Source organism: Marinifilum flexuosum (assembly GCF_003610555.1).
Taxonomy (GTDB): Bacteria; Bacteroidota; Bacteroidia; order Bacteroidales; family Marinifilaceae; genus Marinifilum; species Marinifilum flexuosum.
The window spans coordinates 287,284-344,954 of record NZ_RAPQ01000012.1 but is presented as its reverse complement, the minus strand read 5'-3'; the positions used below and the strand labels follow the sequence as shown (position 1 = coordinate 344,954).

Here is a 57,671-nt window from a genome sequence, read left to right as displayed (position 1 = left end):
CTAATATCAGTAAGCTAAGTTATAAAGCACAATTAAATGAAAATGGAACGAATTATGATTCCTTTGAGTTTAAGGTGTTTGATGGAATAGCATACAGTTCGGAAACTTATACAATGAATATTACCATAACAGCTGTGAATGATGAACCATCGTTTAGCTTTATGAATCCAAAAGATATTCTGGTAAGTGAAGATATTGGTGATGTAATTATTAATGGTCAGGTTGCTACGCAATCAAGAGGACCAGCAGACGAATCAGGACAAGTCATAATATTGCATTTGTCGAATGATACACCTTCTTTATTTAGCGTTCAGCCAGCAATAGATGTTTCAGGAAACTTAACTTTCACACCAGCTGAAAATATGTTTGGAGAAGCTACTGTAAGCGTATATATCACAGATGATGGAGGTATTGCAAATGGAGGTGATGATACTTCAGATGTTCAGGAGTTTACAATTACGATTGAGGCGGTGAATGATGGTCCGGTTGCTGAAGATGATCTGTTTACAATGGATGAAGATACTCAGTTAAGTGGCAACGTTCAGATAGATAATGGAAATGGAGCAGATTCTGATCTAGATAACGCATCAGACAACTTTATTTATACTCTTGTAGATGGAGGAACAGCTGAATCTAATGGTAATTTGGTATTCAATGCCGATGGAAGCTTTACTTACGAACCAAACCCAGATTTCTTTGGTGAGGTTAGCTTTACTTATCAGCTTTGCGATAACCCAGTTACTCCACTAATTCAGAAGTGTGACCAAGCAAGCGTAACAATCACTGTTACTCAGATTAGTGATACTCCAATTGCAGTAGATGATAATCTTTGGTTGAAAGAAGATTCTTCGAAAAGTGGAAATGTATTTGACAATGATGAACGATTGGTAGATATACCGGTGATTATTTCATCAAATACCAATCCATCGCATGGAGCATTATCTATTAATGCTGATGGAACATTTACTTACACTCCTAACAAAGGGTATTTTGGGAATGATTCATTCGAATATACTTTAAGAGATATTGATGGTGATGAGTCTACAGCTACAGTTTACATTGTTGTTGATCCATTGGATTACGACCCAATAGCTAATGACGATTTTGATACGATTAATGAGGAAGAAGTGAGCACAGGTAATTTATTTGCCAACGACGAAGACTTCATTAATGATCCAGTAGTAGTAGTTTCAAATACAGACCCTTCAAATGGTACAGTGGTAGTAAATCCTGATGGAACGTACATTTATACACCAAATGTAGATTTCTATGGAACAGATACTTTCACATACACTTTGGAAGATTCTGATGGAGACAGAGATAGTGCTACAGTTACCATTACCGTAAATCCAGTTAACGATGTGCCTGTGGCAGTTGATGATACAAATACCACTACCGAGGATACTGAGATTGGAGGAAATGTATTGGCAAATGATACCAATTTAGGTGATGCTCCAGTTAGTGTTGTTGATTTTACGAATCCTAATAACGGTACTGTATTGGTAGTTGGAGATGGCAATTATACCTATTTGCCAGACGATAACTTTAATGGTGTTGATAGCTTTACTTATACCATTGAAGATGAAAATGGCGATCGATCAACAGCAATTGTTACAATTACGGTGAGTCCAATTAACGATGTTCCAGTAGCAGTTGATGATACCAATTCAGCAGATGAAAAATCTTCTGTATCGGGTAATGTTTTATCGAACGATACCGATTTAGATCTAGATGATTTAACTGTTGTTGAAATCAATGGAGAAGCTACACAAATTGGAACTGAAATAATACTAAGTGCAGGCGGAACAGTTCGTTTAAATACCAATGGAACTTATGAATTTAATCCAAATGGAGAATTTGATTATCTGCATACCGGAGAAACAACTCAAGTAACATTTACATACAGTATTACCGACGGTATTGCCAATAGTAATTCGGCAACAGTTACCATTACCATTGTTGGAATAAACGATGCACCTGTAGCAAATGATGATCTGTTAGATACATACGATAACGAGGAAATTATTATTTCCGCACTGGATAATGATGTAGATGCAGATGGGGATCAGTTATCAGTTGATATCATAGATGAACCTAAATATGGAGATGTTGTTGTGAACGCAGATGGAAGCTTATCTTATATCGCTGATTTAGGTAGCTATTGTAATACTGAGCAGTTTACATATAGAATTTGTGATCCAGCTGGATTGTGTGATGTAGCAACGGTTACTATTGAAATAGAAGCGAAGGATACCGACGAAGATAGTATTCCTGATGCGATTGAAACATTGACTTTAAATACCGACGGAGATGTTGACTTAAACTATCAGGATTTAGATAGCGATAATGATGGTATCTCTGACGAAGATGAAGCTCAAATAACAAATCCTTGTACTGACTCTCCTGTTGATACAGATGGAGACGGAACTCCGGATTATTTGGATACTGATAGTGATAACGACGGTTATCCTGATGAAGAAGAAGGTGATGGTGATTGTGATGGAGACGGAATAGCCAATTACATTGATGAGTATGATGATTGTGCTGAATATGTTTCTATTCCAGAAGGGTTTTCTCCTAATGGAGATGGCATAAATGATAAATTTGTTATTAAGGGTATAAAAGACTTCCCGAATTCGAAGTTAATAATATTTAACCGATGGGGTAATGAAATATTTAAAGCCTCTGGATATCAAAATGATTGGGATGGAAGAGCTAAAAATAGCTTGACTGTAGGAACTAAAATTGTACCTGAAGGAACATATTATTACGTTATTGACCTTGGTAATGGATCCAAAGTGATTAAAGGTTACGTTTACATCAACTACTAATTAAAACATTATGAATAGATCTAGATTTAATTCTCTAAAATACGTTGTATTATTCTTGTTGGTTTTCCCTTGCTTTAAACAGGGGAAAGCACAACAGGATCCAATGTATACTCAATACATGCATAATCCTTTAACTGTAAATCCAGCTTATGCAGGTAGTACTGATATGATGAGTGCAATGTTCTTGGCGCGTGAACAGTGGGTAGGATTTGATGGCGCTCCAAAATCGCGTACTTTAACTTTAAGTGCACCCATTACAAGGTATGATATTGGCGCTGGATTTGCTTTTATTAATGATGAATTGGGACCAGTAAAACAGAATAGTTTTTACACTGATTTTGCTTATCATTTAACTTTGGGTGAAAAAGGAAAATTGTCTTTTGGCTTGAAAGGTGGATTTGATATGATCCAAATTGATTTAATGAACCTAACCTTAGATCAACAGAACGATGGAACTTTTGCTCAGAATTTTGAGGAACAGTTCATTTTGAACTTTGGTTTGGGATTGTATTACTATACCGATCGTTTTTATTTGGGAGTGTCGATTCCAAGAATGTTGAAGAATAATTACGACAATGATGGAATCAACACAACCAGTTTGGGATATAAGGAACGTCACTATTTTGTGACAACAGGAGCTTTATTCGATTTAAATGACTATATCAAATTAAAGCCGTCAATCTTGTCTAAAATAGTTTGGAATGCTCCGGTATCAATTGATTTGTCAGTAAATTTCATACTTTACGATCAGTTGTGGCTTGGAACATCATACCGCATTGATGATTCAATGAGTTTTTTAATTCACTACCAGTTGTCAGATCAATTGCGTGTTGGTTATGCATTCGACCTAACCGAATCAGAAATGAGAAGATATAATAATGGAACGCATGAGATTATGGTAGCATTCGATTTCCAGTTCAACAAGAAAAAAATCATGACACCTAGATATTTTTAACCTAATACTGAATTGAAAGATGAAGAAACTTACATTAACACTCAGTCTTGTTTTCTCACTGATTTGTGTTCAGTTGCAGGCACAATTATTATCGAAAGCTGACAAATATTTTAATTCATTTGCCTATGGTGATGCGGTAGACCTATATGAAATACTTTGGAAGAAGGACAGTTTAAATCGATATATTACCAGGCAATTGGCTGTTTCTTACCGGATGATGAACAATACGGTTAAGATGGAAAAGTATTATTCCAAATTGGTTAACCTTACGGATAACGAATCGGAAGATTATTATCATTATTCCAAGGCGCTTCAAAGCAATGAAAAATACGATAAGGCAAAGATATACATGGACAAGTATTTGGCTTTTGAAAATGCAAAGCCAAGAAGCAAAATAGATCCTCGTTTTCTAATGTCTTTAAGAGATGATTCCACACGTTATCAAATAGCGCCAGTTTTGATTAATTCTGAAGCTTCAGAGTTTGGTCCTGCCTTTTACAAGGACCAGCTTGTGTTTTCATCAGCGAAAGCAATGCCTAAACTGATCAAAAGAAATCACCGCTGGAACGATCAAAATTACTTGAGGCTATATGTTGCCAATATCAATCAAGAAGATCAATTGCTGGATGTGAAGTTGCTTTCTAGCAGGCTAGCTACGAATTATCACGATGGTCCTGTATGTTTTAACAAAGCAGGTGATGAAATGTTTCTAACAAGGAACTACGTATCAGACAGCAAACGAGCTCAAAAAGATGATTCTGGAGTAGTTAGCATTAAGCTTTATCATTGTAAGAAAGAAGGGGAGCATTGGTCTAGCCCAAAACTTTTGCCTTTTAACATGGATAGATATTCTACTGGTCATCCGAGTCTTTCGGCTGATGGGAAACGCTTGTATTTTATTTCCGATCGACCAGGTGGATTTGGAGGAACAGATATCTATTATGCAGAACGAAATGGTGAAAGTTGGAACGAACCAGTCAATCTAGGCAATACAATTAACACACCAGAAAATGAAATGTCACCCTTTATTGCAAACAACAATAGCTTTTATTTTGCATCCAAAGGACATGCCGGTCTTGGAGGTTTGGATATTTTCTGGATAAAAGACCTTGATTCTGATACTCTAATTAACATGGGATACCCAATAAATACAGCTAAGGATGATTTTTCCTTCGTTTTAAAAAATGGTAATGGCTATTTGGCTTCGAATAGAGTAAAAGGTGAATCGTACGATGATATTTATAAGTTTAAAATTGTAAGAAGATTGATTAAAGGGAAAGTTTATCATGATGAAACTCATGAAATTCTGCCTAATAGTATGGTAAAATTAATTGATGAGAACGGTAAAGCAATTCAAGAAGTTTATACGGGAGCAGATGGAGTATTTAAATTCTTAGTAGATGCTGTACAGAATTTTAAACTTACGTCTGAAAAGTTGATGTATAATATTGGAACGGGCTTAGTAGGCAGAGGTGAATTGGAGGATCAGATTGAAGTGCATTGCGATTTGTATCAATCCAGAGATAACAGCCTTGAATTAGCAGGAGTTGTACTGTATTGCGGAGATCGTTCACCGGTTTCACATTTGGATATCAGATTGGTAAATATGAACACTGGAGACATAGTTGATCTTGTAACTGGTGACAAGGGAAATATAAATAGTCCAATTGATCGAAATACTGAATACACAATAGAGTATCACAAAGAAGGAGTTTTTGCTGAACCAGGAAGTTTTAGCACTTCTAATATTGAAGGCAACAAATTACATATCGAAAAATTGGTGGATAAAGTAGAGGTAGGAAAAGTGTTTGTGCTTGAGAATATTTTCTATGATTTGGACAAATCTGAGATTAGACCAGATGCTGCTTTGGAACTTGACAAGTTGGTTATGGTAATGAATGACAATCCAAGTTTGAAAATTGAGTTGAGTTCCCATACTGATTCAAGAGGTAGTGATGCGTATAATATGGCTTTATCAGAAAGACGAGCCAAATCTGCCGTGAAATACATCATTGAAAATGGAATTGCAAAAGATAGAATTGTGGCCAAGGGTTATGGTGAAACAAAATTGATTAATCATTGCTACAATGGTGTAGAATGTAGTAAGGCAGAGCATCAGGCTAATCGCAGAACCGAGGTGAAAGTACTGGAATTATAGGCTGTATACATACAATTACAATATTATCGACCATTATTTTTACCATTCCAAGAATTGTGTCATTTTTAATTTCAGGAAAAAATAAAGTGTTCTGGTTCTTAATGGTAGCAGGAACCATAGGGTGATTTATTTGCCTTTTTTGTGGAGATGATAGGAAATAAATTATTACAAAATAAATTTAAGTAATGTATTGTTGAAAAATTTATAAGAGGATAGAAAGTATTGATTGGAGGTTGGTGTTAGAAAAAAAGATTTAAAAAACGATTATTTCAACATCTTTTTAAGTTTATTCATATCCTTGCTCACTTTTTCATTAATCACTTTAGAATAAATTTGAGTAGTTCGAATACTTTTATGTCCAAGCATTGAACTAATAGATTCAATAGGTACTCCATTGGCTAATGTTACTGTAGTAGCAAAAGTATGTCGAGCAATATGGAAAGTTATATTTTTATCGATTGATGTCAGGTCAGCTAATTCTTTTAAATAGGCATTTAATTTTTGATTGCTAAAGTTTGGAAAAATATGGTCTTCGGTTTTCTTTCCTGGAAAATCTTCATATTTCTTCACAAGTTCAGCAGCTTTAGGAAGCAGAGGAAGATTTGATGGAGTTTTTGTTTTTTCTCGTTCCATAATGATCCATTGATATCCGTCTATACCAATACGGATGTTATCAGTGGTAAGGTTGGAAATATCAATATAGGCAAGGCCGGAGTAACATGCAAATACAAACATATCACGAACCATATCCAAACGTTTAATCTTTATTTTAAGATTTTCCAATCTTTGTAATTCCTCTTTGGTTATAAATTCTCGTTTTACTTCAACTAGTTTTGCTTGATATTTAGCAAAAGGATCTTTATCAAGCCACTCATTTTTAACAGCTAGATTTATCACCTTTCTAAAGTTTTTAATATATTTCAAAGAGCTGTTGTGATTACATTTTCGTACAGTTTTAAAATAATGCTCCAAGTCTGTAATAAAGGAATATTTAATTTGACGTAAAGGAATATCATTTATTTTATATTGATGCTTTATGAAATTTCTAATATGATCTAGGGTTGTATCATATCTTTTAGCAGTAGCTTTTGCATATGTTATTCCAATAAGAGCATGCATTTGTTTGTTGTGGTATTCGAAAACTTGAAGAAGACTTCTTTGTTCTTCATCTTTTCCTAGAAATCTTAATTTTAATTTTTTTGCGGTTACAAGTTCACCGTTTTTAATCATTTCGGTATGATGATCAAAAATGTTGTTTTTTAATACATCGAGAAATTTATTTAACTGAACGCCTCCTTTTTTTCTAGCATTAGCTTTTCCTGCTTTATTATCCCAATCTTCTGATGAAATTGATCTCCCAGTAGATATTTCAACGCGTTCATTTTCTACAGAAATGCGAATGTAGATTGGACTTTCAAGGTTTGTCTTGGATTTGCTTTTTCGTATTACAAAGCTGATGTTTATTGGGATGAAGGTGTTCATGTACTTCCATTTAAAATTGTTCCATAATTTAAAGAAGAAAAATAAGAGATTTACTCACTCAAATTACGAAAAAATCATATGAATGTCAATTGAAAATAATGAGGTTGATTTCTTTTAATGCGCTCGTATACAGTTTATTGTGGAGTTTCTGGTGAGTGGGTTTAGAAAATGAAGTTACTCACCAGAAAGTTCACTTATCTATTGCTTTTTATTGAGTTTAAATGATATAGGAGGAAATAAAAAAGACTGTAAATCAGTGGATTTAGAGTCTTTTAGTTCTATTTAACCTCAAAAGTGTGGAGCTGCAGGGAATCGAACCCTGGTCCAAACATGCGACCAATAGGCTTTCTACATGCTTAGTGATTTATTGATTTTCGACTAAGGATAGGGAAAGCACACCCGAGACCTTAGCTTATCTTCTATATTTCGCCAATAACCCGAAGTAAATTATCAACTAACCCTGAATTGTCAGCATCCCATATACTTACCGGAACAAGGTGGAACCATAAGCGGGATGTCTCGTCGCAGCAACCTTGTGCCGCAATAAAGCTTTAATCTACTATGATTCGATTAAGCAGCAAGAGCGTAATTATTTTCGCCAATTAAAAAGTGTGAGATCCGATATTTACGAGCTGGAATCACAACGCTCGACATGCTTACATATCAATTCTACATGCTGTCAAAACCACGTCAGCCCCTAGAATTCATGCAAAATTAGTAAAAAACATTTAGCTGTTAAACTTATTGGATCAGAAATAGCTGCTTTAATATCTTTTTTATCCTAACATTTTTGTATCAGATTAAAAATCAGTAATTGAATAGTGTGTTAAAATTTTAATGAAAATTCTGAAATCTGTTAAATGTTTATTAAATTTAAATAAGTATAGTGTTTTTTGATAGTAGTTTATATTGAATTATCAGGAACACCTTTGGCTCACCTCTAAAATATTAATTATGAAGAATCGCATTCGAGTAGGAGTACTTCGAGAAACAAAAAATCCACCAGATAAGAGAGTGGCTATTCCACCTGTAACAGGTTTAAAAATATTAGAAAAATATCCTGATGTAAGCATTTTTATTCAGCCTAGTGACATAAGATGTTTTACCGACTCAGAGTATCGTGATCAAGGCTATTTTTTGACTGAAGACCTTAGAGAGTGCGATATTTTGATAGGAGTAAAGGAAGTGAATATTCCCACTTTAATTCCCAATAAAACCTATCTATTTTTTTCGCATACAGCAAAACAGCAAGCTCATAATCGGGAATTGCTCCAACAAGTAATTAAAAGAAACATTACATTGATCGATTATGAATATTTAACCAATTTATCTGGGCAGAGACTTGTTGCATTTGGACATTGGGCAGGAGTGGTTGGTGCTTACAAGGCTTTGCGAGCCAGGGGAATGAGAACGGATTTCTTCGATTTGCCTCCTGCAAGAACATGTTTGGATATGAACGAAATGTACAGGCATTTAAAAAAGATTACTCTTAAACCAATTAAAATTCTGATAACAGGTGGAGGAAGAGTTGCAATGGGGGCCATGCAAACCATTCGAGTTTTAAATTTGAAGGAAGTTGATCCTGAAGAGTTTTTAACTACAGAATATGATGAGCCTGTAGTGTGCAGAATAGATCCCGATAAATACGTTGAAAGAATTGATGGTTCGGATTTTGATTTAATGCATTTTTACGATCATCCTGAGATGTACCAATCAACATTTAAGAAATTTTCAAAAGTTACCGATTTATATATAGCATGTCATTATTGGGATCCGAAAGCGCCAAGGTTTCTAACTCCTGAGGATTACAAAGAGGATGATTTTAGAATTTCGGTAGTTGCAGATGTTAGTTGTGATATTGATGGACCATTGCCATCGACTTTGAGACCTTCTACTATTGCTTCCTCTTTTTATGGATATGATAGGTTTAGTGAAGAAGAGGCCATTCCATTTGTTGACAAACGTAATGTTACGGTTATGGCTGTAGATAATTTACCAGGTGAACTGCCTCGTGATTCATCGATAGATTTTGGAGAAGCTTTGGCTGATAATGTTTACGAAGCTTTGTTTGGTGATGACCCGGAAGGAATTTTAGAACGAGCTACCATAGCTAAAGAAGGAAAACTTACAAAGCATTTTGCTTATTTGCAGGATTACCTGGAAGGCAAAGATGCCGTAACTGTATAAAACAAAAAGACCAAATGGAATTTCATTTGGTCTTTTTTATTATTATAAATTTTTCAAATTTGATATGGTATGTGTTGGATCATTAGCTCCAAAAACAAAACTACCTGCAACAAGTGCATTGGCTCCTGCTTCAAGCAATTTCTTTCCGGTCTCTAAATTAACACCACCGTCAACTTCAATTATTGTATTGGCATTTTTTTCAGCAATCATATTTTTTAATTGCTTTACTTTTTTATAAGTGTTTTCAATAAAGCTTTGTCCTCCAAATCCAGGATTTACACTCATTAATAGTACCAAATCCAGGTCTTGAATAATATCTTCAAGAACAGATACAGGAGTGTGTGGGTTTAAAGAAACTCCAGCTTTCATTCCATGTTGCTTGATGTTTTGTACAGTGCGGTGTAGGTGAGTACATGCTTCGTAGTGTACAGTTAGATAATCAGCTCCAGCTTTTTGAAAAGCCTCAACATATCTATCCGGATCAATAATCATTAAATGAACATCCAATGGCTTTTCAGCAATTTTATTGATTTGTTGTACTACTGGCAGTCCGTATGAGATATTAGGAACAAAAACACCATCCATAATATCCAGGTGAAACCAATCGGCTTCGCTTTTATTAACCATCTCAATGTCAGCTTTCAGATTGGTGAAATCTGCCGATAATAAGGATGGTGAAATAATTGTTTGCATCTGATTGTTTAATATTAGTATTTTAATTTGGCGCAAAGATATAATTAAAAAAGGATAAGAAAGAAATGCTGAAATTTTTCCCTTATCCTTTAAATATCATTCAATCATGTAAGTATTTATTCTCCTAAATAAGTTTTTAAGATTTTGCTTCTAAAAGTTGACTTCATTCGTTTAATGGCTTTTTCTTTAATCTGGCGAACTCTTTCCCGAGTTAATCCAAATTCCTTTCCAATTTCTTCCAATGAGTATGGTGGTTTTCCGTTTAAACCAAAATACAAACGAATGATGGCGGCTTCTCGTTTTGATAGTGTAGATAAAGATCGCTCTATTTCTTTTCTAAGCGAATCTCGAATTAACGCCTTATCTGGACTAATTTCATCATTGCTTAATAAGATGTCGTAAAGCGTATTTTCCTCTTCTGGATTAATTGGTGCATCCATAGATACATGGCGACCAGATGCCTTTAATGCTTCCTTTACATCCTTTGGGCTCATTTCTAAAATATTGGCAATTTCTTCAGCTGAGGGTTCTCGCTGATACTCTTGCTCTAACTGAGAGAAAGTTTTGTTGATTTTGTTGATGGAACCAATTTTATTTAGTGGTAAACGAACGATTCTTGCTTGTTCAGCCAAGGCTTGTAAAATTGATTGACGAATCCACCAAACTGCGTAAGAAATAAATTTAAATCCTCTTGTTTCATCAAACCTTTGGGCAGCCTTAATTAAGCCTAAATTTCCTTCATTAATTAAATCAGGCAAGCTAAGGCCTTGGTTTTGATATTGCTTTGATACAGATACAACAAAACGCAGATTACACTTAATAAGCCGATCCAGAGCTTTTTTGTCTCCCTTTTTTATCTTTCTGGCAAGTTGAACCTCTTCCTCTGCCGAAATTAGGTCGACTTTCCCAATTTCATGCAGATACTTGTCCAGGGAAGGAGTTTCTCTGTTTGTTACTTGTTTGGTAATTTTTAGCTGTCTCATAGTGGAATTTTGGTATAAAATGATGAAGCCTAACTCCGTCATTAATATTTAAATATAGCAAAATGATTTAAAAAAAGAAATCCGTGAGAACTTATTTAAGGTGTCAGATTGATCCTGAAAATCATCATAATTTCCATTTTCAGGATTATTCTGCAATTATTTTTTGCGAATTATAAGTAATTGCGTAATATTGCATTTGAATTCCGATTGATTCTTCTCATTTAGAGGTCGAAAGATCAGGTTCCGTATTGATTCAAATACAATTCTATCTAAAAACATTACCCAAAAAATATTAATAAATTATATATGTACGATATTCTTGAATTAAACAAGAAGCTTGTGCCTGAGTTGCGAGAAATCGCTAAAGAACTTAAAATCAAGAAAATTGAATCTTTTAAAAAACAAGATTTAATTTATAAGATTCTTGATCAGCAGGCGATTGTAGCTTCTGAAATGAAATCTTCTGAGAAAAAGACTCCTCGTAAGAGAGTTAAAAAATCAGAAGGAGAGACAAAGACTGAGGATGATCAGCCTAAAATTAAGCTACGCAGAAGAAGAAAGACAGAGCAGCCAGTTAAAGAGGTTGTGAAAGAGGCAGCATCTCAAATTCAGCCTGAAGAAAAGAAAGCTGAGGAAGCTCCTGCGAAACCAAAGCGCACTAGAAAGGTAGTTGAGAAAAAAACAGAACCAGTAAAGGTTGAAGCTGAAAATAAAGAAGAGGTTAAAACTCAGAAAGAAGAGACTCCTGTTGCCAAAGAAGAAAAGCCAAAACTAGAAAAGCAGGAAAGAGGCGAGAAAGCTGAGAAACCTGAAAGGCAAGAAAGAACTGACAGAAACGATAGACAGGATCGTCAGGATAAAAATCAGCACAGAAAAAGATTCGAAAAAAGAGAGAAAGAAAAGCTTTTCGAATTTGATGGAATTATTAATAGTTCTGGTGTCTTGGAAATAATGCCTGATGGTTATGGTTTCCTTCGTTCATCAGATTATAACTATTTAAATTCTCCGGATGATATTTATGTATCTCAGTCTCAGATTAAACTATTTGGTTTAAAAACTGGTGATACAGTTAATGGATCTATCCGTCCTCCAAAAGAGGGTGAAAAATATTTTCCTTTAATTAAGGTTGAAAAGATTAATGGTCGTTTGCCAGAGGTGATTCGTGACCGTGTACCTTTCGATCATTTGACACCACTTTTTCCAGATGAAAAATTTAACCTGACTAGTGGTTCTTCAAACTCATTATCTACTCGTGTAGTTGATATGTTTGCACCTATCGGTAAGGGACAAAGAGGTTTGATTGTTGCGCAACCGAAAACAGGTAAAACTGTTTTGTTGAAAGAAGTTGCAAATGCAATTGCTGCCAATAATCCAGAAGCTTATATGATTATTCTTCTGATTGACGAACGTCCGGAAGAGGTAACTGATATGGCAAGAAGTGTAAATGCAGAAGTAATTTCATCTACTTTTGATGAGCCGGCAGAACGTCATGTAAGAGTTGCTAATATTGTGCTTGAAAAAGCAAAACGTATGGTTGAGTGTGGACACGATGTAGTAATCTTGCTTGATTCAATTACTCGTTTGGCCCGTGCTTACAATACAGTTTCTCCAGCATCAGGTAAAGTCCTTTCTGGTGGTGTTGATGCAAATGCTCTTCACAAGCCAAAACGTTTCTTTGGTGCTGCTCGTAATATCGAAAATGGAGGATCGCTTACTATTTTGGCAACTGCATTAACAGAAACGGGTTCTAAAATGGACGAAGTAATTTTCGAAGAATTTAAAGGAACTGGTAATATGGAACTTCAGTTGGATCGTAAATTATCTAACAAGCGTATTTACCCTGCTGTTGACATTACAGCTTCTAGTACACGTCGAGAAGATCTTCTATTGGACGAAGGCCAGTTGAATCGCATTTGGGTACTTCGTAACTTCTTAACCGATATGAATTCTGTAGAAGCTATGCAGTTTATTAGCGATAGAATGAGAAAAACTCGTTCGAATGAGGAGTTCTTGATTTCGATGAACGACAAATAAGTCAAATACAATATGATATAGAAGAGGCCGTAATTTTACGGCCTCTTTTTTTTATAATACTTTTTTATGGAATGATCAGTTATAGCAAGGGAAAGCTGTTGTGCGACATGTTATTTTAAATAAGTATAAATAGCAAAAAATAGGTGCTTTTGTAATCTCGAGATTACAAAATTAAGCTTTAATTCTATAAATTTGCCATGTAAATTTCGAAGAAGTATGAACACCTTACTACAGACACATAATAGTTTGTTGAAAAACAAAAAGAGTAATATTCGTCGACAATTGGCTGATCAAATTGATTGGTCGCAACGATTAATTGCTATTAAAGGTGCCAGAGGTGTAGGTAAAACTACCTTCCTGTTAGACTATGTTCGAGAAAATTGTGCAAACGATAAATCATGTCTTTATATAAACATGAACAACCTGTTCTTTACCGAAAGAGGACTGGTTTCGTTTGTTGATGAATTCTATAAAAAAGGTGGCAAGTTGTTATTGTTAGATCAGATTCATAAATATCCTGATTGGGCAAAAGATTTAAAAACTTGCTATGAGCAATGTGGTGACTTAAAAATTATATTTACGGCTTCTTCTATTTTAAGAGTAAAAACAAACGAGGAACTTAAAGATATTGTGAATGTATATTACCTTAATGGATTATCATTCCGAGAATTTTTAAATCACGAAACTGGAAACAAATTTAAGAGCTATTCTTTAGAAGATATTATCGAAAATCACGAGGAGATTGTCGATGAAATTCTTGAGAAAGTAAGACCTCTGGCTTATTTTAATGATTATTTACGTTACGGATATTATCCCTGTTATCAGGAAGAGAGAAGTTTCATTGATAATTTGTTGAAAATTATCAATCTGATGTTGGAGTTTGATATTACGTATTTGAACCAAATAGAATTAAAATATCTGCCAAAGCTAAAGAAGCTACTTTATATCATTTCGAGCAATGTGCCATTTCAGCCAAATGTTAGCAAGTTGGCAAACGATGTGGAAACTTCAAGAGCTACGATTATGAATTACTTGCGATATTTGAAAAATGCAAGATTAATTCGTTTGCTTAACTCGAAGGATAGCTATAAAGATTCATCTAAGAAGCCCAACAAGGTATATTTACACAATACCAATTTACTGTATGCCATATCTCCTGAGAATATCGATCAGGATAACTTGCGTGAAACCTTTTTTTACAATCAGGTAGCACCAACAAGGCTTTTTACAAGTACGGATATGGGACACTTTTTGGTGAATGATAAATACAATTTTAAAATTACAGGCAATTTGAATTTGTCTGATTCTAATATTAGAACAGAAGACTTATTTGAGGCCGCCGACATGATCGAACGTGGTGAAGGAAATAAAATTCCTTTATGGTTGTTCGGTTTTTTATATTAGAGAATTAAATAACAGAAATAAATTAAACTACCATTAATTAAAATTAATTGGAGGAGTAAAATGGCAAGAGAAAAAAAATTCATTACCTGCGATGGTAATGCTGCTGCCGCTCACGTAGCATATATGTTTAGTGAGGTATCTTGTATTTACCCAATCACACCTTCTTCGCCTATGGCTGAGAATGTTGATGAGTGGGCTGCACAAGGTCGAAAAAACATTTTTGGCGAAACTGTTCGTCTAGTTGAAATGCAATCAGAAGCTGGTGCTGCAGGTGCAGTTCACGGTTCTTTACAAGCTGGTGCTTTAACAACTACTTATACTGCATCTCAGGGATTATTGTTGATGATTCCTAATATGTATAAGATCTCTGGTGAGTTATTACCATGTGTATTCCACGTAAGTGCACGTGCATTGGCTGCTCAGGCACTTTCTATTTTTGGTGATCATTCAGATGTTTATTCTGCAAGACAAACTGGTTTTGCTATGTTGGCATCAGGATCTGTACAGGAAGTTATGGATCTTTCTGCAGTTGCTCACCTTACTGCAATTAAGTCTCGCGTTCCTTTCATCAACTTCTTCGATGGATTCCGTACTTCTCACGAAATTCAAAAAGTTGAAGCTGTTGACGCTGACGATATGAAAGAATTGGTAGATATGGAAGCTCTTCAAGAGTTCCGTAACCGTGCTTTGAATCCAGAATCTCCTGTAACTAGAGGTACTGCTCAAAACCCAGATATCTACTTCCAGTCTCGTGAGGCTGCAAACCCATTCTACGAAAAAGTACCTGAAATCGTAGAAGGTTATATGAACGAAATTACCAAGTTAACTGGTAGAGAATACAAGCCATTCGTTTACTATGGTGCTGAAGATGCAGAAAACATCATCATCGCTATGGGATCTGTAACAGAAACTATCAAAGAGGTTATTGATTACAAGATTGCAAATGGTGAAAAAGTTGGTATGGTTGGTGTACACCTATATCGTCCATTCTCAGCTAAGCATTTCTTAAGCGTTGTTCCTGAATCTGTGAAGAGAATTTGTGTTCTTGACAGAACTAAGGAGCCAGGTGCTAATGGAGATCCAATGTATCTTGATGTAAGAGAAGTATTCTACGGAAAAGAAAACGCTCCTATCGTAGTTGGTGGTCGTTACGGATTAGGTTCTAAAGATGTTACTCCATCTCAAATTATTGCTGTTTACAAAAACTTAGCAATGAACGAACCTAAAAACCAATTCACTTTAGGTATTGTAGATGATGTTACATTCAAATCTCTTCCTTTGGAAGCTGAGTTGAAAGTAAACTCTGAAAAATTATATGAAGCTAAATTTTATGGTTTAGGTTCTGATGGTACTGTAGGTGCTAACAAAAACTCAATCAAGATTATTGGTAGTGCAACTGATAAGTATTGTCAAGCTTATTTTGCTTACGATTCTAAAAAATCAGGTGGTTTTACTGCTTCTCACCTTCGTTTTGGTGATGATCCAATCCGTTCTACTTACCTTGTGACTACTCCTGACTTTGTAGCATGTCACGTTCCTGCATACGTATACTTATACGATGTATTGAAAGGATTGAAAAAAGGTGGTTCATTCTTGTTGAACTCTATCTACGATGTAGAGGAAACTAAGAAGCACTTACCTGATCACATGAAGAAGTACATTGCTGAAAATGATATTAAATTCTATATCATCAATGGTACTAAATTAGGTGAAGAGTTAGGTCTTGGTACAAGAACCAACACTATCATGCAGGCTGCATTCTTCAAAATTACTGGCGTAATTCCATTCGAATTGGCAGTAGAAGAAATGAAGAAAGCAATTGTGAAGTCATATGGTAACAAAGGTGAAAAAGTTGTTAACATGAACTTCTCAGCTGTTGATGCTGGTGGTGAAAATGTAATTGAAGTTGAAGTTCCTGCTGAATGGAAAAACATCGAAGCAGAAGGATTCAAGACAGACTCAACTGGTCGTCCTGAGTTCGTAGCTAATGTTTGTGATCCTATGAACGCTCAAACTGGTGATGATCTTCCAGTTTCTGCATTCCAGGGTAGAGAAGATGGTACTTTCCCAGCTGGTACAACTAAATATGAAAAGCGTGGTATCGCAGTTAGCGTTCCTGAATGGAAAGAAGAAACTTGTATTCAGTGTAACCAGTGTGCTTACGTTTGTCCTCATGCTGCTATTCGTCCATTCTTGTTAACAGAAGAAGAAGTTGCTGCTGCTCCTGCTGGAACTGCTGTTAAGCCAGCTACTGGTAAAGATCTTAAAGGATTAAGCTTCCGTATTCAGGTTGCTCCTCTGGATTGTACAGGTTGTGGTAACTGTGTTGACGTTTGTCCAGCTCCTAAAGCTAAGGCTCTTGAAATGAAGCACCTTGAAACTCAGGATGCTGAGAAAGAAAGATGGCACTACATGGATAAGCAAGTAGGTTACAAAGAGCTTCTTCCTAAAAACAACGTGAAAAACTCACAGTTCGCTCAGCCATTATTCGAGTTCTCTGGAGCTTGTGCTGGTTGTGGTGAAACTCCATACATCAAATTAATCACTCAATTGTACGGTGAGAGAATGATTGTGGCTAATGCTACAGGTTGTTCTTCTATCTACGGTGGTTCTGCTCCATCTACTCCATACTGTAAGAACGATAAGAGCGGTAAAGGTCCAGCTTGGGCTAACTCTCTATTCGAAGATAACGCTGAGTATGGTTACGGTATGGCAGAAGGTGTTAACAAAATGCGTGCTCGTATTGCTCAGCGCATGGAAGAGAACATGGATGCTGTTAACGATGCAACTAAAGCTGCATTTGCTGAGTGGTTAGAAGGAAAAGATAATGCTGATGCTTCAGAAGTTGCTTCTCCAAAAGTTGAAGCTGCTTTAGCTAACGAAACTCACGAAGTTGCTAAGGAAATCTTGAACTTGAAGCAATACTTAGTGAAGAAGTCTATCTGGATCTTCGGTGGTGACGGTTGGGCTTATGATATAGGTTTCGGTGGTTTGGATCACGTATTGGCTTCTGGTGAAGATGTAAATGTATTGGTAATGGATACTGAGATTTACTCTAACACTGGTGGACAGGCTTCTAAATCAACTCCTGTTGGTGCTGTAGCTAAATTTGCTGCTGCTGGTAAGCGTATCAGAAAGAAAGACCTTGGTATGATTGCAATGTCTTACGGATATGTTTATGTAGCTCAGGTTGCAATGGGTGCAAACCAGGCTCAATACTACAAAGCATTGAAAGAAGCTGAAGCTTATCCAGGACCATCATTGATCATCGCTTATTCTCCTTGTATTTCTCACGGATTGAAAGCATCTATGGGTAAATCACAAGCTGAAGAGAAAAAAGCTGTTGAAGCTGGATACTGGCACTTGTATCGTAACAACCCTATGTTGGAAGCAGAAGGTAAGAACCCATTCGTTCTTGATTCAAAAGAACCTAAGTGGGAAAACTTCCAGGATTTCTTATTAGGTGAGGTACGTTATACTTCTCTACAGAAATCATTCCCAGAAGAAGCTAAGGAATTATTCGTAGCTGCTGAAGAGAATGCGAAGTGGAGATATAAAGCTTACAAGCGTCAAGCTTCATTAGATTATTCTGAAGAAGAAAAAGAACTTGCATAAGTTTTTAATCTAATTATATAGAAAGAGGCTCTTTTTAGGGCCTCTTTTTTCGTTTAATCTGTCGTGCAAATGACAGTTTAAAAAAACGGATTGTCGTAACTTTTTTCTTGACATTAATTTAGGAGTGTTATGAAAAAGTTGCGATATATTTTATTTGGGTTTATTCTGCTAATGATATATTCATGCGGTGGCAGTAGTGATGATGGAGGAATGATGCCAAATCCGGATCCTGATCCAGATCCAATGATAGATTTTACGGTAAGAACCGTTACCAAAACTTCAAGTCATCCATGGTTTGAAGAGGGAAGCTTAATTGGATATACTATTAATGGTACTGAAGGAAGTCAATTGAATTTGACTCGTGGTACTAAATACGTTTTTGATATCAATACGCCCACTCACCCTTTTTATATTAGTATAGATGATACAGGAGTAGGAGCAGGAGAAGTAAGCAATGGTGTAACAGGAAGCAAAACCCAAACCGGGACATTGAGTTTTACACCAAATTCAAATCATCCTGATACTTTGTACTATCAATGTTCTGCACATCCAAAAATGGGATACATGATTATACTCAGTGACTCGTAGGCCAAAGATATGTGATAATTGTTATGATTTTAGAGATCCTAAAGCATAGCTCCGGATCGGAAAGGCAGAATGGTAAGTTGGTGGATCTTACCATTCTGCCTTTCTTTATTTTAAAAAAAATATAAGACTTGTATGTCTTATATTCAAAGGGGAGTGTGTGATTTATTGTGATATTCAGGTTGTTGAAAATGAAAATAGAGTTGAAATTTTCAAGTTCATTTCTTATATTTATTTATACCCAATAAATTTTTAATCCAAAATCATATGGCAAATTTAAACGTTGAATTCATGGGGTTAAATTTAAAAAATCCCATTATAGTAGGGGCTTGTACCCTTTCAGCTACCGTTGAGGGAGCTAAAGATCTTGAAGAGGCAGGAGCAGCTGCCATTGTGTATAAATCTCTATTTGAAGAGCAGATTATTATGGAACGTGCACAGCTTTCTGATGAGTTGGATGAATACGCACATCGTAATGCTGAGATGACTTCACTGTTTCCAGCATTGGAACATGCGGGTCCTAAAGCCCATTTGCTTAAGCTAAAAGAGGTTAAAGAGAATGTAAATATTCCAGTAATTGCAAGTTTGAATTGTTTGTACGATGTTACTTGGTTCGAGTATGCTAAAGAATTGGAAGATGTAGGAGTGGATGCATTAGAGCTAAACTTTTACCAGATGCCAATTGATGGTGAGAAAACTGCAGAGCAAATGGAAGAGGAAAAAGTTAAAATTGTAAAGACTTTAAAAGAAAGACTTTCTATTCCATTTTCAATTAAATTGAGTCCATACTATACCAATATCTTAAATTTTGTTCAGAGATTAGATAAAGCTGGTGCTTCAGCTTTCATTTTATTCAATCGTCTTTTCCAACCAGAAATTGATGTTGAAACAGAAGCTCATGTTACAAATTTTAATCTAAGTAATCCAGGTGATTTTAAATTAGGCTTAAGATATGTTGGTCTTACTCATGGTAAAGTTATGGGAGATTTGTGTGGAGCCAATGGTATTTATGGATCTACAGATGTACTGCAAATGCTTTTAAGTGGAGCAAAAACAGTTCAAATGGTTAGCTCTTTGTATAAAAATACTCCAGTAGTTATTGAAAAGGTATTATATGAACTTGAAGAATGGATGGATAAGAAAGGATACAAGTCTGTTGATGAATTTAGAGGCAAATTATCTGATAAAGAATTAAAAGCTTCAGATGTTTATTACAGAGCTCAATATCTTGATTTTCTTTTGCATCCTGAAGAAGTTATTAATAAAAATTTGATGAGATAAAATACTGATTGTTTAAACATAAAAGCCTGCCCATTGGCAGGCTTTTTTTGTGAAATATAAGTGTTAAAAATAGATGTTTAATTTTTCGCAAACGTTTGAAAAAGAAAAGTGTACGTGCATAAAAAAAAACTATAGAAAAGCATCCGAAATGACGCAATTATATTTTTAAAATTAAAAAAAGAAAACTACTTTTGTGTGCGTATTTTCGCATGACAAAAATCATGCTTAATCCCTTTAAATTTATTGTTTTAAATAAATAGAAGCTAATAATATAATTGTTGTTAAGGATCCTGTTGTTTGGGACTTTAACGTTTAAAACTAAAAAGCGATAATTATGAGTACTAAGTACGTTTATACTTTTGGTGACGGTAAGGCCGAAGGTAAAGCAGATATGAAAAATCTGCTTGGAGGAAAAGGTGCTAACCTTGCAGAAATGAACCTAATCGGTGTTCCTGTGCCAGCAGGTTTCACTATCACTACTGAAGTTTGTACTGAATACAACAAGCAAGGAAAAGATGCTGTTGTAGAAATGATTAAAGGTCAGGTTGAGGCTGCTGTTATTGAAACAGAAAAAGCAATGAACGCTAAATTTGATTCTAACGATGGTTCTTTCCCATTGTTGTTATCTGTTCGTTCTGGTGCTCGTGTTTCTATGCCAGGTATGATGAATACTGTTTTGAACCTTGGTATGAATGATGAGACAGTAAAAGTTATTGCTGAAAAATCAGGAAACGAAAAATTTGCTTACGATTCATATCGTCGTTTCATCCAGATGTACGGTGACGTAGTAATGGGTGTTGAAGCTGAAGAAGGTGAGCACTGTCCATTCGAGCAAGTTTTAGATAAAGTAAAAGAAGCTAATGGTTACGCTTCTGATGCTGATATGACTGTTGAAGATTTGAAAGCAGTTGTTGAAGACTTTAAAGCTGTAGTTAGAGCTAAGGCTGGAAAAGATTTCCCAACTAATCCATGGGATCAGCTTTGGGGATCTGTTTGCGCTGTATTCGATTCATGGAATACTGAAAGAGCAATTCTTTACCGTCGTATGGAGAACATTCCAGAGGAGTGGGGAACCGCTGTAAACGTTCAGGCTATGGTATATGGTAACATGGGTGAAACTTCTGCTACAGGTGTATGTTTCTCTCGTGATGCTGCTACTGGTGAAGATTTATTCAATGGTGAGTACTTGATCAACGCACAGGGTGAAGACGTTGTTGCTGGTGTTCGTACTCCACTTGAAATTACTACTATTGGTTCTAAGCGTTGGGCTGAGCGTAACGGTACTTCTGAAGCTGACCGTGCTGCTAACTTTGCTTCATTAGAAGAAGCTATGCCTGAGCTTTACAAAGAACTAGATGCTGTTCAGCAAAAATTAGAGGATCACTATAAAGATATGCAGGATATGGAGTTCACCATTCAGGATGGTAAACTTTGGATGTTGCAGACTCGTAACGGTAAGCGTACTGCTGCTGCTATGGTTAAGATTGCTGTTGATATGATGGAGCAAGGTTACTTCGATGCGAAGACTGCTTTATTACGTCAGGAGCCAAACAAATTAGATGAGTTATTGCACCCAGTATTCGATACTGCTGCTCTTGCTGCTGCAAAAGAACTTTCTAAAGGTCTTCCTGCATCTCCAGGTGCTGCTACAGGTCAGATCGTATTCTCTGCTGAGGATGCTGAAGCTTGGGCTGAAGATGGAAAGAAAGTAATCTTGGTACGTCGTGAGACTTCTCCAGAAGACTTGAAAGGTATGAACGCTGCTGTTGGTATCTTAACTGAGCGTGGTGGTATGACTTCTCACGCAGCTGTAGTAGCTCGTGGTATGGGTAAATGTTGTATCTCTTCTGCTGCTGGTCTTGTTGTTTCTGGTAAAGTAATGACAATTAACGGAGTTGAGTACAAAGAAGGTGATTTCATCTCATTGAACGGTTCTACTGGTGTTGTTTACGAAGGTGAAGTAGCTACTATCACTCCTTCATTGGATGGTGATTTCGGTAAGATCATGGATCTTGCAGAAGCTAACACTCGTATGTATGTTAGAACTAATGCTGATACTCCAGCAGATGCTCAAACAGCTCGTAACTTCGGTGCTAAAGGTATCGGTCTTACTCGTACTGAGCACATGTTCTTCGAAGGAGATCGTATCTGGAAGATGCGTGAGATGATTCTTGCTGAAGATGTTGAAGGTCGTAAAGAAGCATTAGCTAAATTATTACCTATCCAGCGTGAAGACTTCTACGGAATTTTGAAGGCTATGGACGGTTTCGGAGTAACTATTCGTTTACTAGATCCACCATTGCACGAGTTTACTCCAAATGATGATGCTTCTCAGAAAGAAATGGCTGAAATTACTGGTATCGATGTAAAAGTGATTAAAGAAAAAGTTGAATCTCTTCACGAATTCAACCCAATGTTAGGTCACAGAGGTTGTCGTCTAGGTAATACTTACCCAGAGATCACTGAAATGCAGGCTCGCGCTATTATCGAAGCTGCTTGTGATTTGAAGAAAGAAGGTCTTGATCCAAAACCAGAAATCATGGTTCCATTGATCGGTACTATCAAAGAGTTGAAAATGCAGGAAGAAATCATCCGCTCAACTGCTAAGGTAGTATTCGAAGAAAAAGGAGTTGAAGTTGACTACATGGTTGGTACTATGATTGAGATTCCTCGTGCTGCATTAACTGCTAACGAAATTGCAGAAGTAGCTGAATTCTTCTCATTCGGTACTAATGACCTTACTCAGATGGCATTCGGTTACTCACGTGACGATGCTGGTAAATTCTTACCAATCTACATCGAGAAAGGTATCTTGAAGCAAGATCCATTCCAGGCTCTTGATCAGTCAGGTGTTGGTCAATTAGTTGAAATGGGTGCTAACAAAGGTCGTGCAACTCGTTCTGATCTTAAATTAGGTATCTGTGGTGAGCACGGTGGTGAGCCATCATCAGTTGAGTTCTGTCACAGAACAGGATTGGATTACGTTTCATGTTCTCCTTTCCGTGTGCCAATCGCACGCTTAGCTGCTGCTCAAGCAAACTTGAGATAATCTGATAGAAATATCGATTTAATATATAGAAGGCTGCCTCTTTTGAGGTGGCCTTTTTTAATGTATTACTTCGTCTGTAATTACTTTCGAACGGGAGCTGTCAATCCGACGCGATTCGAGTCACACAGTTGATTCGGAGAACCGAACAGTATCGGATTGACTTGATTCTTTTGTTTACTTTTCTCATCAAAGGAGAAAAGTAAAAGCCAAACGGCTTGAGTGGTAAAATGAAATTTATGACAGACAGTAGGTATCTGTGGTGAGCGCAATCATTGTTGGGTGAGCCATCATCAGTTGAGTTCTGTCACAGAACAGGATTGGATTACGTTTCATGTTCTCCTTTCCGTGTGCCTATCGCACGCTTAGCTGCTGCTCAAGCAAACTTGAGATAATCTGATAGAAATATCGATTTATATATAGAAGGGTGCCTCTTTTGAGGTGGCCTTTTACTTTTTTATTCATATTAATATTATCTACAGATTTAAAGAGTATCCGCACTCAGCATCTCAAAGTGCATACAGTTGTTGTCTCAAAGTGCATACAGTTGTTGTCTCAAAGTGTATGCAGTTGTTGTCTCAAAGTGTATGCAGTTGTCGATTCAAAGTTTGGTTGAATGTATTTCGCAGTGTTCAAATGGAAGTTTGAAATCCAGTCTGGCAAAGCTGACTTAATCGAATTGTAAATCGATTATAATTAGAAAACCAACTAGTAATGAACCCAATTTCTAAATTAAAAAATCACTAAAAGATATGATTTAGAATAGAGTACTTTTTTATTTCTTTGTAATCTGTAAAATTTAAAGAAAGATACTATAATATGAACTGGAATCTGAAATTTAGAAACTGGCACAGAGATTTCTCTTACTTTTATGCCGGACTATTAATGGCATTTTCAATTTCTGGAATTGCATTAAATCATCGTCATTCCTGGGATCCGCGTGACTATGTATACGATGCCGTGGATGTGAAATTTGATTTGCCCAAAGATAAAAACGCTATTTCGGATGAGTTTTTTCAAAAAGCTCTAAAAACTCAAGGCATTGAGTTAAAATTGAATGGAACAGCATGGAGAAGAGGTGGATATAATCTCTATTTCGACAATGCTTATGCTTATATTAATCCATTTACCGGCGAAGGTCAGATTGAAAGTTTCCGTACACGTCCAATCTTAGGACAAATGGTCGATTTACACAAATCGGCAAGTGATGCTTGGGTTTGGTATTCCGATATTTTTGCCATATGTGTATTGCTGATATGTATCACAGGCTTGGTGATTACAAAAGGAAGAAATGGCTTTAAGAATAGAGGTTGGAAATTGGCACTGCTTGGAGTGTTGATACCATCAGTTTTGTGGTTTTTCTTATAATCTAAGCTATAGAAAATCACATAGGCTGTCCACATTGAGGCAGCCTTTCTAATATCATTTTAGGGGGGTCCCTTTCAGGTCGGGCTTTTCGTTTCAACTCCTCGTTCAAAACTCTCTTTCTACGATTCTACACTAAACACATGTTCTTGCCAATTCATAAACTTTATAAGTGTTTTTAGCTACACTGTGGGGTTTCCTCTTCAATCCCTAACCCAATCCCACCTAACAATGAATTGATGCTACCACCATGTATATGTATTCTATCACCATAAGAATGTATTATACTACCTTAGTGATGCAATATATCGCCATATAAAAGTAATGTGAAACTATTTAGAGGTGATTAAAAGTCGTAAAAGTAGAATCAAATACCATATAATCTAAATATATTATCTTATAATGGTTAAAAGTTGTATATGTATTCAAAAAAATACTACAATAGAGTAATGTACAAGTATAAAAGTTCAGGAATGTTCTTTAAAGAACGAATTATTATTCCTTACATTTAAATATGACTTCGAATAAAAACATCCCAATCAACGAGCTGATATTATCCGAAATGAAAAAGCAGGAAATAAGCATATCAGCAATGGCCAAAAAACTTGATCTAAGTTTAAATGCTACCTACAATACATTCAAAAAATCCAGTATCCAAACAGATCGCTTGGCTCAAATCAGCGAGATTCTTCAAGTTAACTTTTTTAAGATATTAGGCAATCATCTTACAGTCCAGAACCCTATCGATCCTAAAATTGAAGAACTAACTACAGAAAATGAGACCTTGAAAGAGGTAATTCGCCTTTTGGGAGGCAATAAATAATATTTATAGCTATAGGTATTTAAAAGAAGAATACTATTGCTTATCTGTTCATTTGGGAATAATTTTTATAAAAAACAGGTCTATATACAAGTAGTTTAAGTTATTATTCTTACTTTCAAATTCAGGAGCAATCCTGATTTTTTGTTTAAAAGAAAGTAATATGGCAATTCAGATAGGACGTTTTTCATTTCGTGGACCTTTTTCAAATTTGGATGAGATTAAAAATCGTCCTGGTTTATATATAATTCACAAGAACGAAGTTGATATTATTCCTATACTTATAAGTGAAACTCCACTTTTAAATGGAACCATTACTGAAGAAATTCGGAAGAAAGGATTAATTCTTGGAAATAATTGTTTTGTTTCTGTGTACAATACATTTTGTGCTCTGCAGTTAGATAGAGTTGAAATGGTACAGGAATTAAATGATATCTTCCAATTAGAGAGTAAATAAGCCTATCCTTTAATAATACCACCAAATCTTGTCGAACAGATAAAATTCTGAATGGATTTTATATCTTTGCAATTCAAAATTATTATAAATAATATCTGTTGGCACGAATTTTAGCAATTGATTACGGAAGAAAAAGAGTTGGTTTGGCAGTAACCGATCCTATGCAAATAATAGCAAATGGATTAGATACTGTGCCTGCCAAGGATTTGCTTGACTATTTGGAAAAATACATGACAAATGAAGAGGTAGAGCTTTTCGTTGTTGGTTATCCGAAACAGTTGAATAACGAGGATAGTGAATCGATGAAATACCTGAAGCCGTTTTTAGGAAAATTGAAGAAGAAGTTTCCTGATATTCCTGTTGAAATGGTTGATGAACGATTTACTTCAAAAATAGCTTTTCAAACTATGATTGATGGAGGTTTAAAAAAGAAACAACGTCAGGATAAAGCTATGATTGATAAGGTGAGTGCCACAATAATTTTACAATCGTACATGGAAACCAAACGAAACATGTTTTAGATTGTTTGTAGCGTAAATAAGATTATAAAAATGATATTACCGATTACGATTTATGGTCATCCTGTTTTAAGAAAGGTTGCCAAAGATATTGACAAGGATTATCCTGATTTGGAAAAATTTAAAGCAGATATGTGGCAAACCATGTACTTTGCTGATGGTGTAGGTCTTGCAGCTCCACAAGTAGGACGATCGATTAGAATGTTTGTGATTGATTGTTCAACCTTTGCTGAAGAAGAACCAGAATTGGAAGGTTTTAAAAAGATGTTCATCAATGCGAAAATAACCGAACGTACCGGTGAAGAATGGGCCATGTCAGAAGGATGTTTGAGTGTTCCTGGCTTAAATGAGGATGTGAAGCGTCCGGAATCCATTAAAATTGAATACTATGATGAAAATTGGGAATTTCATGAAGAAGAGTATTCAGGCTATGCTGCCAGGGTAATTCAACATGAATATGATCACCTGGAAGGAATCATGTTTACCGATCATTGTGCTCCAATTAAGAAGCGACTTTTAAGAGGAAAACTTGCTGGAATATCGAAAGGAAAGTTTAAGGCAAAATATAAATTTACACTTCCAAGATAAATTATCACCCTACCAATTCGGTAGGGTTTTTTAATGCTCATTCGGCTTAATTGATAGACTTAGATCTGTTCTTATGAACAGACAAACTGTGATGTTATTAATAATATTTAAACAATTTTTGCATTGTTCCGTATTAGCAGGTATTGTTTAAACCACTAATTAAAATCTATATACTATGAAAAAATTGATTCTACTACTTATTTTATTTGCACCATTTCTGGGCAAATCGCAGGATATCGAACAGTTTCTGTTAGCAGGAACCGAGGATGCTTCGAAGTTGACCGAAAAATACGTAAATCCAGTATCTAAAGGCTTTATGTATGGATTAAATAACGGTTGGTATTCAACAGCCAGAACTCACAAAAAGCTTGGGTTCGACATTACTTTGGTTGCTAATTTGGCGCAGGTGCCAAGCTCTGATGAGGTGTTTCAATTTGTAGAAAGTGATTATTCAAACATCACTTTGGTAAGTGGATCTTCAGAAATTCAAACTCTGATGGGAGGAGAAAACAATACAACTCTTGCAGCTAGAATTGAAACCGATATGGGAGATTTTAAGTTGACAAATTTTACCATGCCAGATGGTATTGGTGATGATCTACCAATGAATGCAGTTCCATCTGCAACACTGCAAGTTGGTATTGGTATTCCAGGAATTAATTCTGATTTAAAAGTAAGATACTTACCTAAAGTAGGATCTTCTGATTTGGAAGTTGGAATGTTTGGTATTGGTCTTCAGAAAAGTTTATCAAAAATATTGAAGATTGATAAAACTCCAGTTGATATTTCAGCTTTGATTGCATACACACAATTAACAGCAGAGTATGATATTCAGGAAGATTCTGGATTAAATGGTTCGGGGCAAATGATGGAATTCAAAACCAATGCATATACATTTCAGGCCATTGCATCGGTAAATTTAAAATTGATAGAATTTTACGGTGCTGTAGGTTATAATACTGCTAAAATGGATGTGGACATCAAAGGTTCTTACGATTTAGAATATACTTTGGAAGGTACAGGTGCAACTATAAAGGAAACTGTTGTAGATCCAGTATCGGTTGATTTTGATGCAAGCGGTGTTCGTGCAACTCTAGGTACCAGATTAAATCTAGGCTTCTTTAAGATATTTGGTGATTATACCATTCAGGAATACAATACAATTACCGGAGGTATTGCATTTAGCTTTAGATAAAGAAGATTAATGTGCGTAAGCACTCTGTATAATAGTTAGATAAGTCCTTGTTTTTAGCAAGGACTTTTTTTTTAGAGTAGGAATTCTTAAATTCAATTAAGCATAAAATGTGTAAACATGGATTTACGGGAACTACTACGACAATATCCTTTTCTTCGAGTTCTATTTTTTCTGATAGTTGGGATTTTTGCAGCGGAACTGTTTGAGATCTCCAATAAGTTGACTCTTATTCTGCTTTTCTTTGGTTTAGCTTTAATGCTATTCTTTGTATTGATTCCCAAATTGAAGAAGTCATATAAAATGCGACCTGCGTTTGGTTTAATAGTGGTAATCTTATTTACAAGCTTAGGAGTTTTTAGAACTCAAGTTGTTCAGGAAAGTATGTTTTTGAGTGAAGTAGACTCATGTGAAGCTTACCAGTTGAAATTAATTGAAAATCCCGTTGAAAAGGCTAATACATTTTCGTGTGTTGCAAAAATTACTGGATCTGTAAATAAGAATCTGATTACCGAAGAAACTGCTAATATCATTTTATACTTTAAAAAGGAGAGCTTAGTAAATCAATTGAATGTTGGTGATCAATTAATAATCAACTCTAATGTAGAGCGTGTTAAAAATGCAGGAAATCCTAATGAATTTAATTATTCGGGTTATTTAAAAACTCGTCATATCTTATATTCTTCCTATGTAAATAGCACAAATTGGATTAAGCTTCCCATTGATCATCAAATGAGCATCCGTGTATTAGCTTGGAAATGGCGAGATCAGCTTTTGCAAATATATCGCGATAACGGAATTACAAATGAAAGTTTCGATATTTTAGCAGCTCTTACCTTGGGGTATAAAACAAGCCTTGATCCTGAATTAAGAAAGGCTTGGGCCGATGCCGGAGCAATGCATGTTTTAGCGGTATCAGGATTGCACGTAGGAATCATTTATTTGGTTATGAGTTATCTCCTAAGTTTCTTTTTAAAAATTAAATATGGACGATGGATTCGCAGTGTACTTCTCTTAATCATTCTCTGGATGTATGCTTTAATAACAGGGTTATCACCTTCAGTTATGAGGGCCGCGTGCATGTTCAGTTTTATTGTTGTTGGCGAGGCAATGAGACGTAAAGGTGGAGTTTTTAATTCGCTTGCTGCTTCGGCCTTTTTTCTATTGCTCTATAATCCTTACTTGATTTTCACTGTTGGATTTCAATTCTCATACTTAGCAGTTGCAGGAATTGTATTCTTACAACCCAAATTTGACAAATTGCTTTTTATTCGAAACACTATTTTGAATAAGCTGTGGCAACTAACAACTGTTGCATTAGCGGCACAAATAGCTACTTTCCCATTAACAATTTTCTATTTTAATCAGTTTCCTTCCTATTTTCTATTGTCAGGTTATGTGGTAATCTTAATGGCGGGTATATTAATTTACCTATCTGCTCTGTTGCTAATGTTGTCTCAGGTCGAAATACTTTCAAACATATTGGGTTGGATACTTCAACACCTAATTAAAATATTAAATCAAATTATTGTTTGGATACAGGAATTGCCAGGAGCCGTTATTCATTCTCTTAGTTTTTCTTCATTTCAAGTTGTGTTGTTATATGCTTTAATCATTTGTCTGATTTTTATTGTGATTTTACGGAGAAAAATGGCAGTATATAGTCTAATGATTTTGCTTATCTCTTTTCAGATTCCAGAACTTTTAAAACATATTCAATCAAAAAAACAGGAGTTGATCATTTTTAATGCAGGAAGGAATGCTCTAATTGGATTTAGGAATGGAAATCAGGTAAGTTATTTGTGTGATAAAGGTATGAGAATGTCAAAACAAAAATTCTTGGCTAATAATTATCAAATTCATAATCATCTTTATGAACTCAAAACAGATACCATAAAAGAAGTAGACTTTAGAGAATTTGCAGGTAGTAAATTATTAATCATTCAAAAGAATAATGATTTTTCTTTTGAACTATTAAATCGCCTTGACCCAGATATTATCCTAATGAGAAAATCAGCATTGAAAAACGCAGAATTTTTAACAAAAAATCAGATAAATTCTACAATAGTTATTGATGGATCTGTATATAAAAATGATTTACAACGATTGCACAATGCTAATGTTGATAGTGTGTGTAATTTATTTGTTATAAAGGATAGAGGAGCTTTTGTTGTTGATTTGTCTTCGGATTAATTGTATTAGTGTATAAAAATATAGTATTCAATTAATGCCTTTGATTTTAGATTCTGATTTGGTAATTTAGAGAGCTTGGCTTTTTAATTTTTTTTAACGATTTATTATCGAAATTGCTCGATATTGTGTTAATTTGCCTCGAATTTTTCCAAAAATATTAGTTAACGGAATAAAGATATGAAGATTGTTATTGCCGGTGCAGGAGCTGTTGGAACTCATTTGGCGAAGATGTTGAGTCATCAGGATCATGATATAATTTTATTGGATCAGGATGAAGAAAAATTGAAAGAAGTTGATTCTCATCTGGATTTATTGACCATTGTGGGATCTAGTTCTTCTTTGAAGGATTTGAAAGAGGCAAGTGTTAAGAAGGCAGATTTATTTATTGCGGTAACGCAATCCGAAACTACCAATATTACCTCTACCATTCTTGCCAAGAAATTAGGAGCAATAAAAACAATTGCACGTATTGATAATCAAGAGTATTTAATTCCTGAAAACAAAGAATACCTTCAAAGCTTAGGGATTGATGAATTGATTTATCCCGAAAAGCTAGCTGCAAAAGAGGTGATAAGTTATTTGTCTCGCTCAGGTACCCGTCAGATGTATGAATTCTCAGGCGGAAAACTTCTGTTATACGGAATCAAGATCAGCAGTAAGTCTATTATAATGGATAAAACCATGGCCGAAGTGGCTGAAATGACCAGTGATGTTGATTTTCGTGCTGTAGCAATTAAGCGTGAGGATATGACTATTATTCCAAGAGGTCACAATCGATTCTCGAGAGGAGATTTGGTCTTTGTTGTGAGTAAGCCTGAAAGTATCGAAAAAGTGATGCTTTTGGCCGGAAAACAAAAGTACGAAATAAAGAATGCCATGATTCTTGGTGGAAGTCGAATTGGACAAAAGACTGCCATGGAATTGGGCCGAAAAATGAATCTGAAACTTCTGGAAATTGACAAGGAAAAAAGCTTAAAATTAGCAGATAGTTTGCAAGATGCTTTGGTGATAAATGGGGATGGTCGAGATAAGGAATTGCTAAAAGAAGAAGGAATTCATAAAATGGATGCCTTTGTTGCAGTAACAGGAAATTCGGAAACCAATATTCTCGCTTGTTTGCTTGCGAAGAAAATGGGTGTTCGCAGAACCATTGCTGAAGTTGAAAATATTGATTATATTGATCTTGCCGATAATATTGGTGTAGGAACCATGATTAACAAAAAACTTCTTGCTGCAAGTTATATTTATCGTTTTACCATGGATGCTGATGTTCAGCATTGTAAATGGCTTACCGTTTCTGAAGCTGAGGTGATGGAGCTTACCGCTAAAAAAGGATCAAAAATCACCAAAGCTGCATTAAAAGATTTAGATTTTCCAGATGATGCCAATATTGGAGGAATCATACGCGATGATGATAGTATTATTGCAACTGGGGATACTCAAATCATGGCTGATGACAAAGTGGTTGTATTTACTTTACCTTCAGCCATCAAAAAAGTGGAGAAATTTTTTAAATAAGATATTAAAAGAGCTTGTAAAAGCTCTTTTTTCGTTAATAACTCATCTCCTTTTAGAGTTGGGTTTTTCTTGGTGCTATGAATTTGAAGTACGTTTTTCATTTAATGTCAGTGTTAGCTCTTATCGAATCAATATTTATGATTCTTTGTGTACTGATATCGTTTTTCTATTGTGAAGGTGATTTAGGATGTTTCTTAAAGTCAGCGTTTATTACATTAGTAGTTGGAGGAATTCTTTTTCTAATAACGAAAAACCATAGACCAGAAATGCACAAGCGAGAAGCTTTTCTTGTGGTAAGTTTGGTTTGGGTATTTTTCTCGATATTTGGAGCATTACCATATTGGATTGGATCATACGTTCCTTCGTATACCAATGCTTTTTTTGAAACGATATCTGGCTTTACCACTACAGGAGCATCAGTAATTACTGATATTGAATCATTGCCACACGGTATTTTATTTTGGAGATCACTTACCCACCTTTTAGGAGGAATGGGAATTTTGGTTTTAACCGTGGCTATTTTACCAATTTTTGGATTTGGGGGAATGGCCATGTTTAATGCAGAAGCGGCTGGAGTTACAGTTGATAAGCTACACCCAAGAATTAAAGAAACTGCCAAAAGATTGTGGGGAATTTACATGCTATTAATCGCATTGGAAATCATCTTCTTGATGTTGGGAGATATGGGATTTTTTGATGCAGTTTGTCATTCTTTTGGGACTTTAGCATCTGGGGGCTTTTCTACTAAGAATGATAGTATTATGGGGTATTCGCCATACATTCAATATGTAATTATCTTTTTTATGTTTTTGGCTGGGGTAAATTTTACCCTTCATTATTTTGCGATTAAAGGAAACCTGAAAAAGTTTATTCAAAATCAGGAATTTAAATTTTATTTGGGATTAATTCTTCTGATAACCGCAATAATTACTTTAACTCTAATACTTAAAAACCATGCTCCTTTTGAACATTCGTTTCGTGATGCACTTTTTCAGGTTGTATCAGTAATTACCAGCACAGGTTTCGTTAGTGCCGATTATACAGCTTGGCCTTCCTATCTGTGGATGCTTATTTTTGGTTTAATGTTTACAGGAGCTTGTGTCGGTTCAACATCAGGAGGAGTTAAAATTCTTCGTCATTTGCTATTGTTTAAAAATAGCATTTTGGAGTTTAAAAGGATGATTCATCCCTCAGCGGTGATACCGGTTCGTTATAATAAAGAGGCAATTGGAAAAGATGTCATATTTAAGATACAAGCTTTTGTAGTATTGTATTTTGCTATATTTTTTGCGAGTACCATTGTGTTGGCTTTTTTAGGATTGGACTTCATATCATCTATGGGAGCTGTGGCAACTACAATGGGAGGAATTGGTCCGGGCCTAGGAAAAGTTGGACCAGTTGACAACTTTGCAATGCTACCTGATGCAGCAAAATGGGTACTTTCATTTTTAATGTTGCTAGGACGTTTAGAGTTATTTACCTTATTAATTATATTTGTACCTGCTTTTTGGAAGAATCAATAAGTAAATTTTTATAACAAGTAATAGTCATTTATCTTTGACTAAAATCTCAACCTAAATTCTGTGATTAAATTTAAAATTATCTTAAATATACTGGGGAAACTTTTGGTTGGCGAAAGTTTCTTTCTTTTCATTTCATTATTGGTTTCATTAATCTATCAGGGAAATGACACTACTGCCTTTTTGAAAGCAGGATTAGTAACCTTTGCTGTAGGAACATTTAGTTATTTATTGTCAAAAGGTGTACAAAAAGATTTAGGTAAGAGAGAAGGATATATCATTGTAAGTTTAGTTTGGGTTGTTTTTTCCATGTTTGGATGTTTACCCTATTTATTTAGTGGAGCAATTCCTTCGGTAACAGATGCTTTTTTTGAAACCATGTCTGGTTTTACTACTACAGGCTCATCCATATTAAATAATATTGAGGAGTTGCCTCATGGTATTCTGTTTTGGAGGTCGCTAACTCAATGGATGGGAGGAATGGGAATTATTGTTATGTTCCTTGCCATTCTACCGACTCTAGGGATTGGAGGACGTGAGCTATTTGTAGCGGAAGTGCCTGGGCCTGCACCCGATAAACTTACTCCAAGAATTAAAGAAACAGCCAGAAACCTTTGGGGATTGTATATGCTTTTTACTGCAATTGAAACCATTCTATTGTATGCTGGCGGAATGAGTTTTTTTGATGCCATAAATCACTCATTAACCACAATGGCTACAGGAGGATATTCTACCAAACAGGCGAGTGTAGGTTTTTATACATCACCATATATCCAATATACAATTATCTTTTTCATGTTTGTGGCGGGTACCAATTTTACCTTATCATATGGAATGATAACAGGGCGGTTTACAAAGGTTTTTAAAGATGAAGAATTTAGATTTTACGCTTTGGTTGTATTGTTTTTTGCCTTTATAATTACTCTTGGTTTAATTGCAGCAGGAAGTGTAACAGGTGAACAAGCATTCAGAGATGCATTGTTTACTGTAGTTTCTATCATTACAACAACAGGATATGCTACGGCAGATTATCTGCTTTGGTCACCATTTTTGGGCATGCTAATTTTTGTTTTATTCTTTGTTGGCGGATCAGCTGGTTCAACAGGTGGGGGAGTTAAGGTGGTTCGTATTTTATTGCTATTTAAAAATAGTTTTTACGAATTAAAGAGGTTGGTTCATCCCAATGCTGTAATTCCTATACGATACAATTCTAAAGTTGTTGATCAAAGGACTGTTACCAATATTTTAGCCTTCTTTGTTTTCTATATTTTGATATTTATGATGTCGGCAGTTTTAATGTCTTTTTGGACTCCCGATATTTATTCTGCATTTAGTGCTGTAGCTACAACTTTAGGTAATATTGGACCTGGTTTTGGAGAAATTGGTCCAATGGAAAACTTTCACAACTTACCTGATTTGGCAAAATGGTTCCTTGCATTCCTGATGATGTTGGGAAGATTAGAGCTGTTTACTGTGTTGGTACTATTTTCTCCTGCATTTTGGAAGCATTAAATCTAAGATCTAAAACTTTTCTTCGATATTCGAATATTTCATTCAAGTTAGATTCTATAAATAAATTATTGGTAATTGCTCCAAAAAATCCAAGAGGAGGTTGCAGGATATAATATTTTATTATAATAACTTCAGTAACTAGCTGTTCAGTAATATGTTGGAGGTGCCAAGTGGAATAGGGCCCAATACGTTGTTCATCTATGTCACGTACTTGAGTTATTTCTGTTACCCAAGTGGTTTTTAATGCCTAAAATAGGACTTACTTTGTAGCTAATAATCATACCTGGATATATTTTTTCATTGATTAAATCGGAAGTTATATCGAAACCCATATATTTTTGGGTGATTTCTTTTAGGTTGATTGGTCAGGAAATATATGTCCCAAACATCTTCAATACTAGCATATAGAATTTGCTCTTTATAAAATTGATAAAATGACCTGTGATTGTTAGGTATTATAGAATGCTGTAAATCAATTGATGTTTTTCTTTTGTCATTAAAAAGTAAATATTAATCACGAAAATACAACATTTTAAAAATTATTTCGTAAATAATGTCATTATATTTACAAAATAGAATCTTCTATACATTTTAAACAATCTTTAATTCAACTCATGGAGAACATAGAAAAGTATAATCATCTTATTGAAAAAGAAATTGAGAAGTATAAAAAAGAGTCAAATAAAGTATTGACCAAATTTGAAAAAAGTTTTAGTAAGGGGAAAATGGTAGTAACTCATCATTTTGAAAATGTAGCAACCGAATTGATCCGTTTGGTTAAAACGGATTTTGAAAATGCTGGATATTATCCTGAATTTATTGGAAATAGACCAGGAGGACATATCGTTTTGAGAGTAAGCTTACTAAAATCTTCAGGAAAAGTAGCATAATTTCATAGGTTTGTATAAAAAATGCCGGCAAGATTATTCTTGTCGGCATTTTGTATTTTATATCAAATTAAAAAATAAGCTCCCCAATCCCAGGCCTGATGATTTCAAACTCTCCGTTCGTACAATCTATAATTGTTGAAGCAGTATTGTTTCCATACCCTCCATCGATTATCAGGTCTACGTCTTTTTTATATTTTTCATCGATTAGTTCAGGATCTGTAGTGTATTCGATTACTTCATCTGGATCGTGAATGGAGGTAGTCATGATAGGGTTCCCTAATTCTTCTACAATTCTCAGTGGAATGTAATGATCAGGAACTCTAATTCCTACCGTCTTCTTTTTGCTTTTAAATAATTTTGGGACATTGTTACTAGCAGGAAGAATAAATGTAAATGCTCCCGGTAAGTTTTTCTTCATTATTTTAAATGAAGAATTATCAACCTTCGCGTACTCCGATAAATTACTAAGGTTATTACAGATAAGAGAAAAGTTTCCTTTCTCGGGAGTAGTTCCTTTTAATTTGGCTATTCGCTGTATTGCTTTGTTGTTAGTGATATCACATCCAATAGCATATACAGTGTCTGTGGGATAAATAATTATTCCACCATCTTTAAGTACATCAACTATTTTCCGAAATTCCCTGTGATTGGGATTGTCCGGATACAATTTTAAAAGCATCTTGTAGTGGTTAAGGGTTATTTCGGGATTTAAAGATATAAGTTTCTATTTATTCACAATCCTCTGCTAGCTTATTTATTTTCAGTCCAAAGCATATAATTGCAATATGTATAAAAGAAGAAAGGAGTGCTAACGCACTCCCTTGATTATTTCATTTGAACAATATTAGCTGTTTAATTTATTGTAGTCAGCTAAGAATTGTTCTAAGCCTTTATCAGTTAAAGGGTGCTTTAAAAGACCTGTAATTGCATTTAACGGACATGTTGCCACATCAGCTCCAGCTTCAACACACTGTATAATATGCATCGTATGGCGAATGGAAGCTGCTAAAACTTGCGTTTCAAAACCATAGTAATTATTCATATCAGCAATTTGACGAATTAATTCAATACCATCGGTTGAGATATCATCAAGTCTTCCAACGAAAGGAGAAACATAAGTTGCACCAGCTTTTGCAGCTAGTAATGCTTGTCCTACCGAGAAAATTAAAGTACAATTTGTGCGAATTCCTTTTGAGCTTAGGTATTTTACAGCTTTTATACCATCCTTAGTGCAAGGAACTTTAACAACTATTTGAGGATGTAATGCTGCTAATTCTTCTCCTTCAGAAATCATTCCATCAAATTCAGTTGCTATAACCTCTGCACTAACATCTCCATCAACTATATCGCAAATATCAACATAGTGTTGTTTGATGTTTTTTTCTCCTTTTATTCCTTCTTTAGCCATAAGAGAAGGGTTGGTAGTTACGCCGTCAAGAACTCCTAAATTTTGTGCTTCTTTAATCTGATCAAGATTAGCTGTGTCAATAAAAAACTTCATTTTACGATTTTTAGTTTGTTTTTAAGTCGAAAACGAAAATACACTAAATTCTTATGAAGAACAAAGTCATACTAGGTTTAAACAAATAATAAAATAAGAGGTGAAATAATTTCGTATCGATTTGATTCGAAAATAAAGTTGGTAAGATAAAAAATAGAGCCGATGGAGGGACTCGAACCCACGACCTGCTGATTACAAATCAGCTGCTCTAGCCAGCTGAGCTACATCGGCAATTGCATATTGCAAAAATATTTTGAAGAACGAAAGAAAGCGGTTAAACTTTCTTTTTGTTTTAATAGAGCCGATGGAGGGACTCGAACCCACGACCTGCTGATTACAAATCAGCTGCTCTAGCCAGCTGAGCTACATCGGCGAATTTATTGAGCCATTGACGAGATTTGAACTCGTGACCTCTTCCTTACCAAGGAAGCGCTCTACCCCTGAGCTACAACGGCAAAGTAACAATTAAAACTTAGGATTAACCAAGTATAGGAGCCGGTGGAGGGACTCGAACCCACGACCTGCTGATTACAAATCAGCTGCTCTAGCCAGCTGAGCTACATCGGCAATTGCTACTTGCAAAAATATTTTAAAGAACGAAAGAAAGTCGTTAAACTTTCTTTTTAGTTTTTGATGAGCCGGTGGAGGGACTCGAACCCACGACCTGCTGATTACAAATCAGCTGCTCTAGCCAGCTGAGCTACATCGGCATTTTTAAAACCTAAAAGGCATAAAAAAAGTGGGTAAGCAAAAACGTCGCACCGCTACAACCACTTACCCTTGCTGCCTTCCGACCCTGGGGGGATTCAGTAGGAGCTGGTCGCGTAGTGCTTACCCGACGACAAAAGTAGAAAAAAGTTGTTTCCCCGCAAATAAAATATGGAACTTCTTCTTACAAATTTTTCATGGAATGCAGCAAGGGTTTTATTTTCAGAGAAATAATTTCTCAAAAAAATGTCAATAAATTTTCAATTTTCTACTCTTGCTGTAAAAACGGCTGTTTCGGAATGTAATAATTAAACTTTTTTAAGCGATACATTACCGTAAAAACGGATATCTTTGTGTTCGAAAAATCACAAAAGAATTAAAATGTACTACAAAACTTTATTTAAGCACTCATTTTTATTTGGGTCTTTAGTGGGAGCCGTATTAATATTGGCATCATTAACGTTTTATTGGAAAGGTGTTTCTATTAATTACAATCCTACGCTTTTGTTTATAAACAGAGGCCTGATTATTCTTGGTATCTATTTTGGAGTAAGAAAATATCGTGATGAGGTACTATTTGGTGTTATTTCGTATGGCCGCGCTTTTATTGCTGGTACTTTAATGATTGCTGTAGCTTCATTCTTTTATGCCATGTATATATATATCCTAACAAGCTATTTTGATGGCGGAATATTACAGGAAGCTGTTGACTTTACCGAGAAGGGGCTTGTGGAGATTGGTTATGATGATGATCAGGTAGAATTGTTAATGTCAATTTACAGGAAAATTACACCTGGTATTTTTGCGTTCAGTCAGTGGTTAGGAAAAGTTATGGCTGGAGTTTTCTTTTCATTAATAGTGGCATTCTTCTTTAGACAAAAGAGAAATTTGTTTAATAACAGTCCTATTGATAAATTTAACGATTCAAAAAATCAATAAATACAAGGTATGGATATTTCAGTAGTAGTTCCTTTGTTTAACGAGGACGAATCGATTCCCGAATTGGTGGCATGGATTGATAGAGTAATGACTCAAAGTAATTTCAGCCATGAGGTTATTATGGTCGATGATGGAAGTAATGATAGCTCGTGGGAGGTAATTGAGAAGTTACAGAAGAAATATTCGGCAGTACGTGGAATCAAATTTCGTAGAAATTACGGAAAATCGGCAGCACTTTTTAGCGGATTTGAACTAGCACAAGGTGATGTTGTAATTACCATGGATGCAGATTTGCAAGATTCTCCTGATGAAATTCCGGAATTGTATCGCATGATAAAGGAAGAAGATTTTGATTTGGTGTCGGGATGGAAACAAAAAAGATACGATCCAATTTCAAAAACCATTCCTAGTAAGTTTTTCAATAGAACAGCTCGTGCCATGTCGGGTATTAAATTACACGATTTTAATTGTGGACTAAAAGCCTACAAGAACAAAGTAATTAAGAGTATAGAGGTGTATGGAGAGATGCATAGATATATTCCGATACTTGCAAAACAGGCTGGTTTTGTTAGAATTACAGAGAAGATTGTACAGCATCAGGAACGAAAATATGGAATTACCAAATTCGGGTTAAATCGTTTCATCAATGGATTTCTTGATCTGCTATCAATCACATTCATTAGCAAGTTTGGTAAAAAACCAATGCATTTTTTTGGTTTGTTGGGTACACTCATGTTTTTTGTTGGATTCTTTGCGTCAGCTTGGATTGGATTCCAAAAAATCTACAGTATCAGTCAAGGGATTAAAGCTCCGCTAGTGACAGATAGCCCTTATTTTTACATTGCATTGGCTACCATGATTATTGGTACTCAACTGTTTTTAACGGGCTTTGTTGCCGAATTGGTTAGCCGTAGTTCGTCGGAAAGAAATACATACCAAATCGAAAAAGAAATATAAAAGCAATTATAAGTTTTGAATAATAAATTAATTCTCATTCAAATCTTTTGAGCCATAAATTATAGCGAACAATCCATGATAAAAGGAGTTATAAGATTACTACTACAAATATTTCCTCGTCCGTTTTTAATTCGGCTCAGTTTATTAATTAATAGAATTATTGCTGTTTTTTTAATTGGAAATAAAGTTGAATGTCCGGTTTGTGGAGGTAAGTTTAGGAAGTTTTTACCATACGGATATACCAAAGAAACAGGAAGAGACAATTGTTTGTGTCCAAAATGTTTATCCTTGGAACGACACCGATTAATGTGGTTGTATCTTAAAAATGAAACTGATTTTTTTAGTAAGAACTTAAGGGTTTTGCACATTGCGCCAGAGCAGTGTTTCTATAAAAGATTTAAAGAACTATCGAATCTAAACTATACAACAGGCGATTTGGAATCTCCAATTGCCGATGTTCATTTCGATGTGCAAGAAATTCCATTTGATGAGAACACTTTTGATGTAGTGATTTGTAACCATGTCCTAGAACATGTAGATAGCGACTCAAAAGCCATGAGTGAGTTGTTTAGAATTCTAAAACCAAATGGATTTGCGATTCTTCAAGTGCCAATGGACACTGAGAATCCTAAAACAGAAGAGGATTCTTCGGTTACCGATCCAAAGGAGAGGGAAAGATTGTATCGCCAAAAGGACCATGTTCGTTTGTATGGTTTAGATTATATAAATCGATTACAAAAAGCCGGATTTGCAGTTAGTGAAAGCAAATATTCTAAAAAATTTCCTTCCGATGTAGCCGAGAGGCATCGATTACCTATTGATGAAATTTTCTACTTCAATCAAAAATTATAGAATGAATTCTGATATTCAATTTTCAATTATAGTTCCGGTATACAATCGACCGGATGAAATGAAAGAATTACTTGATAGTTTGGTTGTTCAAACTTATAAAGAATTTGAATTGGTTGTGGTTGAAGACGGTTCTTCCATAAAATCGGAAGAGCTTTGTAAATCATATTCTGATCAAATTAATATCTCATACTATTACAAAGAGAACCAAGGTCCTAGCATTGGGAGAAATTATGGTTTGGCCAAAGCAAAAGGGAACTACTTCTTGTTTTTTGATTCTGACTGTATTCTGCCTGCTCATTATATGGAAACCATCCATAAAGAATTAACTGAAAATTTTGTTGATTGTTATGGCGGACCTGATGGAGCTATGGATGATTTTTCTGATTTTCAGAAAGCGGTTTCGTATGCCATGACTTCCTTTTTTACTACTGGTGGAATTAGGGGAGGAAAGAAGCAGGTGCATAAATTTCACCCTAGAAGTTTTAACCTGGGATTTTCGAAAGCAGTTTACGAAAATACAGGAGGATTCCCTGTTACTACAATGCATCCAGGTGAAGATATGGTGTTTGCCATTGAAGTAATTAAACGTGGTTTCGAAACTCGATTGGTAAGCGATGTTTATGTGTTTCACAAAAGAAGAATCTCTTTTAAGAAATTTTACAAGCAGGTTTTTGGATTTGGAAAAACTCGCTACATCATTTCAAAACATTATCCTGAAACCTTTAAGATTTTCTTTTTGTTTCCATCTCTTTTTGTTTTGGGAACAATAGGCTCATTGCTTTTAGGTTTAATCTTGCATCAGGTTTTTGCCTTTCCGATACTCTTGTATACATTTCTTGTTTTTGCTGATGCTTTAACCAAAAACAAATCCATAAAAATTAGCATAAAAGCATTGGCGGCAAGCTATGTGCAGATTTTTGCTTACGGAATTGGATTTATGGATGCAGTTTGGAAGCACAAGGTGCTAGGCAAGGATGAATTTGGTGTATTTGGGAAAGGGTTTTATTAGGAGTTTTATTTCGCTATTTAAGTCTTTTATCTATGCATTAAGGTTCCGGATTGATATTTTTAGGTTGGGAACTTAAAAGTTCGGATGTTTATTGATGTATTTAGGTTTGGAACCTAAATACTTTTATAAGTAACCGATGCATATCTAGCTGAGACCTTAATGCATAGATAAATAAGCTTAAAATATCATTCTACAAGCACAAAAGGTCAATAAAAGAACTCTTCATTTATTTTGAAATCGACTTTAAACTTGTTGTTCTAAGTATTTGATAATATCTTCTTCCTGATCAGGATGGAACCACCTGATTTCATCATCTCTTCTAAACCATGAAAGTTGACGTTTGGCATATCTTCTGGAGTTGCGTTTGATTAGCTCAATGGCTTTGTCTAGATTTATTTTTCCTTCGAAGTGTTCAAACAACTCTTTGTATCCAACCGTATTTAGCGAGTTGTAATGGCGGAATTCAAAAACCGATTTTGCCTCTTCAATTAATCCTTCTTCAATCATGATATCTACTCTTCGATTAATTCTATCGTAAAGTTCTTCACGATCACGATTTAATCCAATTTTAACGATATCAAAGTCCCTTTGTTTTTTCGAATTGGTTCTCAATTCAGAATAAGGTTTGCCTGACATCAGACAAATTTCAACCGCGTGGATTACTCTTTTGGCATTCTTTAAATCAACTTGATTGTAAAAAACAGGATCGAGTTGTTTCAATTGCATTCGAATATACTCCAAGCCTTCTTTTTCGTATGTTTCGAAAACTTCTTTGCGTAAATCAGGATCAATTGTGGGAATATCATCAATACCATTGCATACAGCATCGATATACATCATGCTGCCTCCAACCAATAAAACCTGATCTTTTTCTTGAAAAAGATCTTCGAGCAAGGCCAATGTTTGTTTTTCGCACTCCCATGAGCTAAAATAATCGTGAATAGAATGAGTGTGAATAAAATGATGCTTTACAGCTGCTAGTTGCTCAGGTTCGGGAACTGCTGTGCCAATACGCATTTCGCGATATACTTGTCTGCTATCAGATGAAGATATTTCGGTGTTAAAATGCTTGGCAATATTGATGCTTAAATCAGTTTTACCTACTCCGGTTGGGCCAAGAATAACAATTAGCTTTTTTGACATAGTATAAAAAAATGAGAATTGGTGTATAGAGTATCAACCAACAAATAATGAGTAAAGTCTTTGTTATCAAACCGAAAGACATTACTCATTATTCATTAAAAATTAGTCATTGATTACAGGATATCTTCGTAATCATCAAGGTTTTCAAATTCAGGACCTTCATTGAAATTATCATCAAAGTCAGCAAGGTAATCGTCGGCTGTTTTAGGAGCTTCTTTTTTTGTGTCAGTATCCATGCTGCCTAAATCTAGACCGGCAAAATTTTCTGCATCCATCATTATTTGTTGTGGAGCTTCTCCTTTTGAAACAATGCACTTAGGGTAATCAGAAGTGGATTTTGAAATTCCTTTTTCAATTAATTCAACGTTAAAATGTCGGTCAGAGAAAAAGTCGAATACGTAAATTAAGTCAGGATTTTCTTTTGATGAGAACTCACGAATCATAGCAACATCCATTGCAACTACATTCATGTTATCATCATCTTCAGTATTCATTTCAAACAATGCAATTTCCAAACCTCTTTGTCCATCTGCACCTATTTGGTAAAACGAGGCCATCTGAGAACTATCGAATCCAACAGATTCTTGAATTGCATTGTGCATATCCAACCATGTTTGTTCATGTCCAATCTCTATCTCTCTCTCAAAATCTTCAACCTCGGTAGATGTTATTTTAAATCTGTATATCATTGTGTAAGTTCTCTTATAAATTTGTTAAAAATTGCATTGTATCTACATTATCAGCATAGTCCCATAATTGAGGCTCCTGAGCTTTTCCAAAAGGAATGGTATTATCTAAATCCGAAGCAACGACACATTGAATCAACTCAGAATCAAGCTTTAGTTTTCGTTCGATATCATGAAGTTCGGAATAATATTCAAAGTAAACAACACCTACAGGCGATGCAACTTCTTTATTCTCCTGGAGAAGCAAAAATCCATTGTCGTAATGTTGAATTTTGTTCATTAATAGTAGCGATCGCTGATAATCGTAGTTGTTAGCGTATTTGCTATTATCGATGATGTGTTTATAATCTTCCCAAAGTTTAAATAAATTAGTAATATCGTAACCCTTAGGGATATATAGCTTTGACACATTTCTACATCCTAAACCAAAATAAAGAAAGATATCGTTACCTAATGCTTTAATTTCTTCTTCAGTTTCGCTTCCAGATATTACCGCAATAGAGTTTCTGTTTCTTCTAATAATATTAGGATATTTTGAAAAATAAGCATCAAAGTATCTGGCCGAATTGTTACTTCCGGTTGCTATAATTGCATCGAAGCTGCTTTCACCGTTTAGTTGTCCAGATTGAAAATTGATAAGTTTTTCAAATTCTGGATTTAAACTGATTAATAGTTTCGAAATGAAATCAAGCAATTGATTGTCTTTGGTAGATAGTTTTCCAATGAAGATGTGACCAGAAATTAATACTGAAAGCATATCATGAAAACCAACCATTGGAATGTTTCCTGCCATAATTACTGCAACACTTTTATTGGTGTTATTTTTAGAAACCTTGTATTTTTCAAGCCATTGATTCAGGTTCTTTTTATTTAAAAATTGACAGATACCAATTATAGAAGATCGAACATGATTAGGAGTGAACCATAAGTTTTCGATTGAAACTCGGTTTAGTAATTCCTTAAATTCTTCAAAGTATCGAGTATTTAACTCGTGCTTTGCTATTTGCGTTTCTTCCTCTGAAAATTGCTTTAAGAACTTACCTAGTTCAACAAATGCGCTAATTCTTTCCTGAATCTTCATATTGATATTTGTAGCTTACAAGACCTTTGTTGGTCTATTTTTGAATCGATGCAAATATAAGAATTGTATGGAATTATTTAATATCCTTTAAGTGGGAATAGAAGGAGGTTAGCTCGAGAAAATCAGTTTAATAATGTAGTTGGAAAGTATGAGAATGATACTTAAAAAGAAAGAAGATCTTAATGTAATGGAAATTAGTTTTGAACTTATTTTTAGCTTAATAAAGAAGAGAAGGATTGTGACAAGAATAGGAATTAGTGCAGGGTAGATTAGAATAGATTCACAGATGTTACCTTTTAACAATTCTATTAAAGCAGATTGAAAACCACAGCCTGGACAAGAAATTCCCATGTGCTTTTTAAATGTACATGGGAATTGTAGCTTTTCTAGCCATTGAATGAATTTATACCACATTCAATAAATGATATAATTTTTAATGTGTATTATAATAATGAAATAGCTTTTTAAGATGCTTTTCTTTTTTCAATTTAAGTTTATTTTCTTTTATGAATTTAACGATTTCAGGTTTGTCGAATAAAGTTAAAATTTCATTCTTTTTAGATGGTAATAGTACCGCGGGTTTGCCAACCTCCTGATAATATAGTTTTGAATCTATTTTATACGAGTTGGGTTTATTTGTGTGATATCCGGTTGCAAGTCTTTCGTTTCCTTTGACGAAAATACATTTGTAATGTTTTAATAGTCTTAGTTTACCATATGCTAATTCTTGGAAATAATCCGCTTTAGTTTTTCCTGATAAGTTGTAACTTGTATATATAAATTTTTTATCAGAAACAATAATAGAGTCAATTTGGGCAAACTTATTTAAAACAACAGTGTCTTTTAAATTGTTGATCAGATGAAATTCTTTATTGTATACAAAATACCTTAGAGGAGCTAATGTTGAATGTGTAATAAGTTTAGAATATATGATTCCAGATTTCCAATCATCAAGATAAACTTCATAATTTGGATTTGAACCGTTTAGGATGTTAGCATCATATACCTCTCTAATTTTATCCTGAAGAAGCCTTGCATCTCTAGTCGAAACTTGCGCTAGTCCAATGCTTGATAGGCATAGGAAAAGCAAAATGATTTGAATTTTTTTCATTGTTTTGTGGTTTGGTTAGTAAGTAGTTATCGAAATTAGTAAAAATTTCATATAAAAAAAAGCCGATGTTAAATACATCGGCTTTAAATAGAATTAAGAATGGATTATTGATCTCTTCTTTGGTAAAGAGCATCCTCCATATCCATTTCATCGAACTGCATGTATTTATATACTTCAGCTTCGTGTTCCTGGATTTTCTCCTTATATACTTCCATATATTCAGCCGGAGTAGGTAATTTACCCATTACTGAAACTACAGCACCAAGTTCAGCAGATCCAAGGTAAACCTGAGCTCCTGTACCCATACGGTTGTTGAAGTTTCGAGTTGAAGTAGAATAAACATTTACGTTGTTTGGTACACGCAACTGGTTACCCATACATAGTGAACATCCTGGAGTTTCGATACGAACACCTAACTGAGAGAAAGTAGAGAAAGTAGCTTCTTCTTTCAATACAGCTGCGTCCATACGAGTTGGAGGAGCCATATATGTTCTCACCTTATCGGATGGTGTCAATCCTTGCCATACTTTTTCACAAGCACGGAAGTGACCAATGTTAGTCATACAAGAACCAATGAATACATCCTGAATTTCAGTATTGGCAACTTCAGAAAGTAATTTTACATCATCCGGATCGTTTGGACAACATAAGATTGGCTCAGTGATTTCAGAAAGATCGATTTCGATAGTAGCAGCGTATTCTGCATTTTCATCTCTCTCGATTAATTCTGGGTTTGCCAACCAGTTGTTACAAGCATCAATACGGTTTTGAATAGTTTGAGGATCTTCGTAACCCATCTTGATCATTGATTCCATCAAGGCTACGTTAGATTTTACGTACTCAATAACACGTTCTTTTGATAACTTGATGCAACCTGCAGCAGCAGAACGCTCAGCAGTAGCATCAGTTAACTCGAATGCTTGCTCAACAGTAATGTCTTCAAGACCTTCCATCTCAATAATCTTACCGTTGAAAATGTTGATTTTATTTTTCTTAGGAACAGTTAATTGTCCGTTCTGAATTGCAAAATATGGGATAGCATTTACCACATCACGTAAAGTGATACCTGGGTTTAGCTTACCTTTAAATTTGATTAATACTGACTCAGGCATATCCAATGGCATGAAACCTAATGCACCAGCAAAAGCAACCAAACCAGAACCAGCTGGGAATGAAATACCCAATGGGAAACGAGTGTGAGAGTCACCACCTGTACCAACAGTATCAGGAACCAATAAACGGTTCAACCATGAGTGAATTACACCATCACCTTGCTTCAATGGTACCCCTTTACGGTCTGCCATGAACTTAGGCATTGATTTGTGCATTGCCACGTCTGTTGCTTTAGGATAAGCAGCAGTGTGACAGAAAGACTGCATGAACATTGGTGCTTCGAACTTCAAACATGCCAACTCTTTAATTTCATCACGAGTCATAGGACCAGTAGTGTCCTGAGAACCTACAGTTGTCATTTTTGGAGCACATGAAGTACCAGGCAATACACCTTCTACACCACAAGCTTTTCCAACCATTTTCTGAGCCATAGTATAACCTTGGTTAGGCTTTGGCTGTGGATTGTTTGCTACTTTGAAAATATCAGAAGCAGGCATTCCCAATAAAGCACGTGACTTTTCAGTTAATGCTTTACCAATAATCAATGGAATACGACCACCTGCTCTGTACTCATCTGTTAAAGTATCAGGAGCTAAAGTATAAGTTGAAACAACTTCACCATTGCGAGTAATTTCACCTTTTACGTTATTGATGATGATTTCATCACCAGTATTTAATACAGAAACATCAGTTGTGATTGGTAATCCACCTGAATCCTGTGTAGTATTATAGAAAATTGGAGCGATAGCACCACCAATTACAACACCTGCAGTACGTTTGTTAGGAACGCATGGGATATCTTCACCAATGTGCCATAGCAATGAGTTAGCAGCAGATTTACGAGAAGAACCAGTTCCAACAACGTCACCTACGAAAGCAACTTTGTGACCTTCTTTTCTCCATCCAGCGATAGTTTCGATACCATCCTCGAAACGACCAGCTCCCATAGCCAATGCGTGCAATGGAATATCAGGACGAGTAAATGCTTGAGATGCAGGAGAAAAATCATCAGTGTTGATTTCACCTTCTACCTTGTAAACCTTCAATTTGATTTCTTCTGGTAATTCTTCACGAGAAGTAAACCATTCTGCATTTGCCCAAGATTCGATTACGCTTTTGGCAGCAGCATTGGTTTTAGATAGCTCAGCTACTGTTTCGAAAGCATCGTAAACAAGAATAATGCCTTTAAGTGCTTCAGCAGCATCCGTAGCTAATTCTTCGTTTTGCAATGCTTCTACCAATACCTGAACATTGTAGCCTCCCATCATTGTTCCAAGAATTTCAATCGCTTTTTTCTTGTCAATTAATGGAGTTGACACTTCGTTTTTAAGAATTTGACCTAAGAATTCAGCTTTAACTTTAGTTGAATCATCAACACCAGGTGCAATTCTTTCAGTAAAAAGGTGAAGTAAAAAATCTTCTTTTCCTTGAATAGGATTTTGCAATAGGTCGCATAAATCTTGAGTTTGCTCAGCATTCAAGGGTAAGGCTGGAATTCCTTTGGTATTCCTTGCCTCTTCATGTTTTAGGTACTGTTCTAACATTTTCTTTTTGAAATTGTTGTTTAAGTGTAATTTCAGTTTTTATAATAGCGAATTATTTCTCTATTTACAGAGCAAACATATGGTTTTTCTGATTACGTTGTTCGCAGAATTATGTGTTTTATATCATATATGTTCAAAAAAAAAGACCCCGAAAATCGGAGTCTTTTAATCTTATATTTTGTATGGATTATTTTACTGAATCCATGTATTCGATTAATTCGCATACTTTAGTAGAGTAACCCATTTCGTTATCGTACCAAGATACAACTTTAACGAAAGTAGGAGATAACTGAATACCAGCACCAGCATCGAAAATAGAAGTTCTTGCGTCACCAACGAAGTCGTTAGATACAACAGCATCTTCAGTATATCCTAATACACCAGCTAATTCACCTTCTGATGCTTCTTTCATTGCAGCACAGATAGCTTCGTAAGTAGTTTCGTTTTCTAAACGAACAGTTAAGTCAACAACAGATACGTCTGGAGTTGGAACACGGAATGACATACCAGTCAACTTACCGTTCAAAGCAGGAATTACTTTACCTACAGCTTTTGCAGCACCAGTTGATGAAGGGATGATGTTCTGACCAGCACCACGTCCACCTCTCCAGTCTTTCATAGAAGGACCGTCAACAGTTTTCTGAGTAGCAGTAGTTGCGTGAACAGTAGTCATTAAACCTTCGATAATTCCGAACTTGTCGTTTAATACTTTTGCTACAGGAGCTAAACAGTTAGTAGTACAAGAAGCATTAGAAACGAAAGTCATGTCGTTAGTGTATTCTTTGTTGTTAACACCCATAACGAACATTGGAGTATCATCTTTTGATGGAGCAGACATTACAACTTTCTTAGCACCACCGTCGATGTGACCTTGAGCAGTTTCTTTAGTCAAGAAAAGACCAGTAGATTCTACAACGTACTCAGCTTCTACAGCACCCCAGTTAATATCAGCTGGATTTCTTTCTGCAGTAACACGAACAACGTTACCGTTAACTACTAATTGACCATCTTTAACCTCAACTTCACCGTTGAATCTTCCGTGAGTTGAATCGTACTTTAACATGTAAGCCATGTAATCTACGTCGATAAGGTCGTTAATAGCAACTACTTCGATGTTTCCTTTTGCAACAGCCTGACGGAATACGAAACGTCCGATACGGCCAAATCCGTTGATACCAATTTTAATCTTTGACATTGTGTATAAATTTTAATTTATAAACCCTTTGTTTCTCAATGGCAAAAGTATGTATTTTAAAAATATTTTGTATAGAAAAAATGAAAAAAAAACAAGATATTTTCATTGGAGGATTCTTGTTTAATAAACACTAAATCAAATTGATAAAGTAGATTAAAACGATTGCAATTGTGCTTCATAAGCAAAAAAAAATCTCATTTTTATGAGATTTTTTCTTAGGATTAAGCTTTTTTTAGTGTATTGCTTGTATCTGCCTTAGTATATGCAGGGCATTTTTTGTCAACTGCACACGAACTGGCAAATAATCCTAAAAGAAATATAACGGCTATGGCATAAAGTGTTTTTTTCATAGGGAATAAATTTATGATCGAGATTAAGTTTAAAAATTTTGGAAAAGATATAAAAAAAAGTTCTAATTGTGGTTAATTATAATCTTATGCTTGTAATTTCGTTGTGTTAAAAAATTGTGTATCAATAAGTCTATATATAATTTGGTGAGTATTATAAATATGAAAAAGGTAATCCTTATTGTAGTTTTACTTCTAACAGGATGGATTACAGTATTATCCCAGCGTAAAGTTCATTTGAATGTATTTGTAGAAAATGGTTCTGTACGTATTGCAAAGTCGTTGTATCGAATTCAGGGGAAATATTCTGACATGGATGCAGCTCTAAGCAAATTAGACCATAAAATACAAAAGGCAAGGCAAGCTGGATATCTGGAAGCGAATTTGGATTCTCTGGTTTCAAAAAACGATAAGTTATTGGCCTTTATTCATATTGGAGACAAGTACTTTCTAAATCGCATCTCTCACCAGGGAGTTAATCAAAAAGATTCTATGAATTTTTCATTTAGATTATATAATCATAAAAGGATTCAGCTAAGTGAGATGGCAAAATATCAGCAAAAAATTATAGAAACATATAATAATAAAGGGTATCCATTTGCGAAAATCTATAACGATAGTGTTAATATTCGGAACTCTAAATTGGATGTTACCTGGAATTTAGAGAAAGGAAAATTTGTTGTATGGGATAGTATAAAATTAAAAGGAAAACTTAAAGTGAGAAATGAGTTTATAATGAAATATCTGGATGTTTCACCCAATTCTCCTTATCGTGAAAATACCCTTAGTAAAGTATCTGCAAGAATTAATAATTTGAATTTTTGTAGAGAAATTAAACCGGCTGAGGTTGAATTTGTGAAGAATAAAGCAGTTTTGTATACCTATTTGGATCGGGAAGCCTCAAATCGATTCGATGGAATTCTTGGTTTGCAATCAGATCAGGATGATGATGAGAGTTTGACAGTAACGGGAGAAATCAATTTGCTTTTGAATAATGCTTTTCGAGTTGGGGAAGAAATTAAACTAAGCTGGAAAAAAGCAGATCCGAAAAGTCAAGATTTAACTCTTGGATTTATGCATCCATATTTGATAGGAAATATGGGCTTGGATTTTGATTTTACACTCTCCAAGCAGGATACAACTTACCTTTCAACCAATTTAAATTTTGGCTTTAAACTTTTTCAAAAAGGGAATCGTCATGTAAAATTGTATTACGAATACCATTCATCTTCATTAATATCTACTTCACACTTAAGTGGAATTACTGTATTGCCCGATTATGCCGATGTAAAAACACAAATGGGAGGAGTGGGATTTAATTATTCAAATTTGGATTATCCTTTTAATCCTAAACGGGGATGGCAATTCAATAGTTCAATAGGAATAGGTAAGCATAAAATTAAAAAAAACAGAAAAATTCCAGATCACCTTTATAATGGTATTGATTTGAATAGTTCGGTTCTAAATATAAAATGGAAAGGAGAAATCAATTTTCCGCTGAGCAATAAGATCAGTTATAGAGTGAAAAATCAATCTGGATTTTTAAAATCAGATAATTTGTTTGGAAATGATTTGTTTAAAATTGGTGGTCTAAACAGCCTGCGAGGATTTGATGAAGCTTCATTCAGGGCGTCGAGGTATTCTATTGTAAGCAATGAATTGCGATTTATTCCGGAAAGAAATACGAGTTTTTATTTGTTTACAGATTTAGCTTACTATAAAAGTGAAATTTTGGACAGTAGTACAGAGGATTATCCAATTGGAGTAGGGTTTGGTTTGAGTTTTGCAACAAAAGCAGGAGTTTTTAGTTTAAACTATGCTTCAGGTAAACAAGAAAATCAGAGTTTTGATTTAAGAAGTGCTAAAATTCACTTTGGTTTTATAAGTCGATTTTAAAACAAAAGACCGAAAAAATAGATTTTCTCGGTCTTTGTAAACATCAAACTTCAAATTATTAGTCGCGATTCTTATCAGTACTTTGATTTTTTAATCGTTAGGTCAAAACTATCAATAATGATTGAATTACGCATACGTTTGAAATAAGTTTTAAAACATAGTGCAAACGTTTTAAAAAAATATATATTTGCATTAAAATAAAGCTTGGACTGTATTGTTTCTTCTTGTATAGCAATGAATTGATTATCTTTTGAAAATAAACTTTTAAGCTTTTCCCCTTAATTTTACGAAAATTGCATAAAAACCTATAATTGCAATTGCAGTAATTGCTGAAGCAATAATAATTGGTAATGTGTTGTTGATAAGACTATTGATTGTCAAAATGATTAATAGAGAAGTTGGAATACCCAGTAAAAGAGAATTTGCAAGTAAGTGAAAATTTGATTTGTTGGTTTTATCTATAATTGTTTCTATCAAATCACTATCAATATCGAAATTCTCTATTGCTTTAGAAAAGGCATTTAGTTCTTCATTATAATAGTTATCTTCTATTTTAGTTCGAAAAAATCCAGATGTGGTGAATTTATAGGTTGCATAGATGTTATAATCCATCCTTTCCTTTTTGATTATTTCAATATTCACTTTTGTTTTCCATTTGGTGGGATTTAAGGAGGTCATATTTCCCCAAATATTCCCGCGTGTAAAAGTCATACCGTGTGCATCGGCATCAATTAATTCATAACCTCTTACTTCGTAAAATTTTATAATATCTGACACCAATAATTTTTTATTCCTCTTGATATTAAATCCTATAAGTTTTTGCATGACTTTATATGTGATATAGTCAAATTTATTAAAATTTTAGCCTGAGCCCAAAATTGATTTAAAAACTAGTTAGGAGAATTGTAATATTAAGTTAATAATTATATGAACTTATAGTTTATTTTAAAAATGTTGGAAGTCTTGTTTTACATAGTGTTTATACTTTTTGAGGTGTGATTTTTTTTATTAAAAATGCGAACAATTCTGACCAAAATCAGTATACATATCCTGAACCTTATCTATGAAAATTTTATGACTAAAAATTTATCTCGAGATCCTAGCAATTCCCTGTACAAATTTGATAAAAAAGAAATGAGTAAGAGCAATCTTGATCATTTTAGAGATATTCAAAATCCGAATAGTCTTTTAATGATGCTTAACGTTTTTTCGGAGTTAAGTGAATGTCCTTGTTTGTTAATGAATTTTGAAGACAAATTTGTGAACAGTTGCAGCTGCAATGCTATGACACTTTTCAATGGAGGCCTGATTAAAGATGGAGAGAGTCTTTTTAGAAAAATTTCAGAGATGAAAAGCGAGCGAGAAGATGCTTGTATTGAGATTGTATATGGGCCGCATGCCAGAGGTGTTTTTGTTCCGGTTAAAATTAGTGGGGAACTTTATGGATATTTTGTGTATGGGCAATTTGTTGAAGAGAATGATCCAATAGCTGTTAAGATTGCTAGTGGTGAAAAATTAACCAATGAAGAAGCAGTAGAGGCTAGCTTGCTAAAAGTTCTTTCTCGAGAGGAAATCGAAGAGAATATCGAAAAATCCATACGTTTTGCAAAGGGAATTGAGTCTCAATTTGAGATGAGTTATGAATTGCGAAATGAAGTAGAGAAGAATAAGAAAGCCACGAATGAAATTCGAGTTCAAAAAACTTTTTTTGAGAATTTATTTGAAAATTCACCAGATGCAATTGTGATTCTTGATAATGAAGATAGGGTGATAAGAGTAAATAAAGAATTCGAAAAATTATTTGAATATACTTTGGATGAGGCATTGTCAGAAAAAATTAATGATTTAATTGTTCCTGAAAACTTTAAAGAAGAGGGAAAAAAATATACAAAACAAGCTTCTTTAGGACAAGTATTGGAATTCACTACGGTGCGCCAAACCAAGTATGGAAAACAAATTCATGTACAGGTAACGGGAAAGCCAATATTTCTTGATAAGGAGAAAGTTGCGGTATATGCTATTTACCGTAACGTAACTGAAGAGGTATGGAAGCAAAAGCAGGAGCAGATAATTTATGGGATCACGGATATTCTGAATTCTTCTTTAAGTCAGGTGGAATTGGTTCATAGTATAGGTGATTTGTTACAACCTATTGTGGGTAATGGTAAGATGTTTCTAGATTTAATTTCACCAACCAATAGATCTTTGCGTTCTTTTGGTCAGAAATCCTTTAAATATGATAGGTTGAGTTTCTCAGAATCAATTAGTTTTACTGCAATTCGAAGGAAAAAAAAGTTAAATCTTGATGAAAACCAAATAAAAGAAATTGTTGAAGTAAATGGTTTGTCTTTGGATGAAATTCCAAAGCGATGGATTGGTTTTCCTCTAATAGATAATGATCTTGTTCTAGGAGTTTTTGGAGTTTCATCGTATACATGTTCATCAAATCTTGACCCAGATACTTTAAAGTTATTAGAAATTATTTCGGTACAGATTGCTTTGGGGGTTAAAAGAAAAAAACGAGAAATGGAGCTAAAAACATTGCATCGCTCCATGGAACAAAGTCCTGCTTCAATAGTCATTACTAATAGAGATGGAGATATTGAATATGTAAATCCTAAGTTCAGTCAAATATCTGGATATAGTGCTGAAGAGGTAATAGGGAAAAATCCTCGAATACTGAAATCAGGATTTACCCCTCAGGATGTATACAAGCAAATGTGGGAACATTTGAAAAATGGAGAAGAATGGAATTGTGAGTTTTTAAATGTTAAAAAAAATAAGGAATTATATTGGGAGCGAGCCAATTTTTCTGCAATTAAAGATGAGTTTGGAAGGATAACTCATTATATGGCTACCAAAGAAGACATAACGGAAAGTAAAAAAATAGAGAAAGATTTATTAGAAGCAAAAAATAAGGCTGAAGAATCAGACAGAATGAAGTCGGCTTTTATGGCAAATGTTTCTCATGAGTTAAGAACACCATTAAATGCGGTAATCGGATTTTCGAACTTGTGTAATGATTCCATGAGTATTGAAGAAATATTGGAATTTGTACAATTAATAAATAAAAGTGGGAACCAATTACTTGAGGTTATAGAGGACATCTTAAACTTTACGATGATTGAATCGGGAAATATTAAAAAAGTGGAAGAAGAGTTTTTGATGGCTAATTTTTTATGTGAGGCAAAAAAATTGGCAGCGAAAAAACAGATATTGGAAAATAAAGAACGATTGACTTTAAAATTTACTGGAGATAAAAGATATTCAAAAATTCTGGTTCGTAACGATTTTCATAGACTTATGCAGGTGGTAATGAATTTGTTTAAAAATGGATTGAAGTTTACCAATGAAGGATCAGTTGAGTTTGGATATTTTGTTGATGGTGAAAAATTAAAGCTTTACGTTAGGGATACTGGTGTTGGGATAGAGAAAGATAAGAAGGATATAATTTTCGATAAGTTTCGTCAGGTAGATGATTCAATTACCAGAACTTTTGGAGGTACTGGAATGGGTTTGGCAATTTCAAAAAAAATAATGGACATGCTTGGTGGAAAGATTGAAGTTGAATCTGAACCAAATAAAGGATCTACATTTACATTGATACTGGATTGTGTTCTTTCAAAAGAAGAAATCATGCAGACGGAATTGCCAAAAGTAGAGGTGAATCATATTCCAACCATATTAGTTGCAGAAGATGAGCTTTCTAATTATAGATTGATTGAGACAATTTTAAAAAGAAACAAGTACAAAGTTATACGGGCTGAAAATGGTGCTGAAGCCATTCGTATTTGTAAAGAGAAAAGTGATATCGATTTAGTATTAATGGATATGAGAATGCCGGAAGTAGATGGTATGCAAGCAACTATTGAAATTAAAAAGATCAATCCAAATCTAACAATTATAGCTCAAACAGCTTATGCTATGAATGGTGATAAAGATAAAGCTCTTGAAATTGGCTGCGATGATTATCTTTCAAAACCAATTAAAAAGGAACTGTTGTTAGAAAAAATAAAATCATTTATCAAGTAATACAAATAGGTTAAATATAATGGGAGAGGTTTTTGTGTCAGCAAAAACCTTTTCGTGTTTTTGATTTTATCGTGAAAGCCGTAACTTGTCTTTAGAAGAGAGCCAAACATCTGAAATTATTGTATTATGAAGGCAATTGTGAGTGGTGCTTCAGGATTTACTGGAGAAAAATTACTAAAACGTATTTTGTTTGATCAAGATTATACAAAAGTTTATGCTTTGGTCAGAAAGAAATTATCTATTAATCATCCAAAGTTGGAACAGATTATAATAGATTTTGAATCTTTTACTTCAGAACAAATTCCTTCTGAAATTGATGTGGCATTTTGTTGTATTGGAACAACAATAAAAAAAGCTCAAACAAAAGAAAATTTCAGAATGATCGATTATGAATACATTACAAAGTTTGCTAAGGTTTGCGAAGAAAAGGAGATTGGTAACTTTCATTTAATTAGTGCGATAGGAGCTAGTACAGAATCCTATTTTTTCTATCAAAGAGTTAAAGGCGAGGCCGAATGTTTTATCAACTCTCTGGAATTTGAATCGGTTACCATTTACCGACCATCTGTAATTTATGGAGGAAGGAAAGAATTCCGGCTGTTCGAAAGCTTTGCTGCCTGGATCAGCCGAAATTTTAAGTTTTTATTTATCGGAAAAATGAATCGAATTCTTGCCGTTACGGGCGATCAACTAGCTAAGACCATTCATATAAAATCAAAACAGTTTATTCCCGGTCGTTGGATCATCGAATCCGAAGAAATTTCGTGTACTTATTAGTTGCGCACAACATCTCTTGCTGAAGCTTGGGCTGTTGGCATGATAAGAATATCGTTAATGTTCACGTGAGCAGGACGAGTTGCAATAAACTCTACTGTATCAGCAATGTCTTCCGCATATAATGGGGTAAAACCATTATAAACCTGGTCTGCTTTATCTTTATCTCCTTTAAATCGAACAATGGAGAATTCTGTTTCAACCATACCCGGAGCAATCGAGGTAACTTTGATGTTATGAGGAAGCATATCGATTCTCATCCCTTTGGTTAAGGCATCTGCTGCATGTTTTGTGGCGCAATAAACATTTCCTCCTGGATATACTTCTTTTCCTGCAATTGAAGTAATATTTATGATATGACCTTGTTTTCTTTCTATCATCAAAGGACTTACAGCTTTGGTAATGTAAAGTAATCCCTTAATGTTAGTATCAATCATTCTTTCCCAATCATCAATAACGCCATCTTGTAGTGCCGAAACGCCCACTGCCAATCCAGCATTGTTTACCAAAAGGTCAATCTTTTTCCATTCCTCAGGTAAGCTATTGATTACTTCGAAAACCTCTTTTTGTTGTCTTACATCCAAAACTAATTTATAGATATTACATTGATACTCTTTCAGAATTTCCTCTTCTAATTGGTTTAAATTTTCTTCTCTTCTTCCAGAAATAATGAGGTCGTATCCCACTTTTGCCATTTTTTTAGCACAAGCTTCACCGATGCCTGCTGTAGCGCCTGTTATAAAAGCTATTTTAGTCATTTTGTATTTGTGATATTAATATTGTTTTGTTGTTGTGATTGTAATTTACAATCAATCTTTTCTTGGAGTTGTAAAGGTAAAAACTAAGGCGATAATTCGTGTTCCTATCTTATTTTTTTTAAATTTAAAATATTCATCACCAATAAGCTTGCACCATGGAAAAACACGACGTATCAGTTCAGGTTGCCGAAGATCTTG

At 34.8% G+C, this 57,671-nt stretch carries 45 protein-coding genes, 5 tRNA genes and 2 other RNA genes (2 of these 52 only partly in view); 30 read left to right on the top strand and 22 right to left on the bottom strand.

The features are described 5' to 3' along the window. The 3 genes from BXY64_RS19615 to BXY64_RS19605 all read left to right on the top strand — a co-directional run. Positions 1-2,831, top strand: part of the annotated coding region (locus tag BXY64_RS19615) for an Ig-like domain-containing protein (protein WP_120241653.1) (this coding region is incomplete at its 5' end). Its footprint begins 1,618 nt before the window's first position; 2,831 of its 4,449 annotated nt are in view. A gap of 10 nt (positions 2,832-2,841) precedes the next feature. Next, positions 2,842-3,786, top strand: a complete 945-nt coding sequence (locus BXY64_RS19610; protein ID WP_120241652.1) for a PorP/SprF family type IX secretion system membrane protein — start codon at positions 2,842-2,844, stop codon at positions 3,784-3,786. A 19-nt stretch (positions 3,787-3,805) separates the two neighbouring features. Further along, entirely contained in the window at positions 3,806-5,944 is a 2,139-nt protein-coding gene (locus BXY64_RS19605) for an OmpA family protein (RefSeq protein ID WP_120241651.1), read from the top strand. A gap of 264 nt (positions 5,945-6,208) precedes the next feature. Here BXY64_RS19605 and BXY64_RS19600 read toward each other — a convergent pair whose 3' ends face one another. Both BXY64_RS19600 and ssrA read right to left on the bottom strand, forming a co-directional pair. Then, positions 6,209-7,426 (bottom strand): site-specific integrase, encoded by a 1,218-nt coding sequence (locus tag BXY64_RS19600; protein ID WP_120241650.1) that lies wholly within the window; start codon positions 7,424-7,426, stop codon positions 6,209-6,211. Positions 7,427-7,720: 294 nt separating this feature from the next. Continuing rightward, positions 7,721-8,124, bottom strand: a transfer-messenger RNA (tmRNA) gene (ssrA, locus tag BXY64_RS19595). A 256-nt stretch (positions 8,125-8,380) separates the two neighbouring features. Between ssrA and BXY64_RS19590 the strand changes: the two genes are divergently transcribed. Next, positions 8,381-9,613, top strand: coding sequence for an NAD(P)-dependent oxidoreductase (locus BXY64_RS19590; protein ID WP_211334557.1), 1,233 nt, complete (start codon positions 8,381-8,383; stop codon positions 9,611-9,613). A 42-nt stretch (positions 9,614-9,655) separates the two neighbouring features. Here the strand turns inward: BXY64_RS19590 and rpe are convergent, their stop codons facing one another. Continuing rightward, on the bottom strand, positions 9,656-10,306 hold the full coding sequence (rpe, locus tag BXY64_RS19585) for a ribulose-phosphate 3-epimerase (RefSeq protein WP_120241649.1): 651 nt from the start codon (positions 10,304-10,306) through the stop codon (positions 9,656-9,658). A gap of 116 nt (positions 10,307-10,422) precedes the next feature. Continuing rightward, complete coding sequence (locus BXY64_RS19580) at positions 10,423-11,289, bottom strand: sigma-70 family RNA polymerase sigma factor (protein ID WP_120241668.1); 867 nt, start codon at positions 11,287-11,289, stop codon at positions 10,423-10,425. Between the two features lie 306 nt (positions 11,290-11,595). Here BXY64_RS19580 and rho point away from each other — a divergent pair, with 306 nt between their 5' ends. The 18 genes from rho (at position 11,596) to BXY64_RS19485 (ending at position 35,827) form a co-directional block, all read left to right on the top strand. Further along, on the top strand, positions 11,596-13,323 hold the full coding sequence (gene rho, locus BXY64_RS19575) for a transcription termination factor Rho (protein ID WP_120241648.1): 1,728 nt from the start codon (positions 11,596-11,598) through the stop codon (positions 13,321-13,323). A gap of 216 nt (positions 13,324-13,539) precedes the next feature. Continuing rightward, positions 13,540-14,727: an ATP-binding protein gene (locus BXY64_RS19570; protein ID WP_120241647.1), complete on the top strand. Its 1,188-nt coding sequence runs from the start codon at positions 13,540-13,542 to the stop codon at positions 14,725-14,727. Between the two features lie 60 nt (positions 14,728-14,787). Continuing rightward, on the top strand, positions 14,788-18,342 hold the full coding sequence (nifJ, locus tag BXY64_RS19565; protein ID WP_120241646.1) for a pyruvate:ferredoxin (flavodoxin) oxidoreductase: 3,555 nt from the start codon (positions 14,788-14,790) through the stop codon (positions 18,340-18,342). A gap of 129 nt (positions 18,343-18,471) precedes the next feature. Beyond that, on the top strand, positions 18,472-18,930 hold the full coding sequence (locus BXY64_RS19560; protein WP_120241645.1) for a hypothetical protein: 459 nt from the start codon (positions 18,472-18,474) through the stop codon (positions 18,928-18,930). Between the two features lie 264 nt (positions 18,931-19,194). Then, positions 19,195-20,208, top strand: coding sequence for a dihydroorotate dehydrogenase-like protein (locus BXY64_RS19555; protein ID WP_120241644.1), 1,014 nt, complete (start codon positions 19,195-19,197; stop codon positions 20,206-20,208). A 334-nt stretch (positions 20,209-20,542) separates the two neighbouring features. Then, positions 20,543-23,257, top strand: coding sequence for a pyruvate, phosphate dikinase (ppdK, locus tag BXY64_RS19550; protein ID WP_120241643.1), 2,715 nt, complete (start codon positions 20,543-20,545; stop codon positions 23,255-23,257). Positions 23,258-23,529: 272 nt separating this feature from the next. Continuing rightward, positions 23,530-23,649, top strand: a complete 120-nt coding sequence (locus BXY64_RS21765) for a putative PEP-binding protein (RefSeq protein ID WP_120241642.1) — start codon at positions 23,530-23,532, stop codon at positions 23,647-23,649. A gap of 424 nt (positions 23,650-24,073) precedes the next feature. Next, the gene (locus BXY64_RS19540) at positions 24,074-24,622 is read left to right on the top strand and encodes a PepSY-associated TM helix domain-containing protein (RefSeq protein ID WP_120241641.1); all 549 of its coding nucleotides are present in this window, start codon (positions 24,074-24,076) and stop codon (positions 24,620-24,622) included. A gap of 511 nt (positions 24,623-25,133) precedes the next feature. Next, positions 25,134-25,442: a hypothetical protein gene (locus tag BXY64_RS19535; RefSeq protein WP_120241640.1), complete on the top strand. Its 309-nt coding sequence runs from the start codon at positions 25,134-25,136 to the stop codon at positions 25,440-25,442. 160 nt (positions 25,443-25,602) lie between these two features. Further along, the gene (locus BXY64_RS19530) at positions 25,603-25,896 is read left to right on the top strand and encodes a hypothetical protein (protein WP_120241639.1); all 294 of its coding nucleotides are present in this window, start codon (positions 25,603-25,605) and stop codon (positions 25,894-25,896) included. Between the two features lie 98 nt (positions 25,897-25,994). After that, positions 25,995-26,417, top strand: a complete 423-nt coding sequence (ruvX, locus tag BXY64_RS19525; protein ID WP_120241638.1) for a Holliday junction resolvase RuvX — start codon at positions 25,995-25,997, stop codon at positions 26,415-26,417. Positions 26,418-26,447: 30 nt separating this feature from the next. Next, the gene (gene def, locus BXY64_RS19520; RefSeq protein ID WP_120241637.1) at positions 26,448-27,002 is read left to right on the top strand and encodes a peptide deformylase; all 555 of its coding nucleotides are present in this window, start codon (positions 26,448-26,450) and stop codon (positions 27,000-27,002) included. 175 nt (positions 27,003-27,177) lie between these two features. Further along, positions 27,178-28,197, top strand: coding sequence for a DUF6588 family protein (locus BXY64_RS19515; RefSeq protein WP_120241636.1), 1,020 nt, complete (start codon positions 27,178-27,180; stop codon positions 28,195-28,197). A gap of 117 nt (positions 28,198-28,314) precedes the next feature. Further along, positions 28,315-30,387, top strand: coding sequence for a ComEC/Rec2 family competence protein (locus tag BXY64_RS19510; RefSeq protein WP_120241635.1), 2,073 nt, complete (start codon positions 28,315-28,317; stop codon positions 30,385-30,387). A gap of 177 nt (positions 30,388-30,564) precedes the next feature. Next, a complete protein-coding gene (trkA, locus tag BXY64_RS19505) occupies positions 30,565-31,905 on the top strand; it encodes a Trk system potassium transporter TrkA (RefSeq protein ID WP_120241634.1) in 1,341 nt (446 codons plus the stop codon). Positions 31,906-32,042: 137 nt separating this feature from the next. Beyond that, positions 32,043-33,428, top strand: a complete 1,386-nt coding sequence (locus BXY64_RS19500; RefSeq protein WP_211334556.1) for a TrkH family potassium uptake protein — start codon at positions 32,043-32,045, stop codon at positions 33,426-33,428. Between the two features lie 60 nt (positions 33,429-33,488). Continuing rightward, positions 33,489-34,937, top strand: coding sequence for a TrkH family potassium uptake protein (locus BXY64_RS19495; RefSeq protein WP_120241632.1), 1,449 nt, complete (start codon positions 33,489-33,491; stop codon positions 34,935-34,937). Between the two features lie 614 nt (positions 34,938-35,551). After that, positions 35,552-35,827, top strand: coding sequence for a hypothetical protein (locus BXY64_RS19485; protein WP_120241631.1), 276 nt, complete (start codon positions 35,552-35,554; stop codon positions 35,825-35,827). A gap of 67 nt (positions 35,828-35,894) precedes the next feature. Here the strand turns inward: BXY64_RS19485 and BXY64_RS19480 are convergent, their stop codons facing one another. The 8 genes from BXY64_RS19480 to ffs form a co-directional block, all read right to left on the bottom strand. Beyond that, a complete protein-coding gene (locus BXY64_RS19480; RefSeq protein WP_120241630.1) occupies positions 35,895-36,506 on the bottom strand; it encodes an L-threonylcarbamoyladenylate synthase in 612 nt (203 codons plus the stop codon). 165 nt (positions 36,507-36,671) lie between these two features. After that, positions 36,672-37,328: a fructose-6-phosphate aldolase gene (gene fsa, locus BXY64_RS19475; RefSeq protein WP_120241629.1), complete on the bottom strand. Its 657-nt coding sequence runs from the start codon at positions 37,326-37,328 to the stop codon at positions 36,672-36,674. A gap of 157 nt (positions 37,329-37,485) precedes the next feature. Continuing rightward, positions 37,486-37,559, bottom strand: a tRNA-Thr gene (locus BXY64_RS19470). Positions 37,560-37,627: 68 nt separating this feature from the next. Continuing rightward, positions 37,628-37,701: transfer RNA gene (locus tag BXY64_RS19465), tRNA-Thr, on the bottom strand. A 10-nt stretch (positions 37,702-37,711) separates the two neighbouring features. Then, a tRNA-Thr gene (locus BXY64_RS19460) sits at positions 37,712-37,783 on the bottom strand. A 38-nt stretch (positions 37,784-37,821) separates the two neighbouring features. Next, a tRNA-Thr gene (locus tag BXY64_RS19455) sits at positions 37,822-37,895 on the bottom strand. A gap of 69 nt (positions 37,896-37,964) precedes the next feature. Beyond that, positions 37,965-38,038 (bottom strand) — tRNA-Thr (locus BXY64_RS19450). 28 nt (positions 38,039-38,066) lie between these two features. Then, an RNA gene (gene ffs, locus BXY64_RS19445) (signal recognition particle sRNA small type) lies at positions 38,067-38,165 on the bottom strand. A gap of 252 nt (positions 38,166-38,417) precedes the next feature. Here ffs and BXY64_RS19440 point away from each other — a divergent pair. The 4 genes from BXY64_RS19440 to BXY64_RS19425 all read left to right on the top strand — a co-directional run bounded on the left by BXY64_RS19440 (position 38,418) and on the right by BXY64_RS19425 (position 41,793). Beyond that, on the top strand, positions 38,418-38,975 hold the full coding sequence (locus tag BXY64_RS19440) for a DUF4199 domain-containing protein (protein ID WP_120241628.1): 558 nt from the start codon (positions 38,418-38,420) through the stop codon (positions 38,973-38,975). A 9-nt stretch (positions 38,976-38,984) separates the two neighbouring features. Beyond that, positions 38,985-39,932, top strand: a complete 948-nt coding sequence (locus tag BXY64_RS19435) for a glycosyltransferase family 2 protein (protein ID WP_120241627.1) — start codon at positions 38,985-38,987, stop codon at positions 39,930-39,932. A gap of 75 nt (positions 39,933-40,007) precedes the next feature. Continuing rightward, entirely contained in the window at positions 40,008-40,784 is a 777-nt protein-coding gene (locus BXY64_RS19430; RefSeq protein WP_245996711.1) for a class I SAM-dependent methyltransferase, read from the top strand. A gap of 1 nt (position 40,785) precedes the next feature. Continuing rightward, positions 40,786-41,793 carry a glycosyltransferase gene (locus tag BXY64_RS19425; RefSeq protein WP_211334555.1) on the top strand — a complete coding sequence of 336 codons (1,008 nt, stop codon included), beginning with the start codon at positions 40,786-40,788 and terminating at the stop codon, positions 41,791-41,793. A gap of 243 nt (positions 41,794-42,036) precedes the next feature. Here the strand turns inward: BXY64_RS19425 and miaA are convergent, their stop codons facing one another. The 8 genes from miaA to BXY64_RS21620 all read right to left on the bottom strand — a co-directional run bounded on the left by miaA (position 42,037) and on the right by BXY64_RS21620 (position 50,016). Then, on the bottom strand, positions 42,037-42,936 hold the full coding sequence (gene miaA, locus BXY64_RS19420) for a tRNA (adenosine(37)-N6)-dimethylallyltransferase MiaA (RefSeq protein ID WP_120241626.1): 900 nt from the start codon (positions 42,934-42,936) through the stop codon (positions 42,037-42,039). 113 nt (positions 42,937-43,049) lie between these two features. Beyond that, on the bottom strand, positions 43,050-43,625 hold the full coding sequence (locus BXY64_RS19415; protein WP_120241625.1) for an IS1096 element passenger TnpR family protein: 576 nt from the start codon (positions 43,623-43,625) through the stop codon (positions 43,050-43,052). Between the two features lie 13 nt (positions 43,626-43,638). After that, the gene (locus BXY64_RS19410) at positions 43,639-44,703 is read right to left on the bottom strand and encodes an acyl-CoA reductase (protein ID WP_120241624.1); all 1,065 of its coding nucleotides are present in this window, start codon (positions 44,701-44,703) and stop codon (positions 43,639-43,641) included. A gap of 108 nt (positions 44,704-44,811) precedes the next feature. Next, the gene (locus tag BXY64_RS21760; RefSeq protein ID WP_120241623.1) at positions 44,812-45,117 is read right to left on the bottom strand and encodes a DUF2752 domain-containing protein; all 306 of its coding nucleotides are present in this window, start codon (positions 45,115-45,117) and stop codon (positions 44,812-44,814) included. A gap of 19 nt (positions 45,118-45,136) precedes the next feature. Further along, entirely contained in the window at positions 45,137-45,814 is a 678-nt protein-coding gene (locus tag BXY64_RS19400; RefSeq protein WP_120241622.1) for a hypothetical protein, read from the bottom strand. Between the two features lie 104 nt (positions 45,815-45,918). Further along, positions 45,919-48,471 carry a bifunctional aconitate hydratase 2/2-methylisocitrate dehydratase gene (locus BXY64_RS19395; RefSeq protein WP_120241621.1) on the bottom strand — a complete coding sequence of 851 codons (2,553 nt, stop codon included), beginning with the start codon at positions 48,469-48,471 and terminating at the stop codon, positions 45,919-45,921. Between the two features lie 187 nt (positions 48,472-48,658). Beyond that, positions 48,659-49,666 (bottom strand): type I glyceraldehyde-3-phosphate dehydrogenase, encoded by a 1,008-nt coding sequence (gene gap, locus BXY64_RS19390; protein WP_110360398.1) that lies wholly within the window; start codon positions 49,664-49,666, stop codon positions 48,659-48,661. Between the two features lie 221 nt (positions 49,667-49,887). Beyond that, a complete protein-coding gene (locus BXY64_RS21620) occupies positions 49,888-50,016 on the bottom strand; it encodes a hypothetical protein (RefSeq protein WP_262509979.1) in 129 nt (42 codons plus the stop codon). Positions 50,017-50,175: 159 nt separating this feature from the next. Between BXY64_RS21620 and BXY64_RS19385 the strand changes: the two genes are divergently transcribed. Beyond that, on the top strand, positions 50,176-51,909 hold the full coding sequence (locus tag BXY64_RS19385) for a BamA/TamA family outer membrane protein (protein WP_120241620.1): 1,734 nt from the start codon (positions 50,176-50,178) through the stop codon (positions 51,907-51,909). Between the two features lie 264 nt (positions 51,910-52,173). Here the strand turns inward: BXY64_RS19385 and BXY64_RS19380 are convergent, their stop codons facing one another. Beyond that, on the bottom strand, positions 52,174-52,734 hold the full coding sequence (locus BXY64_RS19380; protein ID WP_120241619.1) for a hypothetical protein: 561 nt from the start codon (positions 52,732-52,734) through the stop codon (positions 52,174-52,176). Positions 52,735-53,043: 309 nt separating this feature from the next. On the opposite strand from BXY64_RS19380, the gene BXY64_RS19375 reads away from it, so the two are divergent. Together BXY64_RS19375 and BXY64_RS19370 are read left to right on the top strand one after the other, a co-directional pair. After that, positions 53,044-55,941 carry a PAS domain S-box protein gene (locus BXY64_RS19375; protein ID WP_170150714.1) on the top strand — a complete coding sequence of 966 codons (2,898 nt, stop codon included), beginning with the start codon at positions 53,044-53,046 and terminating at the stop codon, positions 55,939-55,941. A 126-nt stretch (positions 55,942-56,067) separates the two neighbouring features. After that, complete coding sequence (locus BXY64_RS19370; RefSeq protein WP_120241617.1) at positions 56,068-56,718, top strand: NAD(P)H-binding protein; 651 nt, start codon at positions 56,068-56,070, stop codon at positions 56,716-56,718. Here BXY64_RS19370 and BXY64_RS19365 read toward each other — a convergent pair. After that, complete coding sequence (locus tag BXY64_RS19365) at positions 56,715-57,473, bottom strand: SDR family NAD(P)-dependent oxidoreductase (RefSeq protein WP_120241616.1); 759 nt, start codon at positions 57,471-57,473, stop codon at positions 56,715-56,717. The two genes, BXY64_RS19370 and BXY64_RS19365, sit on opposite strands and share 4 nt — an antisense overlap. A 155-nt stretch (positions 57,474-57,628) precedes the next feature. Here BXY64_RS19365 and BXY64_RS19360 point away from each other — a divergent pair, with 155 nt between their 5' ends. Further along, positions 57,629-57,671, top strand: the 5' portion of a protein-coding gene (locus BXY64_RS19360) for an AIR synthase related protein (protein ID WP_120241615.1). It continues 2,114 nt past the right edge of the window; only the first 43 of its 2,157 coding nucleotides appear in the window; it begins with the start codon at positions 57,629-57,631; its stop codon lies beyond the right edge, outside the window.

Coding starts and splice junctions, on each gene's coding strand:
- BXY64_RS19610 (WP_120241652.1), top strand. CDS start 2,842: ATGAATAGATCTAGATTTAATTCTCTAAAATACGTTGTATTATTCTTG.
- BXY64_RS19605 (WP_120241651.1), top strand. CDS start 3,806: ATGAAGAAACTTACATTAACACTCAGTCTTGTTTTCTCACTGATTTGT.
- BXY64_RS19600 (WP_120241650.1), bottom strand. CDS start 7,426: ATGAACACCTTCATCCCAATAAACATCAGCTTTGTAATACGAAAAAGC.
- BXY64_RS19590 (WP_211334557.1), top strand. CDS start 8,381: ATGAAGAATCGCATTCGAGTAGGAGTACTTCGAGAAACAAAAAATCCA.
- rpe (WP_120241649.1), bottom strand. CDS start 10,306: ATGCAAACAATTATTTCACCATCCTTATTATCGGCAGATTTCACCAAT.
- BXY64_RS19580 (WP_120241668.1), bottom strand. CDS start 11,289: ATGAGACAGCTAAAAATTACCAAACAAGTAACAAACAGAGAAACTCCT.
- rho (WP_120241648.1), top strand. CDS start 11,596: ATGTACGATATTCTTGAATTAAACAAGAAGCTTGTGCCTGAGTTGCGA.
- BXY64_RS19570 (WP_120241647.1), top strand. CDS start 13,540: ATGAACACCTTACTACAGACACATAATAGTTTGTTGAAAAACAAAAAG.
- nifJ (WP_120241646.1), top strand. CDS start 14,788: ATGGCAAGAGAAAAAAAATTCATTACCTGCGATGGTAATGCTGCTGCC.
- BXY64_RS19560 (WP_120241645.1), top strand. CDS start 18,472: ATGAAAAAGTTGCGATATATTTTATTTGGGTTTATTCTGCTAATGATA.
- BXY64_RS19555 (WP_120241644.1), top strand. CDS start 19,195: ATGGCAAATTTAAACGTTGAATTCATGGGGTTAAATTTAAAAAATCCC.
- ppdK (WP_120241643.1), top strand. CDS start 20,543: ATGAGTACTAAGTACGTTTATACTTTTGGTGACGGTAAGGCCGAAGGT.
- BXY64_RS19540 (WP_120241641.1), top strand. CDS start 24,074: ATGAACTGGAATCTGAAATTTAGAAACTGGCACAGAGATTTCTCTTAC.
- BXY64_RS19535 (WP_120241640.1), top strand. CDS start 25,134: ATGACTTCGAATAAAAACATCCCAATCAACGAGCTGATATTATCCGAA.
- BXY64_RS19530 (WP_120241639.1), top strand. CDS start 25,603: ATGGCAATTCAGATAGGACGTTTTTCATTTCGTGGACCTTTTTCAAAT.
- def (WP_120241637.1), top strand. CDS start 26,448: ATGATATTACCGATTACGATTTATGGTCATCCTGTTTTAAGAAAGGTT.
- BXY64_RS19515 (WP_120241636.1), top strand. CDS start 27,178: ATGAAAAAATTGATTCTACTACTTATTTTATTTGCACCATTTCTGGGC.
- BXY64_RS19510 (WP_120241635.1), top strand. CDS start 28,315: ATGGATTTACGGGAACTACTACGACAATATCCTTTTCTTCGAGTTCTA.
- trkA (WP_120241634.1), top strand. CDS start 30,565: ATGAAGATTGTTATTGCCGGTGCAGGAGCTGTTGGAACTCATTTGGCG.
- BXY64_RS19500 (WP_211334556.1), top strand. CDS start 32,043: ATGATTCTTTGTGTACTGATATCGTTTTTCTATTGTGAAGGTGATTTA.
- BXY64_RS19485 (WP_120241631.1), top strand. CDS start 35,552: ATGGAGAACATAGAAAAGTATAATCATCTTATTGAAAAAGAAATTGAG.
- BXY64_RS19480 (WP_120241630.1), bottom strand. CDS start 36,506: ATGCTTTTAAAATTGTATCCGGACAATCCCAATCACAGGGAATTTCGG.
- fsa (WP_120241629.1), bottom strand. CDS start 37,328: ATGAAGTTTTTTATTGACACAGCTAATCTTGATCAGATTAAAGAAGCA.
- BXY64_RS19440 (WP_120241628.1), top strand. CDS start 38,418: ATGTACTACAAAACTTTATTTAAGCACTCATTTTTATTTGGGTCTTTA.
- BXY64_RS19435 (WP_120241627.1), top strand. CDS start 38,985: ATGGATATTTCAGTAGTAGTTCCTTTGTTTAACGAGGACGAATCGATT.
- BXY64_RS19430 (WP_245996711.1), top strand. CDS start 40,008: ATGATAAAAGGAGTTATAAGATTACTACTACAAATATTTCCTCGTCCG.
- BXY64_RS19425 (WP_211334555.1), top strand. CDS start 40,786: ATGAATTCTGATATTCAATTTTCAATTATAGTTCCGGTATACAATCGA.
- miaA (WP_120241626.1), bottom strand. CDS start 42,936: ATGTCAAAAAAGCTAATTGTTATTCTTGGCCCAACCGGAGTAGGTAAA.
- BXY64_RS19415 (WP_120241625.1), bottom strand. CDS start 43,625: ATGATATACAGATTTAAAATAACATCTACCGAGGTTGAAGATTTTGAG.
- BXY64_RS19410 (WP_120241624.1), bottom strand. CDS start 44,703: ATGAAGATTCAGGAAAGAATTAGCGCATTTGTTGAACTAGGTAAGTTC.
- BXY64_RS21760 (WP_120241623.1), bottom strand. CDS start 45,117: ATGTGGTATAAATTCATTCAATGGCTAGAAAAGCTACAATTCCCATGT.
- BXY64_RS19400 (WP_120241622.1), bottom strand. CDS start 45,814: ATGAAAAAAATTCAAATCATTTTGCTTTTCCTATGCCTATCAAGCATT.
- BXY64_RS19395 (WP_120241621.1), bottom strand. CDS start 48,471: ATGTTAGAACAGTACCTAAAACATGAAGAGGCAAGGAATACCAAAGGA.
- gap (WP_110360398.1), bottom strand. CDS start 49,666: ATGTCAAAGATTAAAATTGGTATCAACGGATTTGGCCGTATCGGACGT.
- BXY64_RS21620 (WP_262509979.1), bottom strand. CDS start 50,016: ATGAAAAAAACACTTTATGCCATAGCCGTTATATTTCTTTTAGGATTA.
- BXY64_RS19385 (WP_120241620.1), top strand. CDS start 50,176: ATGAAAAAGGTAATCCTTATTGTAGTTTTACTTCTAACAGGATGGATT.
- BXY64_RS19380 (WP_120241619.1), bottom strand. CDS start 52,734: ATGCAAAAACTTATAGGATTTAATATCAAGAGGAATAAAAAATTATTG.
- BXY64_RS19375 (WP_170150714.1), top strand. CDS start 53,044: ATGAGTAAGAGCAATCTTGATCATTTTAGAGATATTCAAAATCCGAAT.
- BXY64_RS19370 (WP_120241617.1), top strand. CDS start 56,068: ATGAAGGCAATTGTGAGTGGTGCTTCAGGATTTACTGGAGAAAAATTA.
- BXY64_RS19365 (WP_120241616.1), bottom strand. CDS start 57,473: ATGACTAAAATAGCTTTTATAACAGGCGCTACAGCAGGCATCGGTGAA.